44 protein-coding genes and 3 pseudogenes (2 of these 47 cut by a window edge) are annotated in these 57,671 nt (G+C 54.2%); 26 read left to right on the top strand and 21 right to left on the bottom strand.

Features of this window, described 5'->3' with window-relative positions; translation table 11 throughout:
- The 3 genes in view from AK821_RS13425 to AK821_RS13415 are tightly spaced (each overlapping or abutting the next) and all read left to right on the top strand, a layout consistent with a single transcriptional unit that may run on beyond the window.
- Nucleotides 1–543, top strand: partial view of an efflux RND transporter permease subunit gene (locus AK821_RS13425; protein WP_064390091.1) — the end only. The gene continues 2,679 nt to the left of window position 1, outside the view; only the last 543 of its 3,222 coding nucleotides appear in the window; the start codon falls outside the window, past its left edge; it ends in the stop codon at nucleotides 541–543.
- Complete coding sequence (locus AK821_RS13420) at nucleotides 533–1,699, top strand: efflux RND transporter periplasmic adaptor subunit (RefSeq protein ID WP_064390090.1); 1,167 nt, start codon at nucleotides 533–535, stop codon at nucleotides 1,697–1,699. The genes AK821_RS13425 and AK821_RS13420 overlap by 11 nt, the downstream gene beginning before the upstream one ends.
- A complete protein-coding gene (locus tag AK821_RS13415) occupies nucleotides 1,683–3,116 on the top strand; it encodes an efflux transporter outer membrane subunit (RefSeq protein ID WP_064390089.1) in 1,434 nt (477 codons plus the stop codon). Before AK821_RS13420 ends, AK821_RS13415 begins: the two co-directional genes overlap by 17 nt.
- Before the next feature lie 28 nt (nucleotides 3,117–3,144).
- On the opposite strand, the gene AK821_RS13410 is transcribed toward AK821_RS13415, so the two are convergent.
- Nucleotides 3,145–3,597 (bottom strand): Lrp/AsnC family transcriptional regulator, encoded by a 453-nt coding sequence (locus tag AK821_RS13410; RefSeq protein WP_064390088.1) that lies wholly within the window; start codon nucleotides 3,595–3,597, stop codon nucleotides 3,145–3,147.
- Between the two features lie 135 nt (nucleotides 3,598–3,732).
- Between AK821_RS13410 and AK821_RS13405 the strand changes: the two genes are divergently transcribed.
- Genes AK821_RS13405 through AK821_RS13395 form a run of 3 tightly spaced genes read left to right on the top strand, consistent with a single transcriptional unit; the run spans nucleotide 3,733 to nucleotide 5,723 of the window.
- Entirely contained in the window at nucleotides 3,733–4,350 is a 618-nt protein-coding gene (locus AK821_RS13405; RefSeq protein ID WP_064390087.1) for a LysE family translocator, read from the top strand.
- Nucleotides 4,351–4,377: 27 nt separating this feature from the next.
- Complete coding sequence (gene panB / locus AK821_RS13400) at nucleotides 4,378–5,220, top strand: 3-methyl-2-oxobutanoate hydroxymethyltransferase (protein WP_064390086.1); 843 nt, start codon at nucleotides 4,378–4,380, stop codon at nucleotides 5,218–5,220.
- 14 nt (nucleotides 5,221–5,234) lie between these two features.
- Nucleotides 5,235–5,723, top strand: coding sequence for a MaoC family dehydratase (locus AK821_RS13395; RefSeq protein ID WP_064390085.1), 489 nt, complete (start codon nucleotides 5,235–5,237; stop codon nucleotides 5,721–5,723).
- A 75-nt stretch (nucleotides 5,724–5,798) separates the two neighbouring features.
- Here AK821_RS13395 and AK821_RS13390 read toward each other — a convergent pair whose 3' ends face one another.
- The 6 genes from AK821_RS13390 to pyk all read right to left on the bottom strand — a co-directional run bounded on the left by AK821_RS13390 (nucleotide 5,799) and on the right by pyk (nucleotide 13,638).
- Nucleotides 5,799–6,515, bottom strand: a complete 717-nt coding sequence (locus tag AK821_RS13390) for a TerC family protein (protein ID WP_064390084.1) — start codon at nucleotides 6,513–6,515, stop codon at nucleotides 5,799–5,801.
- Nucleotides 6,516–6,673: 158 nt separating this feature from the next.
- Nucleotides 6,674–8,197 (bottom strand): 2,3-bisphosphoglycerate-independent phosphoglycerate mutase, encoded by a 1,524-nt coding sequence (gene gpmI, locus AK821_RS13385; protein WP_064390083.1) that lies wholly within the window; start codon nucleotides 8,195–8,197, stop codon nucleotides 6,674–6,676.
- A gap of 8 nt (nucleotides 8,198–8,205) precedes the next feature.
- The gene (locus AK821_RS13380) at nucleotides 8,206–9,831 is read right to left on the bottom strand and encodes an NADP-dependent glyceraldehyde-3-phosphate dehydrogenase (RefSeq protein ID WP_064390082.1); all 1,626 of its coding nucleotides are present in this window, start codon (nucleotides 9,829–9,831) and stop codon (nucleotides 8,206–8,208) included.
- Nucleotides 9,832–9,915: 84 nt separating this feature from the next.
- Entirely contained in the window at nucleotides 9,916–10,707 is a 792-nt protein-coding gene (gene tpiA / locus AK821_RS13375) for a triose-phosphate isomerase (RefSeq protein ID WP_064390081.1), read from the bottom strand.
- Nucleotides 10,708–10,710: 3 nt separating this feature from the next.
- The gene (gene eno, locus AK821_RS13370) at nucleotides 10,711–12,012 is read right to left on the bottom strand and encodes a phosphopyruvate hydratase (RefSeq protein WP_064390080.1); all 1,302 of its coding nucleotides are present in this window, start codon (nucleotides 12,010–12,012) and stop codon (nucleotides 10,711–10,713) included.
- Nucleotides 12,013–12,189: 177 nt separating this feature from the next.
- On the bottom strand, nucleotides 12,190–13,638 hold the full coding sequence (pyk, locus tag AK821_RS13365) for a pyruvate kinase (protein ID WP_064390079.1): 1,449 nt from the start codon (nucleotides 13,636–13,638) through the stop codon (nucleotides 12,190–12,192).
- 314 nt (nucleotides 13,639–13,952) lie between these two features.
- Between pyk and AK821_RS13360 the strand changes: the two genes are divergently transcribed.
- The 3 genes from AK821_RS13360 (at nucleotide 13,953) to otnC (ending at nucleotide 17,320) form a co-directional block, all read left to right on the top strand.
- Nucleotides 13,953–15,575, top strand: coding sequence for a methyl-accepting chemotaxis protein (locus AK821_RS13360; RefSeq protein WP_064390078.1), 1,623 nt, complete (start codon nucleotides 13,953–13,955; stop codon nucleotides 15,573–15,575).
- A gap of 144 nt (nucleotides 15,576–15,719) precedes the next feature.
- Nucleotides 15,720–16,685: a GntR family transcriptional regulator gene (locus AK821_RS13355; RefSeq protein WP_064390077.1), complete on the top strand. Its 966-nt coding sequence runs from the start codon at nucleotides 15,720–15,722 to the stop codon at nucleotides 16,683–16,685.
- Nucleotides 16,682–17,320 (top strand): 3-oxo-tetronate 4-phosphate decarboxylase, encoded by a 639-nt coding sequence (otnC, locus tag AK821_RS13350; RefSeq protein ID WP_064390076.1) that lies wholly within the window; start codon nucleotides 16,682–16,684, stop codon nucleotides 17,318–17,320. The genes AK821_RS13355 and otnC overlap by 4 nt, the downstream gene beginning before the upstream one ends.
- A 57-nt stretch (nucleotides 17,321–17,377) precedes the next feature.
- On the opposite strand, the gene acnA is transcribed toward otnC, so the two are convergent.
- Nucleotides 17,378–20,062 (bottom strand): aconitate hydratase AcnA, encoded by a 2,685-nt coding sequence (acnA, locus tag AK821_RS13345; protein WP_064390075.1) that lies wholly within the window; start codon nucleotides 20,060–20,062, stop codon nucleotides 17,378–17,380.
- Between the two features lie 214 nt (nucleotides 20,063–20,276).
- Between acnA and AK821_RS13340 the strand changes: the two genes are divergently transcribed.
- Nucleotides 20,277–21,017 (top strand): ABC transporter substrate-binding protein, encoded by a 741-nt coding sequence (locus tag AK821_RS13340; RefSeq protein ID WP_064390074.1) that lies wholly within the window; start codon nucleotides 20,277–20,279, stop codon nucleotides 21,015–21,017.
- A gap of 37 nt (nucleotides 21,018–21,054) precedes the next feature.
- Here the strand turns inward: AK821_RS13340 and AK821_RS13335 are convergent, their stop codons facing one another.
- The 5 genes from AK821_RS13335 to AK821_RS13315 all read right to left on the bottom strand — a co-directional run bounded on the left by AK821_RS13335 (nucleotide 21,055) and on the right by AK821_RS13315 (nucleotide 26,527).
- A complete protein-coding gene (locus AK821_RS13335) occupies nucleotides 21,055–22,095 on the bottom strand; it encodes an AbrB family transcriptional regulator (protein WP_064390073.1) in 1,041 nt (346 codons plus the stop codon).
- Nucleotides 22,092–23,156, bottom strand: coding sequence for a lactonase family protein (locus AK821_RS13330; RefSeq protein WP_064390072.1), 1,065 nt, complete (start codon nucleotides 23,154–23,156; stop codon nucleotides 22,092–22,094). Before AK821_RS13330 ends, AK821_RS13335 begins: the two co-directional genes overlap by 4 nt.
- Nucleotides 23,157–23,198: 42 nt before the next feature.
- A complete protein-coding gene (locus AK821_RS13325; RefSeq protein ID WP_064390071.1) occupies nucleotides 23,199–24,080 on the bottom strand; it encodes a LysR family transcriptional regulator in 882 nt (293 codons plus the stop codon).
- The gene (gene otnK, locus AK821_RS13320; RefSeq protein ID WP_064390070.1) at nucleotides 24,070–25,338 is read right to left on the bottom strand and encodes a 3-oxo-tetronate kinase; all 1,269 of its coding nucleotides are present in this window, start codon (nucleotides 25,336–25,338) and stop codon (nucleotides 24,070–24,072) included. The genes AK821_RS13325 and otnK overlap by 11 nt, the downstream gene beginning before the upstream one ends.
- Before the next feature lie 118 nt (nucleotides 25,339–25,456).
- On the bottom strand, nucleotides 25,457–26,527 hold the full coding sequence (locus tag AK821_RS13315; protein WP_064390069.1) for an isocitrate/isopropylmalate dehydrogenase family protein: 1,071 nt from the start codon (nucleotides 26,525–26,527) through the stop codon (nucleotides 25,457–25,459).
- 262 nt (nucleotides 26,528–26,789) lie between these two features.
- Here AK821_RS13315 and rraA point away from each other — a divergent pair, with 262 nt between their 5' ends.
- Nucleotides 26,790–27,272, top strand: a complete 483-nt coding sequence (gene rraA / locus AK821_RS13310; protein ID WP_007948268.1) for a ribonuclease E activity regulator RraA — start codon at nucleotides 26,790–26,792, stop codon at nucleotides 27,270–27,272.
- Here the strand turns inward: rraA and AK821_RS13305 are convergent.
- Nucleotides 27,265–28,203, bottom strand: coding sequence for a GntR family transcriptional regulator (locus tag AK821_RS13305; RefSeq protein WP_064390068.1), 939 nt, complete (start codon nucleotides 28,201–28,203; stop codon nucleotides 27,265–27,267). The genes rraA and AK821_RS13305 overlap by 8 nt on opposite strands.
- A gap of 224 nt (nucleotides 28,204–28,427) precedes the next feature.
- Between AK821_RS13305 and AK821_RS13300 the strand changes: the two genes are divergently transcribed.
- From AK821_RS13300 to AK821_RS13285, 4 genes are all read left to right on the top strand, one after another.
- Nucleotides 28,428–29,087 (top strand): aspartate/glutamate racemase family protein, encoded by a 660-nt coding sequence (locus AK821_RS13300; protein ID WP_064390067.1) that lies wholly within the window; start codon nucleotides 28,428–28,430, stop codon nucleotides 29,085–29,087.
- Between the two features lie 30 nt (nucleotides 29,088–29,117).
- A complete protein-coding gene (locus AK821_RS13295; RefSeq protein ID WP_064390066.1) occupies nucleotides 29,118–29,906 on the top strand; it encodes a hydroxypyruvate isomerase family protein in 789 nt (262 codons plus the stop codon).
- A 133-nt stretch (nucleotides 29,907–30,039) separates the two neighbouring features.
- On the top strand, nucleotides 30,040–30,783 hold the full coding sequence (gene phbB, locus AK821_RS13290) for an acetoacetyl-CoA reductase (RefSeq protein WP_064390065.1): 744 nt from the start codon (nucleotides 30,040–30,042) through the stop codon (nucleotides 30,781–30,783).
- 92 nt (nucleotides 30,784–30,875) lie between these two features.
- Nucleotides 30,876–32,237: a CitMHS family transporter gene (locus tag AK821_RS13285; protein WP_330219033.1), complete on the top strand. Its 1,362-nt coding sequence runs from the start codon at nucleotides 30,876–30,878 to the stop codon at nucleotides 32,235–32,237.
- A gap of 1,082 nt (nucleotides 32,238–33,319) precedes the next feature.
- Here the strand turns inward: AK821_RS13285 and AK821_RS13280 are convergent.
- Nucleotides 33,320–33,803 (bottom strand): annotated as a pseudogene (locus tag AK821_RS13280) (type II secretion system protein GspD); the annotation flags it as partial.
- 94 nt (nucleotides 33,804–33,897) lie between these two features.
- Here AK821_RS13280 and AK821_RS13275 point away from each other — a divergent pair.
- Together AK821_RS13275 and AK821_RS13270 are read left to right on the top strand one after the other, a co-directional pair.
- Nucleotides 33,898–34,890 carry a hypothetical protein gene (locus AK821_RS13275; protein ID WP_064390062.1) on the top strand — a complete coding sequence of 331 codons (993 nt, stop codon included), beginning with the start codon at nucleotides 33,898–33,900 and terminating at the stop codon, nucleotides 34,888–34,890.
- A 340-nt stretch (nucleotides 34,891–35,230) separates the two neighbouring features.
- Entirely contained in the window at nucleotides 35,231–35,998 is a 768-nt protein-coding gene (locus tag AK821_RS13270; RefSeq protein WP_064390061.1) for a hypothetical protein, read from the top strand.
- A 220-nt stretch (nucleotides 35,999–36,218) separates the two neighbouring features.
- Here the strand turns inward: AK821_RS13270 and AK821_RS13265 are convergent, their stop codons facing one another.
- Entirely contained in the window at nucleotides 36,219–39,737 is a 3,519-nt protein-coding gene (locus AK821_RS13265; RefSeq protein WP_064390060.1) for a DUF4020 domain-containing protein, read from the bottom strand.
- A gap of 258 nt (nucleotides 39,738–39,995) precedes the next feature.
- Nucleotides 39,996–40,871, bottom strand: coding sequence for a DNA-binding protein (locus tag AK821_RS13260; protein ID WP_064390059.1), 876 nt, complete (start codon nucleotides 40,869–40,871; stop codon nucleotides 39,996–39,998).
- A gap of 69 nt (nucleotides 40,872–40,940) precedes the next feature.
- On the opposite strand from AK821_RS13260, the gene AK821_RS13255 reads away from it, so the two are divergent.
- The gene (locus tag AK821_RS13255; RefSeq protein ID WP_064390058.1) at nucleotides 40,941–42,053 is read left to right on the top strand and encodes a site-specific integrase; all 1,113 of its coding nucleotides are present in this window, start codon (nucleotides 40,941–40,943) and stop codon (nucleotides 42,051–42,053) included.
- Nucleotides 42,054–42,196: 143 nt separating this feature from the next.
- Here the strand turns inward: AK821_RS13255 and AK821_RS13250 are convergent, their stop codons facing one another.
- Together AK821_RS13250 and AK821_RS30255 are read right to left on the bottom strand one after the other, a co-directional pair.
- Complete coding sequence (locus AK821_RS13250; RefSeq protein WP_064390057.1) at nucleotides 42,197–43,138, bottom strand: DNA-binding protein; 942 nt, start codon at nucleotides 43,136–43,138, stop codon at nucleotides 42,197–42,199.
- Entirely contained in the window at nucleotides 43,122–44,102 is a 981-nt protein-coding gene (locus AK821_RS30255; RefSeq protein WP_152974164.1) for a hypothetical protein, read from the bottom strand. The genes AK821_RS13250 and AK821_RS30255 overlap by 17 nt, the downstream gene beginning before the upstream one ends.
- Before the next feature lie 253 nt (nucleotides 44,103–44,355).
- On the opposite strand from AK821_RS30255, the gene AK821_RS13240 reads away from it, so the two are divergent.
- The 8 genes and pseudogenes from AK821_RS13240 to AK821_RS13205 all read left to right on the top strand — a co-directional run bounded on the left by AK821_RS13240 (nucleotide 44,356) and on the right by AK821_RS13205 (nucleotide 55,338).
- Entirely contained in the window at nucleotides 44,356–45,024 is a 669-nt protein-coding gene (locus tag AK821_RS13240) for a hypothetical protein (RefSeq protein ID WP_152974163.1), read from the top strand.
- On the top strand, nucleotides 45,017–46,897 hold the full coding sequence (locus tag AK821_RS13235; RefSeq protein WP_064390055.1) for a DDE-type integrase/transposase/recombinase: 1,881 nt from the start codon (nucleotides 45,017–45,019) through the stop codon (nucleotides 46,895–46,897). Before AK821_RS13240 ends, AK821_RS13235 begins: the two co-directional genes overlap by 8 nt.
- Nucleotides 46,894–47,865: a TniB family NTP-binding protein gene (locus tag AK821_RS13230; protein ID WP_064390054.1), complete on the top strand. Its 972-nt coding sequence runs from the start codon at nucleotides 46,894–46,896 to the stop codon at nucleotides 47,863–47,865. The genes AK821_RS13235 and AK821_RS13230 overlap by 4 nt, the downstream gene beginning before the upstream one ends.
- A gap of 34 nt (nucleotides 47,866–47,899) precedes the next feature.
- Nucleotides 47,900–49,195: a hypothetical protein gene (locus AK821_RS13225; RefSeq protein ID WP_152974162.1), complete on the top strand. Its 1,296-nt coding sequence runs from the start codon at nucleotides 47,900–47,902 to the stop codon at nucleotides 49,193–49,195.
- Nucleotides 49,196–49,476: 281 nt separating this feature from the next.
- Nucleotides 49,477–49,938: pseudogene (locus AK821_RS13220) on the top strand (tellurite resistance TerB C-terminal domain-containing protein); the annotation flags it as partial.
- Nucleotides 49,935–51,230, top strand: a complete 1,296-nt coding sequence (locus tag AK821_RS13215) for an ATP-binding protein (RefSeq protein WP_064390051.1) — start codon at nucleotides 49,935–49,937, stop codon at nucleotides 51,228–51,230. The pseudogene AK821_RS13220 and the gene AK821_RS13215, both read left to right, overlap by 4 nt.
- A 43-nt stretch (nucleotides 51,231–51,273) precedes the next feature.
- Nucleotides 51,274–53,442: pseudogene (locus AK821_RS13210) on the top strand (DEAD/DEAH box helicase).
- A 492-nt stretch (nucleotides 53,443–53,934) separates the two neighbouring features.
- Entirely contained in the window at nucleotides 53,935–55,338 is a 1,404-nt protein-coding gene (locus tag AK821_RS13205) for a Shedu immune nuclease family protein (protein WP_064390050.1), read from the top strand.
- Nucleotides 55,339–55,542: 204 nt separating this feature from the next.
- Here the strand turns inward: AK821_RS13205 and AK821_RS13200 are convergent, their stop codons facing one another.
- Together AK821_RS13200 and AK821_RS13195 are read right to left on the bottom strand one after the other, a co-directional pair.
- Nucleotides 55,543–56,700, bottom strand: coding sequence for a UvrD-helicase domain-containing protein (locus AK821_RS13200; protein ID WP_064390049.1), 1,158 nt, complete (start codon nucleotides 56,698–56,700; stop codon nucleotides 55,543–55,545).
- On the bottom strand, nucleotides 56,693–57,671 hold the 3' portion of the coding sequence (locus AK821_RS13195; RefSeq protein WP_064390048.1) for an ATP-dependent nuclease. It continues 683 nt past the right edge of the window; only the last 979 of its 1,662 coding nucleotides appear in the window; its start codon lies beyond the right edge, outside the window — the gene reads right to left on this strand; it ends in the stop codon at nucleotides 56,693–56,695. Before AK821_RS13195 ends, AK821_RS13200 begins: the two co-directional genes overlap by 8 nt.

Here is a 57,671-nt window from a genome sequence, read left to right as displayed (position 1 = left end):
CAAATCGATGCGTTGCACGAGGCATTCAGCGGCTTGAGCCTGGGGCTGGTCGGGGCTGTTGTGTTGATTTACTTGCTGATCGTTGTCAACTTCCAGTCCTGGGTCGATCCGTTCGTGATCATCACTGCCCTACCAGCAGCGTTGGCCGGAATTGTGTGGATGCTGTTCCTTAGTCATACGACATTGTCAGTTCCAGCATTGACCGGGGCGATTCTGTGCATGGGTGTCGCGACTGCAAACTCTATTCTGGTGGTGAGCTTTTGCAGGGAACGTCTGGCAGTACACGGCGATGCTCTGAAAGCTGCACTTGAAGCCGGCTGCACTCGCTTTCGGCCGGTATGCATGACTGCATTGGCGATGATTATCGGCATGCTGCCACTGGCATTGTCGCAAGAGCAGAACGCTCCATTGGGCCGCGCTGTCATCGGTGGCCTGATCCTCGCCACTACGGCGACCCTACTCTTCGTTCCAGCAGTCTTTAGCCTAGTGCACCGCCACTCAATTCCTCGAGCTGTCATTGGAGAAGCATCCCATGTCGTCTGAACAACCGTTGAACCGAAAGCGCCGGGTACTGATTGGCATTGGCGGCCTGACTTTGGCGGCGGTACTAGTAGCCTATGGCATGGCCGCCCGCGCCGGTATGGAGCGTTCAGTGGTCGGCTGGACCGAACGACAAGCCCTGCCGATCGTTGCTTGCGTCCAGCCCGAACACAACGTTCAAGGCGATGCTTTGCGGTTGCCGGCACGTCTGGAGGCCTGGAGCAAAGCGCCGATCAATGCCCGAGTCAGCGGATACCTCAAGGACTGGAAAGTCGATATCGGCAGTCAAGTCCAGGCAGGCGAAGTGCTGGCGGAAATCGACAGCCCGGAACTCGACCAGCAGTTAGCGCAAACGCGTGCTCATTTGCGACAGCAAGAGGCTACTGAACGTCTAGCGCTGACTACAGCTAAACGCTGGCAGGACCTACTTGTCACCCATTCGGTGTCCCGCCAGGACGTCGATGAAAAAGTTTCCAACGCCATGGCCGCCAAAGCTGATCTGCAGGCTGCCCGTGCCGACTATCAGCGGCTTCAGGATCTTGCAGCGTACAAGACCATACGCGCGCCATTCTCTGGCACCATCACCGCACGCAATACAGACATCGGCCAGCTAATCAACGCGGATGCCGCCGGCACCGTGGCGTTGTTCAACATCGCTGATACCCGCCGCTTGCGACTCTATGTACCGGTTCCACAGAGCTACGCCAGCGCCATTGCGCCCGGCCTCCAAGTTCAATTGACTGTCCCCGAACACCCGACGCAGCAGTTTTCTGCGCATTTGATTGGTGACTCCACAGCAATTGATCCGCGTTCCGGTACGTTGCTGGCACAGTTCGTCACCGATAATCCAGACGGCGCGCTACTGCCAGGTGACTTCGCAGAAGCGACTGTCAAGATCGCTGCAAATACCAAAAGTGTGAACATCCCTTCAAGTGCGTTGATCTTCCGTGCTCAAGGCACGCAGGTAGCAGTGCTTGATGAAACCCGCCACGTACATATGCGCACGGTTCACATCGATCTGGATCTGGGTGATCGCCTGGTCATTGACCAAGGCCTGAAATCAACCGACCAAGTGATCGACAATCCTCCCGATGCGCTCAAAGAAAACGACCTTGTCGAGTTGGCAGGTGCAGGAGATTCACATGTCCCCAATGCATAATCGAGTTGTGCGTTTTTCGGCGCTATCTTTCGCACTGAGTTTGATGCTGCAAGGTTGCTCAATGGCGCCCAACTACAAAGCGCCATTCGAGCCCATGCCGGATCATTATCGCGAACAGTCCGGCAGCGGGGCGTGGCAGCCCGCACAACCTGCGGACAAACTGCAGAGCCATTGGTGGGAGCAGTACCAGGATTCACGCCTGGACGAATTGCAGCAACAATTGCTTAAGGCCAATCCGAGCCTCACGGCCGCCCTAGCCCGCTTCGACGCCGCCCAGGCCTACGCCAGTCAGTTACATGCCGGGCTGTTTCCGCAGATTAGCGCCAGTGCGCAGTCATTGCGTCAGCGTCAATCGGATCACCGACCGTTGCGAGGTGACTCTCAAACTTCGGTCTATAACAGCAACACCACCGGCCTGAGCTTGGATTTCGACCTTGACCTATGGGGCGGGATTCGCAACCAGATTGCCGCCGGCGATGCTCAGACCCAGGCTTCTGCCGATGACCTCGCTGCGGCACGATTGAGCCTTCAACATCAGTTAACGACGCTATACCTGCAGGTACGCGGACTGGATGCGCAAAAGGAAATACTCATGCAATCGCTGGACGCCTATGGCAAGGCCGTGCAACTGACGCGTGACCGATTTCAGGGGCAGATTGCATCCGAACTGGACATGGCACGTGCGCAATCCCAACTGGCGCAAGCCAAGACGCAAATGGATGACGTCTGTGCTCAACGCAATCTGGGAGAGCACGCCATTGCCGAACTGGTAGGCGAGTTGCCCAGCAACTTCCGACTGGCCGAGGATCCGCATCCTATAGTCTTGCCTACGCTCCCTGACAGTTTGCCCAGTTCACTGCTGCAACGCCGACCGGATATCGCGGGTGCGGAGCGCAGAATGTTTGCCGCCAATGCCAACATCGGCGTGGTTCGCGCCGCATGGTATCCGGACTTCAGTCTCACTGCGCTGTTGGGAGGGCAAACTCAAGGCGAGGGCAACTTGCTCTCGGCGGCCAATCGATACTGGGCGCTCGGTCCGCTGATCAGCCTTCCACTCTTTGATGGCGGACGACGTAACAGTCAGGAAGCCCAGGCTAAAGCGCAATTTGACGAAGCCGCTGCTCATTATCACGAACAGGTGTTACAGGCGGTCCGAGAAGTGGAAGACAGCCTGGGCCAGTTACGCGACTTGCAGCTGCAAGCCAAGGATGAGCAAGACAGCTTCAACGCCGCTCGCATCGCCGAAAAAATTGCGACTGATAGCTACCAAGCCGGTGCGGTGAGCTATTTAAATGTCGTGACCGCCCAAACCGCTGCCTTACAGGCTCAGCAGGCACTACAAATTATCGAAACTCGTCGGCTGCAGGGCAACGCCAATCTGATGTTCGCACTGGGGGGCGGATGGTCGAATAGTTAGTCAGGACGATTTCCGGTTGAGCTTCGTACTACAGAGGCAACGGTCGATCCTGCACGACCCGCTTCATGACGAGTGTAGACGTCAATCGCTGGACGTTTGGTAAGGTCGACAGACTTTCATCGTAGAGTCGTTGAAAAGCCGGCAGGTCTTGTGTGATGACGTGAAGCAAGTAGTCTGGCTCTCCAAATAGCCGTTGAGCGTCGACTATCTGGGGAATTTCAACGAGAGCGGTTTCGAAAGCGTCAACGGCTTGCCTGTCACCCTCACGAAGCGTCGCAAACACCATGGCAGAAAAATTGAGACCCAGCGCGCCTGGGTCCAGTTGCGCCCGGTAGCCCAGCAGTACTCCCGACTCTTCCAGCGCTCGGACGCGGCGATGGCAAGGCGAAAGGCTCAGGCCGACACGTTCGGCCAGTTCAGTGACCGAGAGTCGACCATCCTTTTGTAATTCAGAAAGAATCTTTCGATCAGTCCGGTCCATTTGGAATTTTCTCCCTATTTAAGCTCTTGTTGTGGGCAAATTTGAAAGTAAATTCTAACAGCATTTCATTATTCTTCCTCGCATCCTTTTCCGGAGCAGGACGATGACCTTTCAACGAAACAAGCAGGTGGCACCATGAACCTCAGTGCGTTCATAGCCTTTTGGGCGGTGTCGATTTTGTTTGTGATAACCCCTGGCGCAGATTGGGCCTACGCTATTTCCGCCGGATTAAAAGGCCGGGTCGTCATACCCGCCATCGGCGGCCTTTTGTCCGGCCACCTGATCGCAACGATCGTCGTGGCTGCGGGTGTTGGCACGTTGGTAGCCAGCCATCCTTTTGCCTTGACGGTGCTAACGGTGGCCGGGGCGGCGTATCTACTGTGGCTTGGTATCAACATGCTCGTTCGCCCCTCTACACCGCATGCCGATGATATTCAGGCTTCAAACTCTTGGGCGCGTTGGGCGATCAAAGGGCTCTGCGTGAGCGGACTCAATCCAAAAGTATTCCTGCTGTTCCTGGCGTTACTGCCGCAATTTGCTCACGCCTCTGCGCCTTGGCCCGTACCGCTACAGATGATGGCCCTGGGGTTGGTTCATACGATCAGTTGCGGCGTGGTTTATCTTATAGTTGGTTTCGGCTCTCAGGCGGTTCTGCATACACGGCCGGCAGCGGCTATGTTCGTCAGTCGCTTCTCTGGGGCAACCATGATCATCATCGCGAGCATTCTGCTGATCGAGCAGATGCTTGGTTAATCCAAATCGTAAATCGAGACAATGATCATGAGCGATCAACCTGCTCCTTATGGCTGCACACTTAACGCGCAACCGACCAACCGAGTGCGTATCCCGCATCTGAAACGGATGAAAACCGAAGGCCGGAAATGGGCAATGCTCACTGCGTACGACATGTACAGCGCAGCCATTTTCGAAGAGGCAGGCATACCAGTTCTGCTGGTGGGGGATTCAGCCTCCAACAATGTCTACGGCAATGAGTCGACGTTAGCCATTACGGTTGATGACCTGATCCCATTGGTTCGTGCAGTCAGTCGCTCTACTCAGAGTGCGCTGGTGATTGCCGATCTACCTTTCGGCTCTTATCAGGCCTCGGCAGAGCAATGTTTTCATACCGCCGTGCGGTTTATGAAAGAAGCCGGTGCCCACGCGGTCAAACTGGAAGGTGGCATCGAGATGCTGCCTCAGGTCGAGAAGCTGACGAGGTCAGGCATACCGGTCATGGCCCACATCGGCTTCACGCCACAATTCGAACATCAATTGGGCGGCTATCGTGTCCAGGGACGCGGCGAAGATGCACAGCGCTTGATCGCAAGCGCCAAAGCGTTTGAAGCCGCAGGCGCGTTCGCAATTTTGATCGAGATGGTCCCGGGCGATGTGGGGCGGGCAATAACGGAAGCGGTTTCGATTCCGACAGTAGGCATCGGCGCGGGAAACCAGTGTGATGCACAAGTACTGGTCTGGCAGGACATGGCGGGACTTCGTACAGGTCGGCTGCCTCGCTTCGTCAAGCAGTACGCCGATCTGCGTTCAGTTCTTCACACAGCAGCACAGGATTTTGCTCGCGATGTAGAGACGGGGACCTTTCCTGGTCCCGAGCACACTTTCTAGCGTAGGGATCTGCCATGAAAAGCCCCAGAGAACGTGCAGCAGAAGGTCTACAAGTCGGAGACAGCTTTACCGTTGTTCGTTGTTTCTCAGAAGAAGACGTTCGCCAGTTCGCGCTAATTTCCCGGGACTACAACCCGGTGCACTGTGACGTTCGCTACGCGACTCTTCGCGGATTCAGGAGGCCTATTGCCCATGGCCTCCTGACCGCGAGCCTCGTCACCGAAATCGGCGGACAGATCGGTTGGTTGGCCAAGAGTATGAGTTTTGAATTCAAACAGCCGGTTTACCCAGGAGAGCAGATCACCTGTCATTGGCTTATTGCCAGCATTGATGAACGTGGTCACGCAAAAGCCGAAGTTACCGTAATCAACACACACGGAATCACGGTCATGGTGGCCACGACCGCAGGCGTTCTGCCTGGATTCGAAGAGCGTGACCGTTTAAAGCAGATGCTTTCCGACGGTGATACCACGAATGGTGCGGTATCTGCGTTGAGTTCATGATCCAGCGTTGGTCACGGAGAATTCGGCCTGAAGACCGCGCTACAGCGGGGCATCCCTGCCCCGCCCTTCATTCGTCTACGCAGCCTTCAACGTTCTGAAGCGAATGTTTAAGGCCTCGACGGCCAGCGAGAATGCCATTGCAAAATACACATAGCCCTTTGGTACATGCTGTCCCATTGCATCGGCAATCAGTACAACACCTACGACAATCAAGAATGCCAAGGCGAGCATTTTCAGGCTCGGATGCTTGTCGATGAACGCGCTGATCGCCCCTGCCGCCAGCATCATGATCAGCACCGCAACAACGATCGCAGCCACCATCACCGGCACATGGGAAACCATGCCGACCGCGGTGATAACCGAGTCCAGCGAGAAGACAATATCAATAATCGCAATCTGAATGATGGTGCTCAAAAAGCCAGCTCCCTTTTTACCGAACTCTGACTCTCCTTCTTCGCCACCTTCCAGCTCCTGGAAAATTTCGCTGCTGCTTTTCCACAGCAGGAACAGTCCGCCGAAAAACAGTATCAGGTCACGACCGGAAACGCCCTGATCGAACACGTGAAACAGGTCAGTAGTCAACTGCATAATCCACGTGATGGACAGCAGCAAAAGAATGCGAGTAACCATGGCCAGCGCCAGGCCGAAGAAACGAGTTTTGGGCTGCATCGCCTTGGGCATGCGGCTGACCAAAATCGAAATCATGATGATGTTGTCGATCCCCAACACAATTTCCAGCACTGTCAGGGTAAAAAACGCGATCCAGATTTCTGGATTGAAAAACCATTCCATAACTTCAAAACTCTCGATTGCTCAGAAAAAAAGGCATCACCAAAATCGGCGATGCCCGGGTGCTCAAATGAGCGAGTCGTGGTAAGCCGCATCGCCTCGACGGGGGCGACCAAACCAATCGTCGGTACGGCGATGCACTGATGGCACCTGACAGCCAATCAGACGGTTAGAAGCGAGCCGCCACCCATCTCGGACGGAACAGGCAAACTCAACATCTGTAACAGGGTTGGAGCGATATCGCACAAGCGACCATTCTTGAGCCCGCCTCGACCAGGCTGCTCACTGACTAGAATCAACGGCACGGGATTCAAGGTGTGCGCCGTGTGCGCCTGGCCGGATTCCGCGTCGAGCATTTGTTCGACATTGCCGTGGTCGGCAGTGATCAGGCATTCACCACCGGCATCGAGAGTGGCCTCAACGACCCGACGCAGGCATTCATCGAGCACTTCAACCGCCCTGACTGCAGCGTCGAAAGAGCCTGTGTGTCCCACCATATCGCCGTTGGCATAGTTGCAAACAATCAGGTCGAACGTGCCACCAGCGATGGCGTTGACCAGCTTGTCAGTCAACAAAGGTGCGCTCATCTCAGGCTGCAGATCGTAGGAGGCCACATCGGGCGACGGAATCAGGATCCGCTCTTCGCCCTCAAAAGGCTGCTCCCTGCCGCCGTTGAAAAAGAATGTTACGTGGGCGTACTTCTCGGTTTCAGCAATGCGCAATTGCGTCTTGCCTAGACTGGCCAGATGCTCCCCCAAGCTGTTGTGAATGGTTTCAGGCGGGAACGCGCACAAGCAATCCAACGATTCGGAATACTGAGTCAAGGTCAGGAAGCGATCCTTGCCCACTACAAAGGGGCGCTCGAACGCCCCGAAATCCGGCTGGATAAATGCTTGGGTCAACTCTCGCGCCCGATCAGGGCGAAAGTTCATGAAAATCATCGCGTCATCGGCACCGACACTGATGGATTCTCCGATGGAGGTGGGTTTGACGAACTCATCCGACTCCCCCCGTTCGTAGGCGGCTAACAATGCATCAGAAGCCGTTTCGGCCTGGTGTTCGGCTTTACCGGCAACAATCAGACGGTAGGCCGATTCGACCCGCGGCCAGCGGTTGTCTCGATCCATTGCGTAGTAGCGACCCACCAGCGAAACAATCCGTCCAGCGCCGAAACGATCGAACGCGCGTTCCAGAGACTCTAGCGAAGCTGAAGCGCTCTTGGGTGGCGTGTCTCGGCCATCAAGAAAGCCATGCACATAGACCTTCTCGATCCCATGTTCAATCAGGCAACCACAAGCGGCAATAATCTGATCGATATGGCCATGCACACCGCCCGGAGACAGAAGCCCCATCACGTGCACAGCGCCATCGCGACGCTTCACACCTTGGAGCAGCGTCTGCAATGCCGGGTTTTGTGAAAAATCGCCGTCTGCGAGTGCTTTATCAATTCGGGTCAGGCTCTGGTACACCACCCGCCCCGCGCCGAGGTTCATGTGGCCAACCTCGGAGTTCCCCATCTGACCTTCGGGCAGTCCAACAGCAAGACCTGACGTCGCGATCTCGCTGTGGGCGAAACGCTTGAGCAGCGCATCAAACGTCGGCTTTTTTGCTGCGGCGAAAGCATTCGATTCAGTAGCCTGCCGAATACCGACACCATCAAGAATAATCAAAGAGCGCGTAGTCATCGTGCCCCCTAGAAGATGTAGTCAGTGGTCAAGAAGCTCGACTCACGATTGCGAATGATGTCGCTGACCAGCTCCTTGTTACTTTCCTGGAACTTGGTGGCGACGAGCGTGCGAATGGAGAACACGCGCAAGGCGTCATGAACGGACAGTGTCCCTTCGGCAGAGTTTTTGCGACCGTTGAAAGGAAAGCTGTCTGGGCCGCGCTGGCATTGCGCGTTGATGTTGATGCGCCCCACCTGATTGGCAAAGGCATCGACCAAACGACCCACTTGCGCGGAATCCTTGCCGAAGATACTGAGCTGCTGGCCGAAATCGGAATCGAGGACGTATTCGATGACTGTTTCCAGATCACGGTAAACCACCACAGGTACAACCGGACCGAACTGTTCTTCGTGGTACACACGCATGTCAAAAGTCACCGGGTACAGCACCGCAGGGTAGAAAAACGTCTCACAGACTTCTCCCCCGCCGGCGTTGACGACTTTGGCACCTTTGCTGACAGCATCGGCCACAAGTCCGGTCAGAAAATCAGTCTTGCCTGGTTCTGGTAGCGGGGTTAAAGAGACACCCGTCTCCCACGGCATACCCGGTTTCAGCTGGGCCAGCTTCGCCTGGAATTTGTCGAGGAAAGCGTCAACGACGTTCTCATGAACGAACAGGATTTTCAGCGCAGTACAGCGTTGCCCGTTAAACGACAACGAGCCGGTAACAGCCTCGGAAACGGCGTTATCCAAATCGACATCGGGAAGGATGATGCCAGGATTTTTCGCGTCCAGACCCAGCGCGGCACGCAGACGGTGCGGCTTAGGGTGCAGCTTTTTCAGGTCGCTGGCAGCCTTGTTGGTGCCAATGAACGCAAAAACATCGATCTTGCCGCTCGCCATCAAGGCACTGACGGTTTCCCGGCCGCTGCCGTAGATGATGTTGATAACCCCGGCCGGGAAGCTGTCGCGGAATGCTTCAAGCAAAGGCCGTATCAGTAACACACCGAATTTTGCCGGTTTGAATACGACGGTATTACCCATGATCAACGCCGGGATCAAGGTCGTGAATGTCTCGTTCAGCGGATAATTGTAAGGCCCCATGCACAGCGTTACGCCCAATGGAACGCGGCGGATTTGACCCAGAGTGTCTTGTTCAAGCTCGAAACGACTGGATCGGCGATCCAGCTCCTTGAGGGCGTTGATGGTGTCGACGATGTAATCGCAGGTGCGGTCGAACTCTTTCTCCGAGTCTTTGAGATTCTTGCCGATCTCCCACATCAACAACTTCACGACCGCTTCGCGTTGTTCACGCATGCGGTTCAGGAACGACTCAACATGGCGAATACGCTCGACAACGCGCAGTGTGGGCCACACACCCTGTCCGCGATCGTAGGCCTGCACCGCGGCATCCAGCGCAGTCATCGCCGTTTGCGCGTCCAGTAGCGGCGTACTGCCCAAAATCACGGACTCGTAACCTGATTCTTTTTTCAGGCATACAGGACTGCGGACGGGAGCGAGTGCGCCGTCCCACAACCGCAGCTCGCCATTAACCAGATACTCGCGCTGCTCAATGGAAGGTCCTGGACGAAACGCAGCAGGGATTTCGTCTGCGCTCGGGAAGAGAGTTTCAAGTCGGTTGTTCAACGTCATTTTTATACCTCTGTGCACACTGTTCAGTGCCGGGAGAGAAAGAACCGGGCACGCTTTGCTTTGCACGTTCAAATAGAATTCAGATCACACGAGTTCGGCAGCCGGCGCCGTTTGCGCCGCCCAGCAGATGGCAGCAAAGGACATCGCATCCAGCGAAGCTCCGCCGATCAGGCCACCATCGATGTCCACTTGATCAAACAATTGCTTGGCGTTATCGGCCTTCACGCTCCCGCCGTACAGAATCCGGCAATCGACGGCGGCCGCGCGATCATGCTCAGCCAGCCACTTGCGGATGTGCCGATGAACAGCTTGCGCCTGCTCTGGCGTCGCGGTTTCGCCAGTACCAATGGCCCATACGGGCTCATAGGCAATCACCCCCTTGACCAGGTCCTGAATGCCCACTGCCTTCAGAACTGCACTCAATTGTTGGGTGACGATTGCCTCAGTTTCACCGCCCTGTCGTTGAGCAAGTGTTTCACCCACACACAACACCGGGATGAGTCCGGCGCGAAGCGCGGTAGCGAATTTCTTTGCCACAAGTTCATCGTCTTCTGCATAAAGCGCACGGCGCTCAGAATGCCCGACCAGAACATAGCGGCAACCAATATCCTGTAGCATCGAAGCGCTGACTTCGCCGGTATGTGCGCCTGACAGGTGGCTGCTGAGATTCTGTGCACCCAGCGCGACATCAGAATCATCCAGCAGATCGGCTACGGTCGTCAGGTAGGGAAACGGTGGACAAATCGCCGTATCAACACTTTCAAAGCGCGAAACCACCGGTAACAAGCCGCGCAACAATGAAGCGTTGGCAGTACTGCTTCCATTCATTTTCCAGTTGCCAATTACCAGTTTTCTTTTGTATGAAGTGGTCTGCATTATTCAAGCCTTCCTGTTCAACAGCGCGGCAGAGTCATAGGGCGCTCGCCCTTGCAACGCCTCTTCAATACGCAGCAAACGGTTGTATTTGCCCACCCGATCCGAGCGACTCAGTGAGCCGGTCTTGATCTGTCCGGCACAGGTTGCGACGGCAAGGTCAGCAATGGTGGTGTCCTCGGTTTCTCCCGAACGGTGAGAAATGACCGCGGTGTAGCCTGCGTCTTGCGCCATACGAATGGCGTCGAGCGTTTCGCTGAGAGTGCCGATCTGGTTGAACTTGATCAGAATCGAATTACCAATCCCTTTCTGAATGCCCTCACGCAGAATTTTGGTGTTGGTCACAAACAAGTCGTCACCCACCAGTTGCACGTGGCCGAGTTTCTGGGTCAAACCCGCCCAGCCTTCCCAGTCGCTTTCATCCATCCCGTCTTCTATGGAAATGATCGGGTACTTGTCGCAAAGCATCGCCAGGTAATCGGCAAAGCCTTGCGAACTGAACGTCTGGTCTTCCCCGGACAGTACATATTGACCGTCTTCGTAAAACTCGGAGGCTGCGCAATCAAGCGCCAGAGTAATTTCCTTGCCCAGCTCGTAACCCGCTCGACTTACCGCTTCCTTGATAACAATCAGTGCTTCTTCATTGGAAGCAAGTGAGGGAGCAAACCCACCTTCGTCCCCGACCGCGGTACTCAGGCCACGCTCGGACAAAACCTTCTTCAAGGAATGGAACACCTCCGCGCCCATGCGCAGGCCTTCACGGAACGACGAGGCGCCGACCGGCTGGATCATGAACTCCTGGATATCGATGTTGTTATCGGCGTGTTCACCGCCGTTGATGATGTTCATCATCGGAACCGGCATGCTGAACTTACCCGGCGATCCGTAAAGCGCCGCCAAGTGTTCGTACAATGGAATATGCTGAACCTCGGCTGCCGCTTTGGCGGTAGCCAGGGAGACAGCGAGGATCGCGTTGGCCCCCAGGATGCTCTTGCTCTCGGTACCATCAAGGGCAATCATCGCGTTGTCGATTTCGCGCTGATTCAACGCGTCTAGTCCGATCAAGCATTCACGGATCGGGTTGTTCACGTTTTCGACCGCACGCATCACGCCTTTGCCCATGTAACGCGAAGCGTTGTCGCGCAGTTCGAGTGCTTCACGTGAACCGGTAGACGCACCCGACGGAACACTGGCGGTGGCACTGACCCCACAATTGAGCGTCACAACCGCTTCGACAGTCGGGTTTCCACGCGAGTCCAGAATTTCACGGGCAGTGATTTGTTGGATACGGCTGTTCTTGTTAAGCATGATTTGTCCCCTTCGTGTGATTCACTGCCGTTGTCTCTTGGCCTTGCGTACCGAACAATTCCTGCTGCTCGGCATACTGCGCCCGAAAATCGAAATCCCGAGGCCATGATGCAAAGTCGTGTTCTTCAACGACTTTGTGCTCAGTAGAATTCGTCTCACTCATCAGAGCATCCTCAATCAGCGGATCGCTTCGCCTACGCATACGACTCGAAGGGAGTTGGTGCCACCTTGAGCGTTGGCGTAATCGCCTTTGGTGATCAGCACGTGATCACCGGCCTTCACCACACCGCGTCGGGTCAACTCTTCAACCGCTTTCTCGTTCACCAATTCCGGGGCGAAATCGTCGCTGTCAAACGGAATGGTCGCGACCCCACGGAACAATGTGACCCGATTCTGCGTAGCCAGATTGCGAGAGAAGGCAAAAATCGGAAGGTGCGAACGAATGCGGGACATCAAGCGAGGAGTGTCGCCGCTTTCCGTCATGCAGATGATGGCTTTGACACCGTGCAGGTGGTTGGCCGCGTACATGGCGGACATAGCAATGGACTCGTCGATTTTGTGGAACACCTGGTCGACGCGATGTTTGGAACGATGGGATTGAGGATGCTTTTCTGCGCCGATGATGATCCGGTGCATGGCCTCGATCGTTTCGATGGGATAGGCACCCGCCGCGGTTTCGGCGGAGAGCATCACGGCGTCGGTGCCGTCAAGCACTGCGTTGGCAACGTCGAACACTTCTGCACGAGTCGGCATTGACTGCGTGATCATCGACTCCATCATCTGAGTGGCGGTGATCACCACACGATTAAGCGTGCGGGCACGTTCGATAATCAGCTTTTGAACGGCGACCAGTTCCGCGTCACCAATTTCCACCCCCAGGTCACCCCGGGCGACCATCACGCCCTCAGACGCTTCAATGATCTCATCGAGAATTCGCAGGTCATTGACGGTTTCTGCGCGTTCAATCTTGGCAATCAGGCCGGCCTGCCCTCCCGCCTCCTGCATCAGGTGACGAGCGTGGTGCATATCCGAGGCGTCGCGCGGGAACGAGACAGCCAGGTAATCCACCTGCATGTGTGCAGCCGTCTTGATATCGGCGAAATCTTTTTCGGTCAGCGCCGATGCCGACAGTCCACCGCCTTTGCGATTGATCCCCTTGTTGTTGGACAGCGGTCCGCTAATCAGGACTTCGCAGATCAATTGCGTCGCTTCGACTTTCAGAACCTTCAACTCGATTCGTCCGTCATCGAGTAACAGAATGTCGTCTGGGCGGCTGTCTGTGATCAAGGCCTCGTAGTCGATTCCGACCCGCTGATTGTCCCCGGCATTTTTATCCAGCGCAGCGTCGAGAATGAATTGCTGCCCCTTCTCGAGAACGACTTTCCCTTGCGCAAACCGTGCGATGCGAATTTTAGGACCTTGCAGATCGGCCAGTACTGCCACGAAACGTCCATGTTTGGCAGCCAGCTCACGCACCAGCCGGGCACGAGCCATGTGATCTTCAGCCTTCCCATGGGAAAAGTTCAGGCGCACGACATCAACGCCCGCCTTCACCAACCCCTCGAGGGCTTCGAATGATTCTGTTGCTGGCCCCAATGTGGCCACGATCTTGGTTCTGCGCTGCATGACAGATGCTTCCTCAAACAGGGTTTTATTATTGAATGCAAGGAAATCTGGACGTTGCTTATGGTTATTAGCGTGCAAATAACCAATCGGAGCAGAGCAATCCCATGAATTGCTCAAACTGCCAGTGATCTAAAAGACGCTATTTCGCCCAGCATTTATGAATAAGCTGTTCATCGCGAAGATTTTTGCTCTCAAAAACGCGTAAAAAATCTTGGCACATTGACACACCAAAATGCAATGCTATTTTAGTCAACACAAATACATGAACCCGGCCAAGCCCCGGATCGTTCTACTCTGCCGAAGGTAAATTGATCATGCTGCCTAGACACCTCTCCATTGCCAGTCGAATGGTTCTCGGGTTTGTCATCATTGCTGCGCTAAGCGTCGCCCTAGGTGTATTCGCGCTCCGTCAGATTGACGAAGTACAGAACCAATCAATCGAGATCAAAGACAATTGGCTTCAACGGGTTCGCGCTCTAGGGGCCGCAAACGCAGCGCTGAACCGATACCGAATGGGATCGATGCAGCACATTCTTTCGATCAGTGAAAAAGACATGCAGTCCTACGAGGACAAAACCGGCGGTCGATTGCGCCAGGTTCGTGAACAGATGCATACCTATGCGCAACTGCTGAGTAGTGACGAGGATAAAGGCCGCTTGAGCGCGTTTAACTCCAGCCTCGACGTGTATGCAAAAAATCACCTTCAGTTGCTTGCGCTCTCTCGCCAAGGTGACAAGGCCGCGGCTCGGGAGTTTCTGATGACTATCAGAGACTCCTACGATCAGATGACCAAGAACTTCGACGACCTCATCGACCGAGCAAATCAGGGCGCAGAACTTGCAGGTGATGAGTCGACGGCGGCATATCATCGCTCTGTCAAAGGCGTGGCTCTCGTCATCATCCTGGTGGGCATCGGCACCGTTCTGGTGGCGTGGCTGCTGACTCGCAGTATTACTGCACCGCTGAATGTGGCTGTAAAAGTAGCCAGAACAATTGCCCAAGGCGATCTCAGTCAGCCTATTGAACCCTCGGGCAATGATGAGGCCACCCGTTTGCTCGAATCCCTGGCGACAATGCAGAGCAATCTGATCAAGACGTTGGGGCAGATTTCAGGCTCATCCCGGCAATTGACCACTGCCACCGCTCAGCTCAATACAGTCACAGAGGCTTCCGGCCAGGACATTCAGCAACAACACGCAGAGATTGAGCAGGCCGCCACTGCCGTAACCGAAATGACGGCCGCCATTGAGGAGGTCGCCCGTAATGCGCTCTCTACTTCCGAGCTGTCCGTGGTCTCACGGGACATTGCGCTCAAAGGGCAGCAACGCATGGTTGAAACATTGGGCGCCATCGAGACGCTCACTCGCGACGTGCAACTCAGCTCGCAACAAATCGAAAGCCTGGCAGAACAGGCGCAGGGTATCGGCAAGGTGTTGGACGTGATCCGTACGATCGCCGAACAAACCAACCTGTTGGCACTCAACGCTGCGATTGAAGCGGCTCGCGCGGGCGATGCGGGGAGAGGTTTTGCCGTTGTCGCAGACGAGGTGCGCGCCCTCGCCCACCGCACGGCGCAATCGACCCGGGAGATCGAAGAGATGATCGGTGGCATCCAAAACGGAACCGACACTGCCGTTTCGACCATGCTCAGCAGCAGCGAAAATACCCGTCTCACGCTGACACTGGCCCAGTCCACACAAAGCGCATTGGCCGAAATTGTTGCGGCCAACGACGACATCAATCAACGCAACCTGATGATCACAACTGCCACAGAGGAGCAGGCGCACGTTGCTCGTTCAGTGGATCGCAACCTGCTTAATATTCGCGATCTGTCCGTACAGTCGGCCACGGGTTCTCAGCAAACCACAGATGCATCGGTGTCACTCGGACATCTCGCTATAGAGCTCAACAGCATGGTGAGCCACTTCAAAATGTAACCCATGCAATTTTTTGCATAATGCCACGTTAAAAAGTAGTCAACGGCGACGAAACCTGTTCGAATCAAGCCATGCTGCATTCGCTCTCACTCGCCACTACTGCGGAAAGTGATCGTCGCCACTCTATTCGTAAGTGATCAAAATATGGCCTCAAGTGCCCTCGTACTACGCATCGCCGCTGAAATCCGGCAGAAAATCCAGACAGGCAAGCTGCCCCTGGGTGCTCATCTGAGCGCACAAAAAGTCGCCGACGAGTTCAACGTCTCCCGCTCCCCTGCACGCGAAGCGCTGGTGCTGCTCTCCGAGCAAAACATTCTCGAGCAGCTGCCAAATCGTGGGTTCTTTGTGCTGGAGCTCGTGCAGGATCCGTCGCAAATTCACGATGAGGTACTTCCGCTTGAAGAGCCGGACGAATACTACCGACTCTCGGAAGACTGGCTGAACAATGCAATCCCCAACGAAGTGACAGAGCAGTTTCTGCGCACTCGCTACAACCTGACAAAGGCCCAGGTCATAGACATTCTCAACCGCGCGGCAAAAGTCGGTTGGGCCGAGCCCAAACCGGGTTATGGCTGGCGCTTCCTGGACGTGGCGAAAACACCGGAAACTCTCGAACAGATCTACAAGGTGCGCTCGTTGATCGAACCGGCAGCGCTGCTGGAACCGACCTACCATCACGACCTGAGCAAGCTCCAGCGCTTGAAAAAAGAGCAGCAGGACATGCTCAACGGCGGCATTGATAACCTGCCGGCTGATGTGCTGCTCAAAAATGGTATTCGCTTCCACGAAGAGCTCATCAAGCTCTCCGGCAACCCGCTTTATCACATGATCCTGGTCCAGATGAACAACATGAGGCGTTTGATCGAGTATCGCTCGATGATCGACCGCAAGCGCCTTTTTAAACAGTGCGCCGAACACATCCGGATGATCGAACTGGTGGAGCAAGGCAACAACCTTGAAGCCGCGCATCTCATGAAACAGCACTTGAGTGGATCCTTCGCTCACAAATCGCCGATTCTGAAATTAAGACCCGAATCCGCCGAAGCCAATCTTTCACTTTCCGGCATCGGCACTGGCCTCACATCACTTATCGAGGAGAGTACAAGTTGAGCACCGAAGAACAATTGCGCGAAGAAATCTGCACCGTCGGAAAAAGCCTGTACGAACGCGGTTATACCGTGGGTAGCGCAGGCAATATCAGTGCACGCCTGGAAGATGGCTGGTTGATCACCCCCACCGACGCCTGCCTGGGAAGATTGAAGCCGGAAGAAATCGCGAAAGTCAGCAAAGACGGCACTTGGGTATCCGGCAACAAGCCTTCGAAAACCCTGGAGCTGCATCGTCAGGTATACGACCGCAACCCGGAAGTGAATGGTGTAGTGCACACGCATTCGACGTCGCTCGTGGCCCTGACGCTCGCTGGCGTCTGGAACGAAGACGACATCCTTCCTCCACTGACGCCTTACCAAATCATGAAAGTCGGCCACATCCCGTTGATCGCCTATCAGCGCCCCGGTTCTCCTGACGTCGCGGCACAAGTTGCGCAATTGGCCAACAATGTCCGCGGCGTCATGTTGGAACGGCTAGGCCCAGTGGTTTGGGAGAGTTCGGTGTCGAAAGCCAGCTTTGCACTGGAGGAGCTTGAGGAGACGGCGAAGCTCTGGATGATGAGCAATCCGAAGCCTGCACCGCTAAGTGAAGACGCAATTGAAGACCTGCGCCGAGTGTTCTCCGTTAAGTGGTGAAACCCAAGAGAGTGGCTTCCGAACACGAGCTAGCATGTGTTCGAAAGCCCTCCGCGTTCACACCGAAGCGTTCGCAACAACCTTTCGCACGACGTAGGGCAAAATTCCCCCCTCCTTCAAGTACAGAATCTCCTGTTGCGAATCGAGTTGCAGAACCAACGGCACCGAGGTCTGTTGCCCGTCTGCACGATTGATCATCAAGCGGACCGCATTTGCTCCCACCTGCATCGTCTCCAGACCGTTGAAGTCCAGTGTCTCATCCCCTTTTAACTGCAAGTTCGTCGCGTCGACGCCTGCCGCAAACGTAATGGGCAAGATGCCCATGCCGATCAGATTGCTACGATGGATACGCTCAAAACTCTGCGCGACGACAGCCTGGACGCCCAAGGTGGCTTGCGCCTTGGCTGCCCAGTCACGACTGGAGCCCGCTCCATAGTTGAACCCGGCGAAGATCACCAGCGGCACGTCCTTGGCAACGTAGCTCAGAGCTGCGTCGTAAACGCGCTGGATCGAACCGTGAAAAGCCGTTGCAAAACCGCCCTCTCCCGGCTGTTGCTCCAATAGCCGATTCTTCACTGCTCGATTCACGAATGCACCGCGCATCATCACTTCGTGGTTGCTGCGGCGGGTCGAGTATTGATTGAGATCGTTCGGGTTTTCGCCGCGCTCGATCAACCACTGTCCAGCCTGGCTTTCGAGTGGAATCGCACTGGCCGGCGAAATGTGGTCAGTGGTGACGTTGTCGCCCAGCACCATCAAAGTTCTTGCACTATGAATCGACAACTCGGGTGAAGCTTCGGCCTTGACGTTTTGCAGGTAGATGGGGCGGCGTAGGTAAGTCGAATTCGGCGCCCAAGGAAACTGCACGCTGCCACTCGCTGACAGTGCCTGCCAGTGATGAGTGCCATCCCATAGCATCGCGTTACGCTGGCGGAACAAATCCGGGTGAACGGTCTGACTGACCAGTGCCTGAATCTGCTCTTCACTGGGCATCAGTTCATGCAGGTACACATCGTTGCCTGCCGCATCCTGTCCTAACGGTTCAGTCTGGATATCCATATTGATGGTGCCTACCAACGCATAAGCCACGACCAGCGCCGGCGATGCCAGATAGCCGACCTGTACGCGAGGATTGACTCGCCCCTCGAAATTGCGATTACCCGACAGCACCACCACGGTTTTGAGGCCCTGGTCCGAAAAGCGCTCCATGTGTTCTTCGAGACTGCCGGAGTTACCGATGCAGGTCATGCAGCCAAACCCGGCGAGATCGAACCCCAAGGCCGAGAAGTCGCTCAGCAGATCGGCCTTTTCCAGATAGTCCGCGACTACGCGCGAGCCGGGCGACAGAGATGTCTTGACCCAGGGTTTACTGCGCAAACCGCGACGCTGAGCGTTGCGGGCCAGCAATCCCGCCTGGATCATCTGGCTCGGGTTTGCAGTGTTGGTGCAACTGGTGATCGCCGCCAGGGAGATGGCGCCATGGGTCAGTGCCTGGCCAAACGAAGGTTCGAAGTATTCGGCTTCAGCGTCCGAAGAACGCGCTATTACACCCTCCCGCTTACCCAGAATTTCCTGGCGGAAGGACGGCGCCGCATCAGCCAGCTTGCGCCACTGATGCGGCTGATGAGGCCCGGCAACACTTGGCTCGATGGCCGCAAGATCCAACTCGATCAGGTCATCGAAATGCGGGTCGGGCAGTGAGTCGTGGCGCCACAGGCCCTGTGCTTCGAGGTAAGTTTCAATACGCGCAATGGTGTCTTCGCTACGCCCGGTCAGATGCATGTACTCCATCGTGCTGTCGTCGAACGGGAAGAACACTACCGTGGCGCCATACTCAGGTGCCATGTTAGAGAGCGTGCCTCGCGCCGCCCAACTGAGCTTCGACAGGCCAGGACCGCAGAACTCAACGAACTTGCCCACCACACCCTTCGCACGCAATATTTGCGTGATGCGCAATGCCAGATCGGTGGCCGTCACACCAGGCTGCAGTTCATTGCTCAAACGAATGCCAACAACTTCAGGAAAGCTGATCGGCACCGGCTCGCCGAGCATGGCAGCCTGTCCCTCCAGCCCACCCACACCCCAGCCCAGAACGCCGATGGCGTTGATCATCGGCGTGTGGCTGTCGGGTGCTACGATATCGTCAGGATGCAGCAGTGGCTGGCCCTCGGCCGTCTGGCTTTCCCCTACAACGGTCGCCAGCGACTCCATGTTGACCTGGTGAATGATCCCGGTACCGGGCGGAACCACCTTGAAATTGGTCAGACTCTTCTGCGCCCACTTGATGAATTCGTAGCGTTCGGAGTTGCGGCGGTAGTCGATGTCCAGGTTCTTCTCCACGGCATCCGCTTCGGCGTAGCGCTCGACAATCACCGAATGGTCAATGACCAGCACCGCAGGAATCATCGGGTTCATGGTTTCCGGTGCGCCACCCATTTCCGCCACCATGTCGCGCATACCGGCAAAGTCAGCAAGCGCCGGCAGGCAGGTCGTGTCGTGGAACATCAGCCGGTTGGGGTAAAAAGGCACTTCGCAGGCCGGCGCCCCTTGGCGTATGCATGCGATGAAATTGTCCAGCGACGCCGGTGAGCACCGTGCCACATTCTCCAGCAGAATACGGATCGAATAGGGCAAGCCAATGAGCTCGTCCGGGGTGAGTATCTTGCGCAGATCCACGTAGGCGTAACGGGTGTCGCCCACTTGAAGATGACTTTGATGACGTGCGTCGATGGTTGAAATCATGGGCTTATCGTTCACCGGTTGTGTGCGTGCGCAAACGACTCTATATGGTCGTTCAGTTGAACCCAGCGTAACCAAAGGCCGAGCCGGAGAAAATTGAACAATGAGCAAGTCATCGTTCGCCAACGGAGAACGTAGCTTTGATGAGTCTGAAATTGTCAGGTCTTGCTCACTTCCCTACTCTCAGGGGCGACAACAACCTCCATGGAGATCCTTTATGCTCGCCCCTACCGCAAAAGTCCTTGAAGAGCTTGCCCCGACTGGCGTGCTCAAAGCTGCCATCAACTTCGGCAATCCGGTGCTTGCCCAGCGCAATGCCGAAACGGGCCAACCTCAAGGTGTATCTGTCAGCCTGGCGGTGGAACTGGGCAAGCACCTGGGCGTTCCTGTGGAGTTCATCACCTACGACGCTGCGGGAAAAGTGTTCGAGGCTTTGGCACAAAATCAGTGGAACATTGCATTCCTGGCCATCGAACCTGTGCGTGAAGCTCAAGTCGCCTTCAGTGAACCGTACGTGATTATCGAAGGTACCTATCTGGTCAAGGAAAGCTCCCCATTCCGCAAGATGGAAGATCTGGATCAACCCAACGTGCGGATCGCCGTGGGTAAGGGTGCAGCTTATGACCTGTACCTGAGCCGGACCCAACAACACGCAACCCTGGTTCGCGCGCCAACCTCTGCCGGAGCGGTGGACTTGTTTCTCGATGAGAACCTGGATGCGGCGGCGGGCGTGCGTCAACCGCTGTTCAAGGTCGCCGAGGCCAACAAGGAACTGCGCGTCCTGGATGGTTACTTCACATCAATTCGTCAGGCAATGGGCGTTCCCGTGCGATTCGCCGCGGGTGCGGCGTATGTCAGAGCATTCCTGGAAGAACAGAAAGCCAACGGTTTCGTTAGCAGGGCACTTGCCGCAAGCGGCCAAAGTGACGTCACGGTTGCCCCGCTTCAAGTCAATTGAAGCCGCTGCGATGAGGGGTTGAAACGCACTTGCCTGCTCAGCGGCGAAGGCGTTTCAACCAGATTTTATGCACCGGCTCAGCGCAGAGCATCACCACTATCAAGCGCATGATCTGCATTGCCGTAACGATGCCGACGCCCAGGTTCAAGGCTTCGGCCGTCAGGTACATTTCCGTACTGCTGCCCGGCATCATGCCCAGTGCCAGCGTCATCAAAGGAAAGCCCAGCAGATAAGCGATTCCGAGTGCCAGCAACAAGGTGCAAACAATCATGCTCAAGGTGAACACCGAAACCTTGATCAGGAATGTCGGTGAGGCTTTGAAGAACTGCCGATCAAAGTAGCCTCCGAGCGCGCAACCGATCATGAGCTGACCGTAATGGCTCAGCTCAACGGGTAATGCAGTCTGCAGATTGAAGGTGGCAGTAAATAGCGCGCACAGCGCCATCGGGCCGAACATCCAAGGGTTCGGCAACTTGTACCGTTTCCAGATAATCGCTGTCAGTGCCCCGCCGAACAATAATGGCAGCAGCCAATACCAATCACTGGGCAATCGGGCATGAACCACCGATGGAGAGATTTTCGAGCTGAAAAACATCGCGGGTGGAACACAAAGAACAATCAGCACGAGCCGAACACTGTGGGCTGCAGCGATCTGACTGACGTTGGCCTTATGCCTGATCCCCGATTGAATCATCTCTGCGAAGTTCGCAGGCATGAAGGCGAAAAAGGCAGTTGTCAGATCCATGCCTCGACGCCGCATGAACTCGATACCAAGCAAGGCAAGCAACAAGGTCAGAAATGCCGCGAACAGCATCATCGCGAAATGCCCCAGAATCTGCTCCAGCACCGCGGGTGTGAAATGCAGGCCGATGGATGTCGCAATCATCCATTGCCCGGTCAATCGACCATTGGGGATCTCCCCTACCCGCCAGCCGAGACATCGCACCAGAATAACCGCCAACATCGATCCAATGATCCAGGGCAGAGGCCAGTTCAGGTAACTGGCAATCAGTGCGCCGGCCACTCCAACCAGCGGTGTCGCCCACCACAATCCCATTGAGGTGAAAAACGCTCTCATACGTTGGCGCCACCAAAGACCATACACACTGGACTCCCTGTCTCAATTACCTCACCCGTTGGGGTCAAGCTGCCAGTCGTTGGGTCAACACTGAAAACCACGATCGTGTCGCTGTCCTCGTTGGCCACATACATGCATCCGCCGTCGGGCGACAAAGCGAAAAATCGAGGAGTAAGGCCTTGCGTTGGCGTCGCTAATTCGAACCTCAGCCAGCCCGATTGGGGATCAATGCTGAAGCACGCAATGCTGTCGCTTCCCCGGTTGGAGGCGTAGAGGAAGCGCCCGGCCTTATCGACTTCGATCTCTGCGGCCGTGCTGTCACCGGTGAAAGAATCCGGCAGCGCAGAGAGCACCTGCTGCGGCTGCAGCTCACCGCTTTCGCTGTTGAAGCGATAGGTTGCGACGGTCGAGTCGAGCTCATTCACCGAGTAGACAACGGGTAATCCCGGATGAAAAGCCACATGCCGCGGCCCGGCTCCTTTGCGGGTGGCAACAGATGGCCAGGCTGTCGGGAGCAGCTTGCCCGACAATGAGTCGAATCGGTAAGTGAAGATCCGGTCGAGACCTTTATCCGGTACGACGACTAGATTTCCACTGGGGTCGAATGGATTGAAATGCGGTTTCGGGCCTTTTTGTTCAATTCGATGGGGTCCGATCGGCCCTTGCGTCATCACTTGATCGCAGAGTTCGCCGAGTTCCCCCGAATCGAGAATCGGTAAAACAACAACAGAACCACTGTAATGGTTGCTCACCACCAGGAAGGTGCCGTCCGGTGAAATCGCCAAATGTGCGGGATTGTGGCCGTGGGTACTTTGGCTATTGAGATAGCGCAGCGTGCCATTGGCGCCGATGCTAAATGCGCTGGCCTGATCCGTATCACCATGGACGCAGTACAGGAAATTCTCCTGTTTACTGATCGCAAGAAATGATGGGTTTACCAATCCATCAACCAACTGCACATGAGACAGGCGCCCGGTCTTTGAGTCGACGCTGTAGACGTTGATCCCGTTGCCACGGGCATTCCTTTCAAGGGTGGTACGACAGCCTACGTAAATGAACATGAAGTCATCTCAAAAGGCGAGCAGGTGCATGGATGGCACCTATCACGCGGTCAAGTGTGCGACGAACGCGCGAGCGGTAGGAGGGAGCGCTTCGAATCGTCGAGCAACAACATTCAACTGACGCTTGGCCCATGGCTCGGCCAACGTGACAGCCTGCAAATGGAAGGAACGCAGATAGGGACGCAGAACATCGCGAGGCAAAATGCAAATGCCCAGATTGGTCGAAACCATCCGGCACATGCATTCAAAGCTGGAAACACGAACCCGCTGCCTGATTGGCTTACCTAACAATTCGGCTTGTTCAGTCAGCAGCAAATGCACCGAGCTTTCCACGTGAGGACCAATGAACTCGAAGATCAGCGCCTGCTCGAAACTGGCTTGTGTCTGCGCCGCCAATGGATGCCGTTCTGGAACCGCGATCACCAACTCATCCACGCGATAGGGAACGGATTCCAATCCTTGTGAAGGCGTCTGTTCGGCAATGATGCCGACATCCGCACGCCCGTCCGACACTGCTCGAACGATTGCGGCACCGACGCGCTCCTCGATATCGAACTTGATATCGGGGTAGGTTTCCATAAACGTGCCGATATCCAGACTCAGCTGTTGGGCCAACGCCGATGTAATGGCGTGCAATCGAACATGGCCCTTGATTCCAGCACCATACTCACTCAACTCCTGGTCCATCTTCTGAAGAGTTTCATTCACCTGCAACGCGTAATGGCGCAGCGACTGACCCGCAGGCGTCAGCTCCATTCCCCGCGGATAGCGAATGAACAAGGGAGAACCCACCTTCTCTTCAAGCTCGCTGATCCGCTTACTGACCGCGGAGGTTGCCAGGTGGCAGAGCTGCGACGCCTTGGTCAGATTTCGCTGCTCCGCCACAGCCATGAAGATTTCCAGGCTAAGCAGATCATGGCGCATTGGCCAATGCCTTCTCGAAGAAGTCTACCGTGCCAAAATTGCCGGATTTCAGCGCCAGGGCCACCGGGTCGTCGCGCAAGCCCAGTGTCCAAGGCACACCAGGATCGATGGTCGCACCAATTCGTAGAGCCTCGACTTGCAGTGCCTTGACTACCGCACCCGAGGTTTCGCCACCGGCAACCACCAGCTTGCGAACACCCATGTCGTAGAGGCCGACAGCGACGGCGGACAATGCGTCTTCTACGATCTGCCCAGCAGCTTCAACGCCGAGCTTTTGCTGAGCAAGCTTGACCGTCTCTGGATGTGCGCTTCCGTAGATCAGGACGGGGCCCTTTTGAATCAGATCCTTTGCCCATTCAAGTGCTTCAGCAACCTGATCATGACCATTGGCAAGACGAAGCGGATCAATGGAAAAGCTCGGACGGGTTTTCTGCCAGTGCTCGACCTGACCATTCGTCGCTACCGAACAACTGCCGGAAACAACGGCGCCCAAGCCCTCGATGACAGGCAGTACCGATGCCGTTTCGGACTGGCCAAGCTTGCCGGCACGACGGAAGTTTTCAGGTAGACCCAGTGCAACGCCAGAGCCGCCGGTAACCAGTTTATGGTCCGCCACGGCAGTGCCTATCGCATACAAATCTTCATCATCTATCGCATCGACAATGGCATAACCTCGACCTTGGGTAATGAGGCTATTGAAAGCGGCGGAAATGGCTTGTGCGCCCTTGTTGACGACCGAATGTGCAACAAGACCTACCGGTTTGAGCGTCTGCTGCTGCAACACCCGAACCAGGTTGGAATCTGTCATTGGCGTCAATGGATGATTACGCATGCCGGATTCGCTCAACAGCACATCGCCAACGAACAAATGACCGTTAAAAATCGTCCGTTTGTTCTCCGGGAATGCAGGACAAGCCACAGCGAACGAGACGTTCAAAGCTTCAGCAAGTGCATCGGCGACGGGGCCGATGTTTCCGCGAGATGTCGAGTCAAACGTCGAGCAATATTTGAAAAAAAACTGTTGGCAGCCTGCCGCACGCAACCATTCCAGCGCTTCGAGCGATTGGGTAACGGCTTCTTCCGGGCTGACGGTACGGCTTTTCAGGGCAATGACGACTGCATCGATGTCATCAGGCAAGGGCCCTTGCGGCACACCGATCACTTGTAGCGTGCGCATGCCGCCACGTACCAGCGTACTGGCCAAATCCGTACCGCCGGTGAAGTCATCAGCGATGCAACCAAGTAGTAATTGACTCACTGTGGTCTCCTTGTGCCCTCTTCCTTTGGATATCTAAAAGGAGAACAGGCGATTTCTTGTTATAGATCTGCAACATTCCGGACAACGGGCGGCATGCCTGGCATGCCGCCCGTTTGAATCAACCCAGAATGGCTTTGGCTACCGCTTCGCCGAACGCTTTGGTACCGCTGGAGCCGCCCAGATCAGGCGTGCGCTGCTTAGGATCCTGCAGCACGACATCCACTGCCTTTTCCATTTCCAGGCCGGCCTTGATCAGCGCTTCCTTGTTGTGGTGCTCGCCCATCCACTGCAGCAGCATGCCAACGGACAGAATCATCGAAACCGGGTTGGCCTTGTCCTGACCGGCGATATCCGGCGCAGAGCCGTGTTGGGCCTGGGCGCAGCAATGAGTGTCGCTGGCCATCATGGAACCGGCCAGACCCAGGCTGCCCGACAGTTCACTGGCAAGGTCGCTGATGATGTCGCCGTAGAAGTTGGTCGCGACCAGAACGTCGAAGCGCTCAGGGCTGCGTACCAGGTGCGCAGTGGAGGCGTCGACCAGCAGATCGTCCAGCGCGACCTCCGGGAAGTCCTTCGCTACATCACGAACGCACTCGAGGAACAGACCGTCAGTCATGTGGAAGCTGTTGGCCTTGTGAATGGCGGTGACTTTCTTGCCACGCTTCATAGCCAGCTCGAACGCACGGCGAGCGATACGCTCGCTGCAATGACGAGTGATTTTACGAGTGGATAAAGCCATATCTGGAGTCGGCATCACTTCGCCCCAACCGCGGCTCATGTTGCGATCTGGATAAAAGCCTTCAGTCGCTTCACGCATGATCACCAGGTCCATAGTCTTGCCTTCCTTCATGTTGGAAGTCAGGAATGGACGGGTACGGGCAGGACGTACGTTGGCGTAGAGATCCAGGCCGATACGGAAACCGGCAGAAACGTTGCGACCGCCTTTTTCAGGCACAGGATAGTCGGCGTGCGACTGGGTGCCGAGAATGATGCCGTCGTAGCCTTTGGCCTTTTCCAGCACTTCATCACGCAAGGTGGTGCCGTATTTATCCAGGCTTGTGAAACCGACATCGTCGTAATCGAAGCTCAAGCCCAGTTCGAATTTCGTGTTGGCAGCCTTGAGCACTGACATCGAAGATTCAACGATTTCTGGACCAATACCGTCACCAGGAAGAACCAAAATACGCATCGCATACCCCTTACTTATTGTTTGACCTGAATTTTTTCGAAGCCTGTGCGTGAAGAACTGGCTCCATTTCTGTACATCGTAAATACAAAGTACAATATTGGCGAGGCGAAGTCCTTAACCTTTTGCTCCCGTTCGTCCTGAGACGTTATGGAGAGTATTAGCGCTATCGCCCTCGACAGATTGCATTTTATTGCATGAATATCCAGTTTGTGCAACCTTTATGCTCAACGGTCACCCAATTCACTGCCCCAGGAGATGTTGCATGACAGTTAAAACCTCCGATCTTTGCGATCAATACCCAGACTCAATTCGCGTACTGGCCCCGATTTTTCAGGACTTTGGCGGCAAAAATGATTTCGAGGGACGCGCCTTCACCCTCAAATGTTTCGAGGACAATTCCCGGATCAAGGAAATAAGCAGTCTGCCGGGACACGGTCGGGTCCTGGTGGTGGACGGAGGCGGCAGTGACCGCTACGCCCTGTTCGGCGATGTGATCGCTGAAGATCTGGTCAAAAACGGCTGGGCCGGTGTGATGATTTACGGTTACATCCGCGACAAAGCGGCTTTACGTGACATGCCGATCGCCATCAAGGCACTGGGCACATCACCGCGAAAGACCGTCAAACGAAACGAAGGGCAGATTGGCATAACGGTGGAATTCGCCGGGCACACCATCGCCGATGGCGACCAACTGTTCGGCGATGATGATGGCGTGGTGTTGTTGAACGAACTGAGCGCTAGCTGACAACTGACATCTCAAGGCTGCGCTGGTATTCCAGCTCATCCTTGGCCTCTTTGTCAGTTTTTTGCCGCCCGACCACATCAAGGTGGTTGCGTAGAAATTCCGCCGCCTGCTCTCGCTGTCCGCTTTCGATGAGATCAAGAAGATGGATGTGTTCTTTACACTGGTTGATCAGGCGAGGCCGATCCACGTTGGCCTTGTAGGCCATGAAACGACGCAATTGGTTCTGGCGGCGGATTGCCTCAAGAAAAAAAGCGTTGCCCGAGCAGCGCACCACCATCTCATGAAGCTGCGAACCAATCTGAAAAAGCTGCGATCGCGACAAGGTGAAAATGTCGCCATCGAGCAGTTGCTGCTGGATTTCCCGCGCTTTGGCAAACGCTGGCTTATCCACCTCGTAACCAGGTTCCAAAACGGCGGCCGGCTCAATTGCCATGCGAAAACGGTAGCTTTGAATATGAGCCTTGGAGTCGTGGAGAAAACTGTTGATTTCCCATCCCTGCCCCGGCTTGCGCTCAATCATCGCTTCGTTGGCCAACCGCGTCAGAACCTTCATGAGCTGCCCTCTCGGCACCTCATATTTGCGCATCAATTCGGCTTCAAAAAAAGTCGTGGGAATGTCACCACGCAAGACGTCGTCAACAACGCGCAAGTAGAAGTCTTCAAAGGGATCAACCTCCAGAGGGAGCTTGCGACTGTCGATTCCTCGCGCGTCAGCTGTCAGGAAATAACCCCGATTCGGCTCCTTGGTCGCCAGACCCAATTCAGCCAGCAATGCAAACCCCCGTCGAATTGGCGAACGGGACACGCCAAGCTCCTTGGCAAAAGACTCCTCGCGCAACGGATCACCAGCACGCATAGACCTGGCTCTCGCCATATCAATGATCTTGGGTGCCAACTGTTCCGCAAGGTCTTTTTTTATCTTGGGCTTCATTTTGGAAGGTTCGGCCGCCAAGGGTTGTTGAGGAGTCGATTCTGCTGAATTCATGAAAACCGGTAATCAGAGGAGGATGACATCAATGCGCGGTCTAGTAGTGAGCCAGTACGCCGCACCCAAGCTTTAAAGAAAAATAACACACCTGATGAACATCAACACGCTGACGATACTTCATGAGTCAGCCGCCTATTCAATAGCGTAATCAACAATTCAGGAACGACATGAACACACCACGTATCTATCTGATCCATGCTACGCCCGTAGCAATCGACCCCATTACCGAAGCGTTCACACGACTTTGGCCCGAGGCCCGGCTTGCAAACTTGCTGGAGGACTCTCTTTCCAGCGACTTGGCCGAAGCTGGAGAGCTGACTCCGGCATTGAACGAGCGGTTCTTGAAACTCGCGACGTATGCCGCCGACTCTGGCGCGGACGCAATCCTGTTTACGTGTTCGGCATTCGGGGACGCCATTGATTTGTGCAAGCAGTCCTTAAGTATCCCGGTCCTTAAACCCAACGAAGCCATGATCGAGGAGGCGATACAGCGCACTCGAAAAATCACCATCCTTGCGACCTTCCAGCCGGCCATTACCTCGATGACGGAGGAGTTCCAGGCATCTGCGCGCAAGCAGGGCCTCGAACTGGAACTTGAGACCACTGTTTGTCCAGAAGCACTCACCGAGTTACGCAAGGGAAATGGCGACAGGCATGACGCGCTCATCGTCGATTCCGCACGCACACCCTCCAGCAGCGAGCTGCTGTGCTTCGCGCAGTTTTCCATGACCAGCGCCGCGCAGCAGACGAGTCTGGCAAGCGGCCTGCCGGTGCTGACAACGCCCGACAGCGCGGTGTTGAAACTACGCAACCTTCTCAACGCTTGATACAGATTCCAAAGAATTAAGGACACATCCATGACAAGCTTGAATGCACATATCGGCTTCCAGTTTACGGAATTGCCTTTCCTGCAGCGGTTTTCGGCAGCTGCAAGCGCGGGTTTTAAAGCCGTCGAATTCCCCTCTCCCTACGAGTATGAGGCGCAGCACATCGCATCGCTTCTGATTGAGCATCAACTTCAGATGGTGCAATTTGCCGCCCCTCCGGGCTCCACCAAAGGCAACATCGGCATTTGCTGCTCAAGAGAAACGTTGAAATCAGACCTCAGTCTGGCGGTTGAATATGCCAACGCGCTCGATTGCCGGATGATTCACCTGATGTCGGGCGCATCCCAAGTTGAAACCGGCGTCATTGCTGACAGCAATATTTATCGCCGCAACCTCAAATATGCGACTGAGTTCTTGTCTGGAGAAGGCATCGAGCCGCTGATTGAAGTCATCAGCTCCGACGAAGTCCCTGGCTACCTGATGAGTTCCTTCCAGCTGGCTGAGGAGCTACTGGAGACGCTGCCTGCCCTTGGATTGATCCTTGATACTTACCACACCGAGCTCCTCGGCGAGGATTGCCTGCGCAAACTCAATCAATGGTGGTCGCGCGTGAAGCATGTTCAAGTCGCCGACTTCCCCGGACGGAATGAACCCGGAACGGGCAACATCGATTTTGCAAAACTGCTCTCAATGCTCGAAGACCGGACCTATCAGGGATGGGTAGGCTGTGAGTATCGCCCTCGCACCAAGACATTGGATGGCCTTGATGGCCTGCGGCAAGTCATGACGCCGAATCCCCACGAGAATGACCGTTGGTAAGAAATCGTTTCTTTTTGGAGAAATTGTACTGCGTAATCTTGCAAAACAATTTTGAGTGGAGTTTATTAAGGCTCAGTAGCCCTCGAAGGTTGCACGCAATGCTCCCAACAAAAAACACAACAGGAGTTCACGCATGACCAAAAAGATCGCATTTGTAACTGCTGGCATGGGAAACCTCGGTACAGCAGTTTGCCAGCGACTTGCTCGAGACGGATTCACCGTCGTCGCAGGATGCGGGCCCAACTCTCCCTTGAAGGACACCTGGCTTGCTCAGCAAAAGGAACTCGGTTTTAGCTTCATTGCCTCTGAAGGCAGCGTCGCTGACTGGGACTCCTGTCAAAAGGCTTTTGATCAGATCAAAAAAAATGTCGGCCCTGTCGATGTTCTGATCAATAACGCAGGTACGGCTCGCAACGTTGTATTTCAGGACATGCAGCCCAACGATTGGACCACCGTGATCGATACCAACCTCAACTCGCTGTTCAATGTAACCAAACAGGTTATCGATGGCATGGCGGAGCGAGGCTGGGGTCGGGTCATCAACATTTCCTCCGTGAATGCTCAATTGGGCCAGGTAGGTCAGGTTAACTACTCCACTGCCAAATCTGCTATCCGCGGCTTCACCCGCGCACTGGCAAGAGAAGTCGGGTCGCGTGGAGTGACAGTCAATACGGTGTCTCCTGGCTATATCGCCACTGCCAAGCTCAAGTCCGTCACAACGGCCGATGTGATGGATCGCATCATTCAGGACATTCCAACCCGACGCCTAGGAACTCCCGAGGAAATCGCGGCGGTGTGTGCCTGGCTTGCCTCAGATGAGGCTGGTTATGCCAACGGTGCTGACTTCTCACTCAATGGTGGACTTCACATGAGTTGATCCTCGTGTGAGACTCAGCGGCAACCCGCTGGATCAGACCAAAAATACAGCGGGAACCTTGATGCGCTTATTGCGCAGATCCCATAAAAATAATTGTACTTTACGTCAAGGTGATACAAATGCTCTCAATACTCGGCTACGGCATGATCGTGACCTTCATGGCACTGATCATGACCAAGCGGTTGTCACCGTTGGTAGCGATGACAACTGTTCCGATCGTATTCGCCCTCATGGCTGGATTTGGCCCCGACATGGGCGACATGATGATCGACGGCCTGAAAAAGGTAGCTCCGACCGCGGTCATGGTGATGTTCGCGATCCTCTACTTTGGCGTAATGTTCGATACCGGCCTGTTCGATCCGATCATTCGCAAGTTCATCAAGTTGATCAACGGCGACCCAATGAAGGCCGTTGTCTATGCCGCGTTGCTGGCAGGCATGGTGTCGCTGGACGGCGACGGCTCAACGACCTACATGATCACTGTCACCGCAATGCTGCCACTGTTCAAACGATTGAGACTCGAACCGCTATCGCTAACGTGCGTAGTGATTCTCGCAGCCAGTGTGACTAACCTTCTGCCATGGGGCGGCCCACTCGCTCGTGCTGCCGCCTCTTTGCAGGTCGATACAGCAGAGCTGTTCATTCCACTTATTCCGGTAATGGTCGTAGGCTTCCTGGGTGTTCTGGGCCTGGCTTATTTTATCGGTATTCGTGAACGTGCACGCCTTGGAACCCTGCGTCTTTCCGTGGGTGCAGCTGCAACAGTATTTGATGACGACGCTGACGAAGGCTTGCCTTCAATGTCTGACGAAAATGCCGAATTGCGTCGTCCAAAGCTGTTTTGGCTAAACGCAGGTCTCACCATCGCTCTGATGGCCGGCCTAGTCGTGGAGATTCTCCCCCTCTCCATTCTATTCATGGTCGCTTTCTCCATCGCGTTGGTGATCAACTATCCACACATGAACGATCAACGTCGTCGTATTTCTGCGCACGCCCCAACCGCTCTGAATCAGATTGCGATCTTCCTGGCCGCCGGCATTCTGGCGGGTATTCTCTCCGGCACAGGTATGGTCAACGCGATGTCGGCCAGCTTTCTCGCAATGTTGCCTGAGACCTGGGGGCCCTACATGGCACCGATCACCGCGCTGGCGAGTATTCCGGGCACGTTCTTCATGTCCAACGACGCGTTCTACTACGGTGTGCTGCCAGTGCTGGCGAAAGCCGCTGAAGTCTATGGGATTACTCATGCGGAAATTGGGCGTGCATCGTTGGTCGGCCAACCTGTCCACCTGCTGAGTCCACTTGTAGCCTCTACCTACCTGCTCTGCGGTTTGGCCGGTGTAGAGTTCAGTGATCATCAGAAATACACCATGAAGTGGGCGTTTGCGCTGAGCTTCTTGATCTTGATCGCCTGTTTGGTGCTAGGTTTGTTCCCTTTGGCAGCGAGCGTTTGAGGGCGCTAACTGTTCAAGTCGATAAAGCCTGACGAAAAATCCCGGAGCAGAAATGCTGCCGGGATTTTTTTTGCCCTCTAACAGTCGCGGATAGACGCGCCGGTATTCTTTGAAAACCTCTGCATCCTCCACCGCCCGGATGAGTCGATGATAGACCCACGCGGTCGGACAACTCCTATAGTGATTGAGTAAAGATTCAGATACCGCTGCAAAAGAATATTCCTCCCAGTGCGACTCATTTAAGAAAACCTTCTAATAAAGCAGGCTTGAGCAGGCGTCTTCGGGAGAAAATGTCACTTGGGTTTCGCTATCCTTCTATTCCAGCTTTTTGATGATGTAAACAGCGCGCTGGAATGATGATTAGAGAAGGATTGATTGAAATTATCTTGCGAATTATGACGTCCGGGCCGTTTCGTCACGACGTAATTGGTATGTTTTACGACCATTTTGGTGCCACGCTGATCATTGCCAGGGGCTTGGGTGGGTTCAACTTCTCGCATGACAACGATTGATGAGGCCTAGGTCTTATGACAGCGACCACGGCAAAGCACAAATGCCTTTCATAGAGAAACTAGGAATGAATCGGTTACTAAAATTTTTTATTCGCCCTGAAAAGAGAGTGGCTGACACCGGTTATCTTGTTTTAGCTGCTTTTGTTGGTGGCGCCGCAGGCGTCTTGCTGGCCTACAAAGTTTCGCTATGCGTGGGATTGCCCTTCGCATTAGGTGCAACTCTAATGCTTTTCTTCACGTGGAGGGCTCCAAATCCCCCTCCCCGATTACCTAATAAAACAAGGCCTGGCCAAGGATTGTAAGATTAGAGCCGTCTAACTGGAGTAATCACCCAAAAGCCCTCTAAATCCGCTATCTGTTAATTCACACTTTTATAGATCGTAGATTACCGCGCTTGGCCGATATCAGTGCGTCCGCATCGACCGTATTGGTTAGACGCGGGCAAAATGGTAATCGCGATGCGATTTATTCGGAGTCGAGTCAGAACCTATTTCGTGCGCGCATACACCATGCGAGCTGCTATTTGAGCAGCTGCATTTGCTGGCGATACTCGTCGGTCACCCGCCGCGCCTAATTGGCATTGGTCACTACCCGAGGAGTGATCAAGAGGATCAGCTCGGTTCTATCGCGCGACTTTGACGTATTGCCGAACAGCCATTTCAGGCCAGGAATTCTCGACAGGCCCGGCACGCTGGAGGTGGACTCCGCATTGTCCTGCTTGACCAATCCGCCGAGTAGCACCGTCTGCCCGCTCTGCGCAGCGATTTGCGTAGAGACCGAACGGGTCGAGATGCGCGGATTGGGTTGAGTGGTGGTGACGTTACTCGTATCGGCGTCACTGACCTGTTGCTGGATGTCCATGTACACCAGACCACCCGGATTGATTCGCGGAACCACATCAAGGATCACCCCGTCTGCACATACTCCACGCTGCTCAGGGTCGTATCGGAACCGCTTGTATTAACGGTCGTCTGGCTGATGGGAATATTGTCACGACCTGAATTTGCGCTTGCTGGTTGTTCATCACCACCAGTGACGGCGCGGATAGCCGCCGCTCTTGACCGTCCGTTCCGGCCAGAAGCGGACGTATGCTAAGGGTTGGGTCTATCTTGTTCTTTTGACACGTTGCTTCGGAAGGTAAGGAATCCATGTCTGATTTTTTTGAAGAAACGCCTGCCGCCATCAAATGGGCGGAAGAGGCTGAGCGTCGACACCAGGCGGGAAAATTTGGCGAAATTGTGCGCGCGGTGATCTGGACGGACGCGCGCGGCTCAGATGGCCAACTGCTGGTCGCTGTCGACCCGGACAGATTAGTTACGAAGATAAACTGCAATCCGTTCACACTTCTTGAGAATCACGATCCCGGACGCCCAAAGGGAAAACTGCTGGAAAGTGCATCATTCGAAAGTCCCGACGGTCGAAAGTTTGTCGCCGCAGTCCTGGGCTATTACTCAGGAGGAGACGTTTTGAGTTTTCGTGGTTTGGGGATAGATGTTGGCTTTTCCGTTTCGCCTCCTAAACAGCTTCCAAGTCTTTTGGAAGATGTGTGGATCGAGATCGCGACGGATGCAAGGGAGGTAGATGAACATTGGTTGGATCAGGTTACGAATGACTCGCCCGTTAGAGTCGAGCGTTCCGAGCTGTCGCACAATGCAGCAGACTCATTGCAAGAGCTCATCAGGATTGGCCTTCCCTATGTACTCCTAGTTTGGAGCCCATTCGTTACTGCGATAGCTACTGAGGCGGGAAAAGCTTCCTATGCAGGAATACATGCCTGGTTTCGGAAACTGCTTAGTCGAATGTCCGATAGACGTAACCCTATACTCGACTTTCATTCACATCAAGACGGCTGCCAGGTCTCATTTTTATTCAGAGGTAGGGATGAGAAAAAGCTTCATGAGGCCATGGATGCATTGGCCGGGGCGGCGGCTCAAGCCGCGCGGTTAATTTCCGGGCTGAAATCTCAAGGAAAGATAAGTCGGCAAATGGTCTATGAATTCGATAAAGAAACCCTTCTGTGGGCACCGTCGTTTGTTTTACTGAATGATGATCGGATCATCACCGATAACTTAGCACTTATCGCGATTGAAAATCTTCCGAAGGGGTTGAGTCTCGGTCTGACTCGAAGCAATTCACTCTGAAGTAGAGTCAAAAAACTGGGACGAATTTATCTTTTCTATGATAAATCCGTCCCCATTTTTTGGTGGGGAGGTTTGAGCGGGAGTGTCGGTGCTTGTGGGTGACTGCGTTCAGCCAAAAGCGGACATACGTATTTCGGAATCTAGATTCGTTCAAATAACTAGTAAAAACTCATGATAAGAAGCAATTACGCAAGGTCGGGATTAATTTGCGCTAAGCTGAATACTTAAGATCAGTAGGAAATTGGAGACTTGGCAGGCAGCATGAAAAGCTTTACGGCGGAATCAAAGAAATTATTTTTATCAGAATAAGCTTCAGAAAATAAATTACAGAGGAATTCCAATGGAGAGTTTGCAAAAGTACAACAAGACATATCATTTTGATAATGCGAAGGCGCTAGTCGAGAAAGGAGACACTCAGTCATTGCGATATGCTTGCTTAGAATTACGCTTTTTAATCGAAGCTCATGTGTACGAGAGATTGCTGCATGAAATTGATGAATTGCCAAAAAGTGTTATCAACACATGGCAGCCAAACAAGGCCGTTCGATTACATGGAAAATTCGACAAATATGCCGACATGGATATGCATCTATTGTTAACAAGCCCGTCCGGTGAAAGCATGGATATACATTATAATAATATAAAATACAGCGAGCTAAACAAGACATACAACACACTGGGAAGTTATTTGCATCTGCCAATGCCTGCAAAAGTGAGGAATTACACTATCAGCAAAACTAAAATAATCGAACTCCTTGATAGTCTTGCAAGGTTGATGGTTGGAAATTTAATAATCTACAAGATTGATTACAAAACATTTTGTTGCAAGGCATGCGGGGAAAATATTATTTTTACAGATCATTACATAGAAACCAATGATTCAATAGTTTGCCAAAATGACAACTGCGGCTGTGAGTACGCGATAATTAATGAGGTCGGACGCAGTGAGTTCAGCTTAGATTACAAGGCGCTGTCTTGTCACGTTTGCACAAAGCAGATCGCTGTGCCTTTCAGCAAAATCGAAGACGGTTATAAATTCAAATGTGACTGTTGTTCGACCGAGTTTAGCTTTGAGTTAATAATACGAAGTGACACCCCGACACCATAGTAAACATATCAGGAATTGTCCGGGTTCCTCGGGCATATTTGGGCGTCTATTTTTTGACCGCTAGCGAACATTCAGGAACGTTAGTTTTCGGCCATAAGCTGCCATTCATTATGGCAGTAAGTGACTGAAATTAGGCGAGATCGAGTAAATGGGGCTTTGGCCTGGCGTGGTGGGGCTGACCTCAATTTTCTTCAAGGGTTTTTCACAACAAACATTTCAATTACGTATTGAGATTGGCGCCAATGTGAGCTAACCCCTCATCAAGCCTACGCTTCATGGCCGGTGGAAGTGTCGTCAGGCGGGAGGCGACCCTACCTAAGTCTGCAGCGTGATGAGTAACCACGCAGTTGCACAAATAAATAAGCAACTCAGCAGTGTCCTCTGGATAGCGTGTCACTAAATCACTATCGCGGATAGCGTATAGCAGACTGCAGTTTTCAATTGGAAACATGGGCGCGCGGACGGTCAACGCCACTGCAGAGGGGAACGAATCTTCAAGGTAAGGCAGCCATTCCAGCATCCTACGAATTTCTGCTTCATCTAACACTGCTAGAATTCCCTGGAGACGGTTTTGCCAGTAAATACGCAACCAACGATCCCATAATAGGTGCTTAGCATCCGGCTGCATCTGACGAAGGAAATACCCCAGATGAGATGCGAAGCCTATTCGATCGTCTAATGTCCCATGTTGGAAAAGCGCCGGTAGCAACTGTTGCATTGGGTCAGTGACATGGAATGCGGAAAGTGCCGTATAAAACTCTACAAAACGGTGAGTTTGTTTAGGTAGCAATTCTCGAATTGGTTTTATTGCATATATGAATGCGGGTACAAGTTCCTCTACTAGGGCCGGATACAGCCTTCCCCATACGAGGAAGCCATCCCATGCCTGAGCAAATTTTTGCCTATCAATCTCTAAGAATAGCGGAAGGATATGATGCCTTGTCCATGTATCATCAAGGTTAAAAAGAAAGGCAGTTCGACTCGCTAATAGGCTACGTCCCAGCCCTCCTTTCGAGGTCGGGTCTTGCAACACCATTTTGAACCACTGCCGATAATTTTCAGGAATGATCCGCTCACTACCACTCTTGTTGCGCAGGAACAACGAAAGGCCATTTATCCAAAACTCGACAATTTTTCCAGCTGGCCGATTGATAGCGCGTGATAGCCAGTCGTCAATATTCTCGTCTTGCTCGTAATGCTCTAGTCTGCCCCACACAGGCAATGCGATTACGTTTGCATCGTCTAATAGTTCAAGCGCAAATGGTTTACCACCATCCCTTACAAGTGTGTCGAGCATGCTCGCTAACTCGTCTGGATGCGCCGTATGCAGCTCGGGGCGTACTGCAATCTGCAACAGGCTCTGCCAACCATCCACTGCGATATCAGAGTCCTTCAATCCTCCAATAACTGAGGGCCATAGGTCGGATGTCCATAGTGAACGTTCGATCAAAACCTCAGCAAGAGCGAATCCCCAACTTTTCTTCTGCTGGCATGCTTCTCTAACGGCTAAAATCAAGCCGTTGCGATCAGGCTCATTCAAGCGACGCTCATTGAACGTCAGCAAATCCTCAATTTGTTCGTGTGGTTTACTGGCCAGTAGCTGCTCAACGGACCACGGACTCTGAGAACCGACCCACTCTGCTGACCCAGTCCAGTGTGTAAGATCCGCGTGCTCTGAGGGCTGCCAATCCGGAAATTGAGTTTTTATCGGTTCCAACGCTAGTGCAGCCAAACCACAGTTTGGTTTCGACTGTAGTAACCAACATAGCCAGTCGAAATGAGCTCGCGCCGTCCGAGTCTCGCCGGATATGTCGTCGGTCGAGGGCAAAATATGAGCAAGCACTGCATCCACGATGTCCCGTCGTACGCTATCACTCGCGGCGGCGTAATTAAGAGCTACCAAGCGATGAGCTTCGTGATGCTCTGCAAACTCATGCAAACCCACTCGCTCGAGCAACCAAGTCAAACGTTCGTCCGCTGACTTGTGAGCGTGCACCATTACCGCGTGTATAGATAGCCTTCGCAATAATGGCGCTATGGAGGTTATATGCCTCTCGATCCAAGCGTCGAGTTGCGTAGTTGAATTGGTGGCTAGCCATTCCAATGCCTCGCGCGAGGAATCAATCACCACATCTATGGCTTCTTGGTAGCGATCTTGCTCGTGAGGTTCTATAGCGGATCGTCCGTAGCTTATTGGATCCCAATCCGCGGACGCCCTGTCCCATGCCGTGAGGTCGCCATGCATCTCCTCCAGGCGCGAGGTAATTCCGGAAAGCAAAGGCTGCGCCAGCTGTTCCATATGCCGTTGAAGATGGTTGATCCAGATTTCGTTAAGGGACCAGTGATCAGAGAGCAAAATGCAGTCCGCATCTAGTCGTCGGTCACGTTTATTTTCTCCAATGTCGTACCAGACATTGCTAGGTCTGATAACGAGTTTGTGTTGGATCATGTGAAGGAAAACTTTCAATGTAAGCGCAACAATATTATTGCTGGCACATCTCTCCGCAAGCCACATCAATACGTGGTGATCCGCAGCAGGGGGAATGCTAGCAAGCAAAACGGTGACCCAGCGCTTTAGCGCTGAGTCGTCCAGCGGCTTATCTTTTCTTACGCCAAGCTCTCGTCCGACGGCCCACCAGAGTGCCGAATTCATGCGCAGACCGTGCGCTGCAATCAAAGTGAAAAGCGTTTCTGGATGCTCGATGGCAAAATTTTCTGCCAGCCACCATGCTAACAGGCGGTCGCGCTCACTTAGATCTGGAGTGTCGAAAAGTGCGTCGAGGTGACTGCGTGCATCCAGCCATCTTGGCCACTCCTCATCACGTGCGACTCCGACGAAAAAGCGCGTGGTGTGCACCTCGCGTAAAGCCTGTTCTACTTCACCGACTGCTTCGTCGTCCGCTGGTGGTATGCTCCTACCCAAATCAGTCAATCGCGTTTGCCAATCCAGCGCGCCACGCATTGAACGCTCGGAGAGCTTCTGAACTCCGTCGTAAAGTTCCTTATATGCATTCGCACCCGAGCCTGTATTGAATCGAATGGGCTTGATGCCCAGAAGATCCCAGCTTCCATCCTCGTCAGTGAGCGCGAAGCGTCCTGCGACACCACTAGCTGGAAGCGCGCGCGCAAGGTAATTCATAACAACATCATTATGGCTATAGCCGACGAAAAGTACGGTGTATCGGCGAAATGCATCAACTAGGAAGCGTCTAGCCCAGCCTTCAGTAAGGTAGGCTCTGCCAAAATCAACATCGGTAAGTACAAGATTCTGGGCGTGAGGGAGTGCTCCATGAAGATGTACGATGCCCGAGAAGTTATATCCCAGTGGCAGCGCTGGGGCTCTATACGTTTCTGGCATGGCAGGAAAGAGAGCCTTTGCCGCGGTTTCAAAATGTAAATCGAAGTTAGTGGTAACCAGCCTCACACGGTCTGCGGCACGAAACATACGAAGTAAATCGTAGTGAAGTGCATTCGGAGCGCTGCCCAAGGGCGAAAGCAAATGAGCGGCACGCTCGTGAACGTTTACTTTTAGATGTTGTAACTGTCCCAGAAAGCGATCCAGAGGTTCAGAAACTACTAGGCCTGTTCCCTGAGCAACTTCGTTAACTAATCTTTCAAAACTAGCCAGGTTTGAAGGAGGCCCCATCGAAACTCCCGCACCCGCGAATATCACGAGGGTGCCGTCACGCAATGCGTCGAGTATGCATTCGTCGAACTCGATAGCGCCAAGTTTCACCATTGCTCCTCCCCCCACCTTTGGATTTGCTCCGCAATGGAGCTCGACCTATTCAACGGAAGCATGCTGCTTCGCAGACCATATCCTAACTTGAAAATCCGAACGAAATCTTCCATCGAATACAGGCTCTAGGCCATCGCCGGCCGTTTAAGAGTTTTTTAGGGTTTACTAGGATGTCAAATCCTTTTTGTGTAGCCTTGGGGAGTCCAATGCTCACGTCCGCTTTTGGCCGTTAGCTGCCATTTGTGAGCGAAAGTGCTTTTAGGTTTTAGCTTTCGTTGACACCGTTTTTTTTCGGGCACTGGACTTGGGTTTCGTCTCGGATAACTGACGCAGCTGAAGCAACTGCTGCTCCAAAGTTTCAGCCCGGGCCAACTGTGCTACTGCACGTTGCTGCGCTTCACTGAGGTCGCCCTGGGCCGACTCCAGTTTTCGTTGCAACTCATCGCATCTTCGAGTGGCCATTTTTAACTGGCTTGAGGCGGCTTTGCCCTCTTCGCGGGCTCGATCAACTTCACGGTGAGCCCGATCCTCAACGCCGCGCACATAGGTCTCTTGCGCGACACGCTCCTGCTCGGCTTTGAGGCGCAACCCCTGCAGTTCCTGCTGCAATTCCTGGTGGCGCTGATGGATCTCGCGGCGCTCGAGCACCATGCTCTCCCGTTGCTGTTGCAGGTCATCGATCTGTGTTTGGCGTTGGGACAGTAGCAGTTCCAGGTCAGCCAAACGCAATTCGGCCGCCTGACGCCCAGCCACGGCGTCTAACACCTGCTGCCGCCTCTTCGCCACATCCTGACGAGCTTGATCCTCGACTTCGGCGATTCGTTCACGCTCAACATCCAACACTTGCCGCTGCTCAGTTAGGGCCAGCTCTGCCACGCCTTGTGCAAGATGTATGGCCTGTTGCCACACCGAAACGAAGGCCTGTGACACCTCACTAGGCAATGCCGGCAGTCGCGTTTCTCCATTCAGGCGTTCGGCCAAACGTGTCCACCAAATATCCAGCAGTCCACCGACTCGCGCCGGGCTACCTCGCCCCAGCTCCAGGCGCACCCGCTCGACCGTCGGCCGTTCACCGCGGGCCAGCACCGCATCCGCAGCCGCAAACACGTCGTTTTCCGGCACCCCTACTGCCATGACTCACCTCAGCGTATATTAGGTCTGATAATTAAATGTTATCCGACCTAAGGCATATAGGAAAATACGGTGGACGTATTAAATAAAACGACTCAGCCGATTTCAGCCAAAAAAACACGTTTAGACCCCACGGTGCTGGCACATAGCACCCAGGCCGCCGCGGAGGCTTTTATTGCCGCCGGTACCGCCGAGAACACGCTGCGCAGTTACCGCAGCGCCTTGAATTATTGGCAAGCCTGGCTGCAGCTTCGCTACGACAGGGTGTTCGGCGATGACGCCATCCCCGTGCCGGTCGTTGTGCAGTTCATCGTTGACCATCTGGCGCGCCCCGCCGCTGACGGGACCTGGCACCATCTGCTGCCCATCGAGTCCGACCTGGCCCTGTGCAAGGCTGGGGTTAAAGGCAAACCCGGACCACTGGCCTTCAGCACCGTCAGCCATCGCTTGGCCGTCCTGGGCAAGTGGCACAAACTCCAGCAATGGGACAACCCCTGCGCCGCACCCGCGGTCGCCGCGTTGCTCAGGGAGGCAGGCAAGGCTCAGGTTCGTCAAGGCATTCGCGTCCGTAAGAAAACCGCCCTTACTCGCGAACCCCTGCAGGCGCTGCTGGCGACTTGCAGCGATGGGCTACGCGGCCTTCGTGACAAAGCCCTGCTGTTACTTGCATGGAGTGGCGGCGGGCGTCGAAGGTCTGAAGTGGTGACCTTAAGAATAGAAGACTTGCGCCGCCTGGATGAAGAAACCTGGCTGTATGCGCTCGGCGCGACCAAAACCGAGACCAGCGGTCAGGTCCGCGAAAAACCGTTGCGTGGCGCCGCGGCACGTGCCCTGGATACCTGGCTCAAGGCTGCGCCCTTCTCTACCGGGCCGATTTTCCGCCGGATACGCAAGTATGGTCAGATAACCGAGACCGCCCTGTCGGGGGATGCGGTGGCCCGGATGATCAAGCGCCGGGCGAAGCTGGCCGGTCTCGAGGGCGATTGGGCGGCGCACAGCTTGCGCTCTGGTTTCGTCACCGAAGCCGGTCGCCAAGGTGTCCCGTTAGGTGAAGTGATGGCAATGACCGAACACCGCAGCGTTAACACCGTCATGGGCTATTTCCAGGCCGGCGCCTTGCTGCCCAGCCGGGCCCCCCGACTGCTGGAGGACGACGACGGGGGGGTGTCCCCCCGCCCCGAGTAACCCGACATCCTTTCGCCCACAGGCGAAGGCGGCAGCCAGACAAACCACATTTTCAAGCCTGCAGTGCAAGACCGAGTCACCGGCAACCCCACGCATCCGTGTTGTTAGCACGTCCGCCGGCTACGGCACGGAAATCAGACGCGTCAATCCTTGAGTGTTTGCCTGGCCTGCAGGTACAGCGGCATGAGTTGAAAAAAAAGCTCATCAACTGCGGCGCTGTAGCCAACGGCCTGCTGACGGAGTTCGTCGAGAAGTTGCTTGAGCACCTGCGCCTGAGCAAAGCTTCGGGCTCGCTGATAGTCATCTGGCACGAGCGCCTGGCCGGGCGCCACGCTTAACTGGCGGCGCAACTCATCCAGCCACGGCGTCAGCCTGTGCTGGGCCGCTTCCAACAGCGGCGCAAAGTCACGCCACAGATTATAACCGGCGTCCTTTGTCGTGGATGCGGATGCGGATATTGCGGAGGGATCGGCACCATAGGTGAAAAGACGACACAGTTCCTGCGTCATCGCATCAAACTCCAGCGCCTGCTTCTGGGCATGCCGGCGGCGCTGCGCATCGATTGCTTCGTAAAGACCTAAATGCCGCTGCATCTTGTTGAGTTCTTGCTCCGCAAACCGCACGGCAACCTTCGCTTCCTTGGTGATTGTGCGTGACTGTCGAAGCTGCTCGCGCAGCCGCTCGTTGCGGTCCAGTAAGCGTTGGCGCTGATTGGTGAATACTCGCCGTTCCTTGGCCAGTAACCCCTCAAGCTGTTGACGCCGCTTCGCGAAGGATTTCTCCATGTTGTGGGCCTTCTCGACCCCGACTTGTCGCTGTGCCGAAAAAGCCTGCTCAGCCTCCTGGCGCCCCTGCGCTGTCGCTTGCTCCCACAACATGCTTAAGGCATGGTTGATCGGGGCGGGCAGCGTATTCCTCTGGAGGCGATCGAGCAGACAGATCCACCATCGATCGAGGAGCACTCCAATACGCTGTGGGTTCCCGCACCCCAAGTGTGCGCGCACGCGCTCGGCAGTGGCACTGCGGCCGCTGGCCAGAACCGCATCGGCCGCGGCATAGATGTCCTCATCACTTGGCTGGATCATTGCCGAACCTGCCTGAGCGGACTGAGCTGGATCCGCCCCACGATAGGTTCCACCCGTAAGGCAGCGTATTGCCTCGCGCGGGATCGCACCAGCTCAAGGCCTCCGGCGAAACCTCCGTGAAGCTGACACGATCACGTTGGGCTTGGCGAAACCTGTGACGTGTGTGGCTGATGAGATCACGTCGGGTGAGTTCGACCGCAGCACTACTGAGCAATCGGGCCAACATGGGTCGGTCCCACAAAAGATGCCAAAACAGCAAACGCTCCCTGAAGCCCCATCCAACCATCCATCCCCTGGCTTGTAAACGCGCCCTGAGCCTTTTCAAATGGTACAGCTCGCGCTGGAAGCCTTCCGGAGAATTTGGCCAGGCATTCAGGGGGCCAAATTTATCCAGACGGTTCGCCGCCTCCAGGATCCGGTAGAGGCCCAGTGGATCGGCCTGCCCAGGCAGATCAAGACATACACAGAGTACGTAATGAGTGAATACGGCACGCAACCATGACTGGGCACGGGCGTCACATGGACGCTCGCTGCCCATCAATGCAAGCAGCCCTGCCAGCCTTCGCCAATCCGGTATCCCGCACAGGCGCATCAAGCGCGCAGCGGAAAAGTAGCGAAACGGACATTGGTTAAGACGCAGTTGTGCAGCCCAACAACCAGTGTCTTCGTGCGGATGAACCAGGCGCTGCAATAATGGCCAGAGTGGATCGTCCAGCACGCTCTGCAGGCAGGGAAAATCCTCAATCAGCGCCGTGCGCAACGCTTGCCTTGGAAAACTGCCCGTGAGGTAGTCGGGCCACTTGTGATTCAACGTCTCCGGCATCGCACGCCCTCTTCGCTTCGCCCACCAGGCGTCTCCCCAGCGAGAAAGTCCGGGCCCGGTGGCCGCGCAACCGGCGGCAACAGTCAGCGCGTGGCCAAAAAAACTGGCCCGCAGTCGACGAACAGGTTTGATATACGACATCGCACAAGCGCCTCCGAATGTGCCATCACTGCGTATCTCATGATGGACCTATCCGAGGAAGCTCGCCGAAAGTCGGGCGGTCGTCTTTATCTACGTGGTGAATGCACAAACCTCTGTAAGGCTGAAACGTACGCAATAGAGCGGCAAGGGATGTGCTCAGGTTAATAAAAGTCGGCTGGCGTCGTAGAACGAACCGTCAAATAATATCAACAGTGCCATCCACCCAGACATTTGCTTCTTCAGGAGGCTGAATATGTTTGCCAGCATCTGCACCATGCCCTGTGACCCCCTCCCTGCTATTGTTTGGCCAAACCCCGGCCACCGAAACTTCTCCACTACCTTTCCTTCTCAAAAAAACCGACGGTCGCTTCGCTGTGGGACGCGTTTGCAGGCTGACTTTTGCGTATGGCTGGAACAGGACGTGCACGTGCGACGATATTGGGCGCAGCCCCACGTGTTCAAGTGGACGGAAGGTACGAGCAAATTTCGCTATGCCCCGCATTTCCTGGTGGAGAATGATGATGGCGGTGGGTGCTATTGCACAGTACAAACAAGCCTTACAGGCATGACCGCGCAGCAAGGCGCCACCCGGTCCGCCTTTGACGCATTGTGCCGGGAGCGGGGCTGGCAATTTTCCCGTATAGCTGAAACCACCGTGCACACGCCGAGCTTTGCCACGCTGCAGAAACTGTACCTGCGCAGTCAGGACACTACCCCTGATGAATACGCGGCTTGTCTGAGGCATTTGACCGGGTTGGTTTGGCCGGCGACTGTCAGGGAGCTATTGCACGCCCTTCCGTCGCCCTGCCTCGCCGCGCTCTGCGGTTGCCTATTTTCAGGGCAACTTGTGGCTGACCTGAGCCAGGCCCTTGACCTGGATATGCTTATCCAGGGCCCATGCACGGTTGAAGACCGTGGCTAATGAACGACCGCTGCCGGTAACGGGGGCTCAGTACCTGATCGACGGCCTCGTCTATGAAGTCATAGAGATCGATGACGAACTGGTCACGCTGTCGACGCTTACCCACCTGCGCGTTATAGGCATCGCCCTCGGTTCGTTCCTGAGCGATCTCAAGCGTCGCAACATCACCTTGTTTGCCGACAAGCCTGGGCATGGTTCCAACGCCATCGCTTTTGCCTTTCCTGATGATCCGAAAGTGATCGAGGCGAAACGCAAGTTTCGCTACATCCGCACCACACTGAGCGAACTGCACAACCAGCTGCCCGAGAAGCCCACTAAGGCCATCATCCAACGGATAGCGAGCGAAACCCAGGACAGTCATGCTCCGGGCTACTCGACGCTTTGCCGCTGGGTTGCGCGGTACCGAGCTCACGGCAACGATGAGTTTTCTTTGTACAAACTGCCGAGCCCGATGCCCCGCGGACGCAAACTCGCCGCGGAGATTCAGATCAAGCTCAAGGCACTCATTGACGACGAATACATGGCGCGCGACGAGCGCATTACCGTACAACGTGTCTTTCAATTGCTGGACGGCCACGTGTTATTGCTGAATCGACAACGTGCCGCGGCCCTGCAGCCGCTATTACGCCGCCCCTGCCGCTCAACCGTGGTACGCGCCATCGCCAAACGCACCGGCTACCACTCGGATCGTGCGCACCTTGGGGCCGAAGCCGCCTACAAAAGGCACCAGTTCAGCTGTGAGCAGAGTCGGCCCAGTGCACCGCTGGATGTCTGTGAGATTGACACTTACCCCGTGGATCTGATGATCGTTGATGACCAGCACAACGTCCTGGGCCCGATTGCCTACCTCACCGCCATCATCGACTTGCACTCGGAAATGGTCATTGGCTGGGAACTTTCGCTGACGTACCCCTGCGCGGAAAAGACATTAAGAGCGCTTCGCATGGCGTTTGAAGCCGTCCCCGGAGAGGAATACCAGCGCGGAGCAATGATACACCTGGTCAGCGACGGGGGGCCTGAGAATACCAACAGCATGGTACACACCGTTCTTGATCGCCTGGACATCAAGTGGACGTTGCCACCGCCCGGCAGCCCCGATACCCGCCCGCGCATTGAGCGTTTGTTCGGGACATTCGCGTCCTGGGTACATGAGCAGTACGGCACAACCTTCTCAAATCCGCAGGCGTGTCGGGATTACGATGCGGCGCGCCACGCCTGTTACACCATAGAAAATCTGGTGGATTATTTTCGCGAATGGCTGGAGGACATCTACCACAATACCAAACATGAGGCGCTGAACATGCCGCCTCGGGTGGCCTGGGAGCGCGCGATGCACAACCAGTTGCCACCGAGAAAGTTTTCCTCTGAAGCGTTGGACCAGCTGTATCGCGGAGTCGCATATTCCGCACTCAGTGGCAACCGCGCCGCTTTCTTCAACCTGATGTGGACCGGCCCCGGTCTGGGAGCAGTGAAGGCCAAACTTCACAAGAATCAGAAAGCAATTTGTTACTACGATCCGACGGACCTCGGGGTGATTTGGGTCGCGGCCCCCGACACACCACGCGACATGGTGCCCGCCAGTGGAACAAAGAGAGCCTACCAGGAAGGGCTGACCCTCTCTGACCATCGTCTAGTCCAAGCCAAGCTTTCGGCTGACGGCAAGCAGTTCGATGACAGTGATGCGCACCGCGCGTTGCTGCATTTGCGTCAACGCATGAGCGAGGATCACGATAAGTTCATGGCGAGCAAGCGTAAGAATGCCCACAAAACTCATGAAAAGACTGAAGTATCCTACCCCGACATGGCACCCGCGGATGCTGAAGAACCTTGGGCGGAGGACATTACAAGCCCGTGGCGGGTGGATGGGATATGACCATCAATTCGCAACGCCAAGCCAAGGTGCTCGAGGCGCTCAAGCAGTGTGTGGTGTGGCACCCCAGCTTTGCTCATGCCCATCAACTTGCCCGAAAAAGCATGAGCACGACCAGAGATCGCCACGCGGCTGCGTCAATGATGTTGATCGGCGACACGGGGGTTGGCAAATCCACCTTATGCGAAGGCATCGAACGGGAGCTCAATATTGATACAGAATACGATACTGACTGCAGCCACAGCTGCATAAAACACTGCCTGCTTGTCGAAGTGCCTCCCCAAGCCACCATCAAAACCTTGTCGATAGAGCTCCTGACGAAACTGGGTCTTGAGAACCGTGGCCGCCTTGAACAAATGGGCAGTGCGTCTCTGAACCGGCTCATCCTGCAACGTCTGATCACCATGCAGACACGGCTGATTATTCTGGACGAATTTCATCGAATCCTTGATCAGGGCGCGGCCGCAACAAAAAAAATGGTATGCCGATGGGTGAATCAGATCCTCAACCAAGCAACAATCCCTATCGTGCTCGCAGGATTGCCGACGATTGAAACGCTGATCGACACTATCGCAGAACTGAGCGATCGATATCCCTACCGTGCCCACCTCAGGTATTTCAACTTCACCGATAAGGCGGCGACTGCGCAATTTCGGAAAGTCATTGAATTGATTGAACTCAAAGTCATTCAACCTGCGGGCTTTGCTGAACGAGTTCTCCTCACCGAAGATCTGCTGTTCGCGGGACTCTGCTTGGCCACCAACGGCAGCTTGCGCCATCTAAACATCCTGCTGAATGACAGCCTGACTCACGCCCTGGCGCGCGAGGGTGACACGCTCACCCTTGAGGACTTTGCCTGCGCCGCGGACGATCTCGATTTCTGTCGACCCTACAACCCGTTCCGTCTCTCTAGTCGAGAATTGCATGCGGCGCTGAGAAAGAGATATGCGAGAACTTTGTTATCTTCCTAAACCGTCTGAGTTTGAGGGGCCCAAAAGTTTGTTGATGCGTATGGCGCATTACAACGGATTCGGCACGGTGAGAAACATGTTCGGGTATTTTGCTATCAGCCCGAGCCGATGGATTGACACGCTTGGTCAGCACTCCCCTGTGCTGAAACTCGTCTCTGAACAAGCGCCTTCCCTGGCCGACGACTTGCGCAAGGCTTTTTACAGCGTAGCGAAAGACAGTGCGAATTTTATCAAGGCGAACAATGTCTACCTGCTTCGCAAAGCTTGCCCGGATAATTATGTGTATTGCCCCGTATGTATTGAATCCTCAAAGTCGCTTGTATTTCACGATGTCGCTGACATAGGAGTGTGCCCGGTTCACGGCACGAGGCTTGTCATCCGGTGCCCTAAATGCATGCGCACAGAGAGCTGGCACAGTGCCAAACTGTTCCACTGCCTATGTGGATTCGAGCGGAAGACAGCCGACCAGGCCCAATCCAATTTTGTTCCCTGCTTGCTCGATCCGTTCCAGTCACCGGAAGTAGTAGAAGAGATCCGGAACAAGTACGTCATTGCCAAGGTCTGCGCGTCTCTCTGGGATGCTCTGCAGCATGATGATAATCATAACAGCTGTGATTTGCCTTTGAAGGTCATCCATCACATCGATAGGACCGTCGCCGCGCAGGTGAACAAATATCCGGGATTTATCAAGTCATTACATAGGGCTCCCTGGGACAATTATGGTGACTTTACCGTCGCCTGGCTTGCGGATCGTGCACTAAATCGTTTGCGCACCGACAGCAAGCCATGCTTGGGCGACTGTTGCCGATTCGCAACAATCGATCGCAACAATGCAAGGAGGGCAATATTTGACGACATGAAGCTGGTAATTAAAGCTCATAACTTTGCAGTTCGAGGCTGGATGGAGCAGCAGACCCCTTCTCACTTTACTCGTCCGCCACGATGCGAAATCATACGTAAGATGAATGCCGAAAATTCATCCGGCGCTGAACGCTCCGCTAGCACGGATGGACTTACCAAGGACGAAGCAGCTGCTTTCCTAAAGTGTCCACTGTCCTCAGTTAATGGTTTACTTAGTCAAGGGTGGTTAAAAAACCTTGATCCAACTCGTGCCTTTCAACTACAGCTTCCTGACGTCATAGATCGGTCCTCAACCGAAAAGTTCGCTGATCGATACGTTCTACTACATGAGCTAAGCAAAATATTTAAATTGCCCACTGGTTTAATCACCTGTCTTTTAAGTGCGCATTGCATACAGAAAAACACTTTCCCCGCAGGGCCTGAATTTTATGATCGCGCCTCCGCGTCTGAATTTTTCAGTCGACCTTAGATTCAGTATATGACCTCTTGATATAAAACGGGGAAACAAGAACTGCTTTGGCAGGCTGTGAGAATCGCACGTGCAGTTTAATTAACAATACAAAACATCATATTTCAGGCCCGAAAAGAGAGATGTTTCTCCGCCAATATTCATCCTAACTTTTAAGCAAAAGCCACGTTGCAATTATCGTAACTTCACGTGCCGATGGACTTGCCTGACGCCGAAATTGCAGTTTCCGCTCGACATCCGCCAACGCCTGATTCAGCAGTGATCTCATAGAGGGCTGGGTCATTACCACGAGCGCTGGGGTAGGCCGCGGCGAGGCCATTCCAACCGAACCCGGCACACAATCAGCCGCCGTTGCAAAACAGGGCTTCGTGCTCGATCACGAGCGCATTGCTGAGCTACAACGTGAAACGGCTGAAGTCTCTGCCCTCCTCGCCCAGGTATTCACTGATGACCAGGTTGAGGAGCCGGAACAGGCCGTTGAGACTGTGGAGTCGGCGACCGAAACCACTGCTGACGTTGCCGGCCTCGATCTGGAACATTCTGCATTTTTGCGCTTGTTGATTTCCCGTGCCGAATGGAGCCGACCCGAACTTGAAGCCGCTGCCAGCGATATGGAGCTGATGCTCGATGGAGCCCTGGAGCAAATCAATGACATGGCTTTTGAGCGTTTCGACATGCCCGTCACCGAAGGTGATGATCCCATCGAGATCAATACAGACATTCTGGAAGAATTAGCCCTATGAGCACTATCAGAGCCAAGGATCGCGACGCGGTCATCCAATCGTTGCGTGCAGGCGTTGTTCCTCGCGTCGGTCAACACTTGATTCAGGTTGGCCGGGTGGGAGAGCTGGATGCGCTGATCAAGGACGTCAATCGCCTGGTCGAAAGCGGTTCGGCATTTCGAGTGGTTATTGGCGAGTACGGCGCAGGCAAGACGTTCTTTCTGAACTTGGTTCGAGCCATCGCCATGGAGCGCAAACTCGTCACCATGCACGCTGACTTAAACCCGGATCGTAGGTTACACGCTACGGGCGGCCAAGCACGTTCGCTTTATTCCGAGATGGCCAAGAACATGTCGACGCGCACCAAGCCCGACGGTGGTGCGATGCAAGGCATTGTTGAGAAATTTATCTCGCAGGCCAAAACGGAAGCCAAGGCGGCAGGCACAGACAGTGAGACTGTCATTCGAGCACACCTGGCTGAGTTGACCGAGATGGTCAACGGCTACGATTTCGCTGAAGTGATCGCCGCGTATTGCCGAGGTTTCGAGGAAGGCAACGAACAACTCAAGGCTGATGCTATTCGCTGGTTGCGTGGCGAGTTCACCACCAAGACCGATGCCCGCGCAGCCCTAGGTGTGCGAACCATCATTGATGATGCCTCCATCTACGATCAGCTCAAGCTGCTGTCGAGATTCGTCAGACTCGCAGGTTTTGGCGGTCTGATGATCTGCCTCGACGAGTTGGTCAACGTCTACAAGCTGGCCAACACGCAGGCACGCAATGCCAACTACGAGCAGATCCTGCGCATCCTCAATGATTCGCTCCAGGGATCCTCTGAGGGTCTCGGATTCGTCCTGGGCGGTACCCCAGAGTTCTTGATGGACACTCGCCGAGGACTGTTTAGCTACCCCGCCCTGCAATCGCGTCTGGCTGAGAACTCGTTTGCCAAGACAGGGCTGGTGGATCTGTCGGGCCCGGTGATTCGCCTGACCAGCCTCACCCCCGAAGACTTCTATGTACTGCTGCAGAAGCTTCGCCATGTTTACGCGGGTGGCGATGTCGAAAAATATCTACTGCCTGACGAAGCACTCCCCCTGTTTATGGCGCACTGTAATCAGCGCTTGGGTGAAGCCTACTTCCGCACGCCGCGCACCACGATCACTGCATTTATCAATCTGTTGGCCATCCTGGAGCAAAACCCTGGTGCTGACTGGAAAACGCTGCTGGGAGGTGTCGAGGTAGCCAAAGACCTGGGCGGAGTAGACGACACGAAGGTCGACGCGGACGATGAACTTGCCACCTTCACACTCTGAGTCATCGGGATTCGACCAGCTGGAACCCCGTATTCAGCGCTGGATTTGGGCTGAAGGCTGGACGTCCTTACGTGACGCCCAGGAAAGGGCTTTGCCGATACTGGTGGATGCCGATCAGGATGTCATCATTGCCGCCGCAACGGCGGCGGGGAAGACTGAGGCTGCGTTTCTCCCCATACTCACCAATTTGCTGAACGACTACGACCCACCCGGGTCGGTGTTGTACATCAGTCCCCTCAAAGCCTTGATCAATGATCAATGGGACAGACTGGACCGCCTCTGTGAGCAGCTCGAAATTCCCGTGGTGGCTTGGCATGGCGACATTTCAACAAGTAAAAAGCATCGCTTCCTTAAGTCGCCTGAAGGGGTGCTTCTGATCACGCCTGAATCCCTGGAGGCTCTGTTCGTCAACCGAGGCTCCAGTCTTGCCGGAGTGTTCCAGAATCTGCGCTATATCGTCGTGGACGAGTTGCATGCATTCATTGGAAGTGAGCGAGGCAAACAGCTTCAATCCCTGATGCACCGAGTAGAGCTCGTTGCTGGGCGCCGACTCCCCAGGGTCGGGCTTTCAGCCACGCTCGGCAATATGAGTCTAGCTAAGGAGTTTCTTCGTTCTGCAGACGCAGAAGGAGTAACCGTCATTAAGTCCGAAAACTCAGGCCAGACACTCCAGGTACAGGTTCGCGGTTACATCCAGCCCCCTATGAGCGAGCTTAAAAAGCTTCTCATCCAATCTGCTAACGAACAAAGCGAAGAAGACGAAACGGAAAACAAGGCAAGTCCCGACTTTGCGATCGCTGACCACCTCTACAAGGTATTGCGTGGTAGCAACAATCTGATTTTCCCAAACAGCCGGCAGCAAGTTGAATGGTACGCAGATCAGTTGCGCCGGCGTTGTGAGAAAGATGGTGTGCCCAATGAGTTCTGGCCCCACCACGGCAGCCTTTCGAAAGACTTGCGCGAGCAAGCTGAGCACGCCCTCAAGGCAGGCGGCCAATCAGCATCAGCCATCTGTACTACGACGCTGGAGCTCGGTATAGATATCGGTAGCATCAAGACAGTGGTGCAGATTGGCGCCCCCCCCTCGGTGGCCAGCTTGCGACAGAGACTGGGTCGCTCGGGTAGACGACCGGGGGAAAACGCGATCTTGCGAGTTTACTGCAAGGAGTCGCCACTCAAGGATAGCTCCAGCCTTTCGGATCAGTTACGTCAAAGTTTGGTTCAGACCATTGCCATGGTTCGTTTGTTGCTCGGTGGATGTTCGAACCTCCGCGGACTCAGGGTCTTCATGCGTCCACACTCGTTCAGCAATGTCTCTCTGTAATTGCTCAGTGTGGTGGTGCAACTGCGGCTGATCTTTGGAAACACTTGGTCGCTGAAGCGGCATTCAAGAAAGTAGAAAAATCCGACTTTCTCAAGCTGCTCAAGTCGCTGGGAGAACATGAACTCCTCGTCCAAGACAGCTCGGGCTTGTTGCTACCCGGGACAGTCGGTGAGCGACTGATCAACCACTATGAGTTCTATAGCGCCTTCATCAGCGATGAGGAGTTCCGCCTGGTGTGCGACGGTAAAGCCCTAGGCTCTGTACCCGTCAGCAGGCCTTTGACAAAGGATCAGCGCATCATCTTCGGTGGCCGACGGTGGCAAGTTCGTGATGTTGGCCTTCAGGCAAAGGTCATCATCGTAGCCCCGGCACGCGGAGGTGCCCCTCCCCTATTCGACGGCCTGGGCGCCATGGTGCATGACAACGTGCGCAAGGAAATGCGAGCTGTCCTCGCAGACCCTAATCCCTGCCCATTCATAGACCGCGATGCCCAAGCGTTACTCGACGAAGCCAAAAAGACATTCAACGCGTTAGGCCTCGGTGAACGCTACCTCATTGAGTCTGGAGGCAGATGCTATTTGATCAGTTGGCTCGGTGATTACGCCAACGATGCGCTTCGCCTATTACTCAATCATGTGGGGCTTTTGTGATAACGCGGGCTTGGCGATTGAGATTGACGCCGATATCCAACGGACATTGGCGGCACTCAAGGACGTTGGTGAACTGGATGCAAATGATCTGGATTTGATACTCGCAGACGTAGAAAACATGCTGCGCGAGAAATGGGATTGGGCATTGCCCGAATCATTGCTGATGAAGTCGTTTGCGTCGATTTCATTGGATATCTCAACCGCGATCGATTTTGCGCAAACCCACGCCGCAACCTGAACAAATCCCAATGAAATTATACCCGGGGCCCTGATTCGAGATTGAAGCAACAGGGTCACGATGAGCGCTTATCTCGCCCGTTGCTCGAGGCATTTTCGACGAATCTTTCCTCAGAACGATGAACTCGACTCGGAGTTGCTTATCGCATCTCCAATTTAATGGCGCTCAGAAATAGGGGCGATTCAGTTGGCCCAGCTTGCCAGCTGGATGTGATGCACCTCAAGGTCCGCTTTTACACACTATGGGCCCAAAGCTGCCGTACTAGGCGGACCGCTTTCGGCCAGTAGCGGACTTTGCCCCGAGGCCGCTTCCTGCCAAAATCCAGACACTCAGAAAATCTAATAAAATGAGATCACTTCAGTTCACCGTTGTGTGGTCAAAAAACGCTATTACGATGATTTCGAATGGCGCTTCCTTCGCGAGCGCATGGACGTATACTCCCCTTCAAAGTGACCGCGATCTGCTGTTGCGCTCCAAGGAGAAGTGAGCGTTATGTACGACGCTGAATCGGTTTTCAATCCCAGTTTTGACCTGGTTCCTACCCAGCAAGCCGGTGAGCCATGTAGAGACCTCTACATGGAAACCTTCTTCACTTTCGAAGACGCAGATGATTGGTACCCGTATCCGCAAGATCAATGGCACCGGCTTGCACGTATTTTCTCCGACCGAATCGTCACCTATCCGGTATTCACCAATCCGCACGCACAACGCTACCTCACGCGCAGACACGGTCGAATCAAGACCATCATTTATGAAATGGAGTATGACCAGGTTTTACCAGAGACTACTGATGGCGCTCTCACACTAATCGACATGTTTCTGACTTCGCGAATTTGGAACAACAGCAACTTTGGGCTTGGGCTTATCAAAGACCTAGAGACCATATGTACTGAGCTCATGCGTTTGCCAGATATAGACACCTTAATAGTAACTCACGACGATCAATTAAGGATCGACCGCAATTGCGCGCGCATTTCGGAGAAACTTCTCGATGAGCTTAGACGCACGTTCGACAAGACGGGCAGAAGGCTAAAAGAGCGTATTCGCTCGGCTAAGCATTGGCATGTACGCAACGTACTGCTCGCTAAACTAGCTCCTGCTCAGTTTCCAGCTTTGGTGCAAGTGACTAGTACTGGGGAAATGGTCGAATATCGTATGGCAAGCTCGAAGCCATCTGCGGCTATGGAGAGGCAGCAACGACAGGCATCGATCAGAACCGTTAGAAAGAATGCTAGACAGATTGCCAAGGATGCCCCGCAGGAGCTATTCAGCCTGCACGCTGAAATTGAGAGGGTGACGCTCGCCAATATGATCGAGCTTTTCGAAAAGAAACTGGAACAACAATTGACCGAGGCTCATTGGCAGCGTTTTTTTGAAGACAACATTTTTATTTTGTCCATGCTTTTCGCTAGACCAGTACAGCTTCTACATACCCAATTTCATGCTCAGGTCTCTGGTCTCGATGGCTCCGGCGCTCAAATCGGGGACTTTTTATTTCGAGAACTAGGTCAACCCTTGGCAATCGTTGAGATCAAAAAACCGACCAGCCCACTCATGCAATCAAGTGCCTATCGCAACAACAAGGTGTATGGACCACACGCAGAGCTAAGCGGGGCAGTTACACAGGTTTTATATCAACAAACCTCCTTACGCAGTAACTGGCTGCTTCACCAATGTAGTTTACAGGGTTCGCAACCAGATGCGATCAAATGCATTGTCATCAGCGGTACCACGCCGATTGAGCAGGAACCGCGGCGCTGCTTTGATATCTTCCGACACGCATGTAAGGATGTTGAGGTTGTCACCTTTGATGAGCTTTTAGACAAGCTGAAACTGTTGCTCAAACATCTTAATCATGAAGGTTCTAGAGATGAGGCGATTAGCAAGGAGAGTTGAGAATGAGGGGCGCCATATGAGTTAGACAAAATCACTTTGGATACACAGGGTGAGTGAATGATTGGTCGCTTACATGTCGCGTTGAATGCGATGTGTTTAGCCGTCTTGGTCGTCAGTAAACGTTCGCCATAGTCCGAAAGCAGTCTGGCATGAGTGGCCGCTTCCGACTCTGAAGTCAGAGTTGTATGGTGTCATTAACTTCTGTCAAGCATGGTCTTTGGCCCAGATTGGGAATCGTAAACCGGTAGCCTTCTTGTCAGGTACGATGAAACCCAAACTGTATCGCGCGCGCGTGATGGCGACGTACAGCTTGTTTTGAGCTGTTTCGTCCTTCGCTGGAAACGGCTTTTGGCCGTCTAGGACGAAATGCATTTGGCTTTCCGCGGGAAGCACCAGCACCCGTTCAAAACCTAGACCTTTGCTCCCTCCAAAGTTGTAGCATCGCGCCTGGATAGGAAGAAGCTTTGTCCCAGATGTTACACTCCAGCGCAACACCATAGGGTCGAACACTTTGATGTATTCGGCGACATCCGACTCCCGGACTATGAAGATACCTAGGTGATGGGCAAACTCAGGAGGAGCAGCTTTTACCGCTGATTCCGTCGCTTCATAAGCGCCCTTGTGTACCGCGTCAGCGACGTCACAAATCGGCTGAATGCAACGACGATTAAGCGTCAGTGACTCATCTTCAAAGCCCATAGACTTGAAGGCCGCGATCTTTTCCGCGGCGGTTTTTGGCGCTTTTTGGCCAAACGTCGTCTCGTATACGGTCTGCCGGAAATCTCCCACGCACATGATGGATGTCGGCATCTCTTTGTTCAGCCCCTTAAGCACCTCGTAGTCCCACCCAACTAGATCTTGAACCTCATCAAAAAACACCTGGGTATAAATCTGCTTTAGTCGAACTGCTGCAGAGTTTTTCGTGACCTTCATAATCCTGCTCACCAGTTTTGCGAGAAAGCCGGTATGAACTTTGGTCTCGCATGGAGTCAGGAAGTGTTTTGGGTTGTAGCTCTTATCGTCCAGTTGCTCGGCGCGCCCAGATAACATAAACGTTGAATCTGCCCTCATATGAGGATTGCGCTGGTTGAAACAGATGCCCTCGATACGCCGCTGGAACAACGCCTGCTGATAGGGCCTCACCATGTCTTCCAAGTAAAATGAGAAAAGACCTTTGACCACGAACCTATCACTGTGCGCACCAAAAACCTCCAGAAATCGACGTCGCAGTTCCTGCTGATTACTGGTCGTGTAGGTCACAACCAGAACCTTACCTCCGCGCTTTATTTCGGCGATTGATTCGGTAATGACCTTCTGAGTTTTGCCTGAACCGGCACCCGCCATGCAGAGTTTATTAGGCAAAATTCAGCACCTCAGTGAGAAAGGCTGGATATTTGAATGCCTTATCAGTCTCGAAAACCCTGATGGCAGAATCGACTTTCTTTTTGCCCTTACCGTCGCCGTCACTGCTCCGGAACCACTCCACGATAAACTCGAGCTTTTCAGCAAAAGTAGGTTGGGCAGCGAGTAAATTGAAGGTTTCTCTGGAGAGGACAATTTCAGCAAAGGCCTGCAACTCTTTTTCCGATGCAGCATTGGCTAAAATCATCGCAGGCTCCAGCGAAAACTCATCTTTATTGCTTGACGAAACTAGCTTTATATTTGGGAAAGCCGCATATTCTTTGCGTGCTTCAACGACGTTTTTTTCGTAATTACCATCGTTGTCTCGCAAGACGTTAATCGCGGTACCGATTTCTTTGCCGATTGCAATGAACGTCTTGAACCCGACGCCGCGAACTACAATGATATCGATACCGTCCTGCTCTGGCAGTCGCCCATTGTGAGTGTCTTTGTAGATCCTTTTGAGAATCAACTCATCAGATGGGCCTTCGACTAGCACTACCTTCTTGGAGAGTGCGACACGCAATGTGTCGTAACCTGGTAGCCGCTTCAGTGTTTTGACCACCCCCTTATCCAGTAAGTGGAGTCGCTTGTATGCGTCATGCAGCAAGCAGATTTTATCTATACTAAGCTTGTTCAATACATAAGAACTGTGAGTGGTCAAGAATAATTGCTTACCGCCTCGCTGATCTTCAATGTCTTGTACCAACCTGCTTAGTTCGATATGCGATAGGTGATTTTCCGGCTCCTCCATCATTACCAAGTCGATATCTTTTGATTTGTTGTACAGGGCTAGCTTGATTTGCACCTTGCTCTGCTCACCCTTGCCAATCATGTGAAACGGCACGGCATTTACTTCAAGTTGCAGACCGTTCTGAATAGCGCCAGCGGGCATCGTGTTGGCGGCGATGGTCAGCTTCTTTTCCGTAATT

It is taken from the genome of Pseudomonas sp. RIT-PI-r (assembly GCF_001297015.1).
Classification (GTDB): Bacteria; Pseudomonadota; Gammaproteobacteria; order Pseudomonadales; family Pseudomonadaceae; genus Aquipseudomonas.
The sequence above is the reverse complement of the archived record's forward strand: the minus strand, read 5'-3'. Positions and strand labels throughout refer to the sequence as shown.

Coding starts and splice junctions, on each gene's coding strand:
- AK821_RS13420 (WP_064390090.1), top strand. CDS start 533: ATGTCGTCTGAACAACCGTTGAACCGAAAGCGCCGGGTACTGATTGGC.
- AK821_RS13415 (WP_064390089.1), top strand. CDS start 1,683: ATGTCCCCAATGCATAATCGAGTTGTGCGTTTTTCGGCGCTATCTTTC.
- AK821_RS13410 (WP_064390088.1), bottom strand. CDS start 3,597: ATGGACCGGACTGATCGAAAGATTCTTTCTGAATTACAAAAGGATGGT.
- AK821_RS13405 (WP_064390087.1), top strand. CDS start 3,733: ATGAACCTCAGTGCGTTCATAGCCTTTTGGGCGGTGTCGATTTTGTTT.
- panB (WP_064390086.1), top strand. CDS start 4,378: ATGAGCGATCAACCTGCTCCTTATGGCTGCACACTTAACGCGCAACCG.
- AK821_RS13395 (WP_064390085.1), top strand. CDS start 5,235: ATGAAAAGCCCCAGAGAACGTGCAGCAGAAGGTCTACAAGTCGGAGAC.
- AK821_RS13390 (WP_064390084.1), bottom strand. CDS start 6,515: ATGGAATGGTTTTTCAATCCAGAAATCTGGATCGCGTTTTTTACCCTG.
- gpmI (WP_064390083.1), bottom strand. CDS start 8,197: ATGACTACGCGCTCTTTGATTATTCTTGATGGTGTCGGTATTCGGCAG.
- AK821_RS13380 (WP_064390082.1), bottom strand. CDS start 9,831: ATGACGTTGAACAACCGACTTGAAACTCTCTTCCCGAGCGCAGACGAA.
- tpiA (WP_064390081.1), bottom strand. CDS start 10,707: ATGCAGACCACTTCATACAAAAGAAAACTGGTAATTGGCAACTGGAAA.
- eno (WP_064390080.1), bottom strand. CDS start 12,012: ATGCTTAACAAGAACAGCCGTATCCAACAAATCACTGCCCGTGAAATT.
- pyk (WP_064390079.1), bottom strand. CDS start 13,638: ATGCAGCGCAGAACCAAGATCGTGGCCACATTGGGGCCAGCAACAGAA.
- AK821_RS13360 (WP_064390078.1), top strand. CDS start 13,953: ATGCTGCCTAGACACCTCTCCATTGCCAGTCGAATGGTTCTCGGGTTT.
- AK821_RS13355 (WP_064390077.1), top strand. CDS start 15,720: ATGGCCTCAAGTGCCCTCGTACTACGCATCGCCGCTGAAATCCGGCAG.
- acnA (WP_064390075.1), bottom strand. CDS start 20,062: ATGATTTCAACCATCGACGCACGTCATCAAAGTCATCTTCAAGTGGGC.
- AK821_RS13340 (WP_064390074.1), top strand. CDS start 20,277: ATGCTCGCCCCTACCGCAAAAGTCCTTGAAGAGCTTGCCCCGACTGGC.
- AK821_RS13335 (WP_064390073.1), bottom strand. CDS start 22,095: ATGAGAGCGTTTTTCACCTCAATGGGATTGTGGTGGGCGACACCGCTG.
- AK821_RS13330 (WP_064390072.1), bottom strand. CDS start 23,156: ATGTTCATTTACGTAGGCTGTCGTACCACCCTTGAAAGGAATGCCCGT.
- AK821_RS13325 (WP_064390071.1), bottom strand. CDS start 24,080: ATGCGCCATGATCTGCTTAGCCTGGAAATCTTCATGGCTGTGGCGGAG.
- AK821_RS13315 (WP_064390069.1), bottom strand. CDS start 26,527: ATGCGTATTTTGGTTCTTCCTGGTGACGGTATTGGTCCAGAAATCGTT.
- rraA (WP_007948268.1), top strand. CDS start 26,790: ATGACAGTTAAAACCTCCGATCTTTGCGATCAATACCCAGACTCAATT.
- AK821_RS13305 (WP_064390068.1), bottom strand. CDS start 28,203: ATGAAGCCCAAGATAAAAAAAGACCTTGCGGAACAGTTGGCACCCAAG.
- AK821_RS13300 (WP_064390067.1), top strand. CDS start 28,428: ATGAACACACCACGTATCTATCTGATCCATGCTACGCCCGTAGCAATC.
- AK821_RS13295 (WP_064390066.1), top strand. CDS start 29,118: ATGACAAGCTTGAATGCACATATCGGCTTCCAGTTTACGGAATTGCCT.
- phbB (WP_064390065.1), top strand. CDS start 30,040: ATGACCAAAAAGATCGCATTTGTAACTGCTGGCATGGGAAACCTCGGT.
- AK821_RS13275 (WP_064390062.1), top strand. CDS start 33,898: ATGTCTGATTTTTTTGAAGAAACGCCTGCCGCCATCAAATGGGCGGAA.
- AK821_RS13270 (WP_064390061.1), top strand. CDS start 35,231: ATGGAGAGTTTGCAAAAGTACAACAAGACATATCATTTTGATAATGCG.
- AK821_RS13265 (WP_064390060.1), bottom strand. CDS start 39,737: ATGGTGAAACTTGGCGCTATCGAGTTCGACGAATGCATACTCGACGCA.
- AK821_RS13260 (WP_064390059.1), bottom strand. CDS start 40,871: ATGGCAGTAGGGGTGCCGGAAAACGACGTGTTTGCGGCTGCGGATGCG.
- AK821_RS13250 (WP_064390057.1), bottom strand. CDS start 43,138: ATGATCCAGCCAAGTGATGAGGACATCTATGCCGCGGCCGATGCGGTT.
- AK821_RS30255 (WP_152974164.1), bottom strand. CDS start 44,102: ATGTCGTATATCAAACCTGTTCGTCGACTGCGGGCCAGTTTTTTTGGC.
- AK821_RS13240 (WP_152974163.1), top strand. CDS start 44,356: ATGTTTGCCAGCATCTGCACCATGCCCTGTGACCCCCTCCCTGCTATT.
- AK821_RS13230 (WP_064390054.1), top strand. CDS start 46,894: ATGACCATCAATTCGCAACGCCAAGCCAAGGTGCTCGAGGCGCTCAAG.
- AK821_RS13225 (WP_152974162.1), top strand. CDS start 47,900: ATGCGTATGGCGCATTACAACGGATTCGGCACGGTGAGAAACATGTTC.
- AK821_RS13215 (WP_064390051.1), top strand. CDS start 49,935: ATGAGCACTATCAGAGCCAAGGATCGCGACGCGGTCATCCAATCGTTG.
- AK821_RS13205 (WP_064390050.1), top strand. CDS start 53,935: ATGTACGACGCTGAATCGGTTTTCAATCCCAGTTTTGACCTGGTTCCT.